At 71.8% G+C, this 52,515-nt stretch carries 51 protein-coding genes, 1 pseudogene and 1 riboswitch (1 of these 53 cut by a window edge); of the genes and pseudogenes, 31 read left to right on the top strand and 21 right to left on the bottom strand.

The window, feature by feature from the left end; translation table 11 throughout:
* From B9B60_RS17190 to B9B60_RS10415, 3 genes and pseudogenes are all read left to right on the top strand, one after another.
* Positions 1-230, top strand: a 230-nt coding sequence (locus tag B9B60_RS17190; protein ID WP_159451191.1) for a hypothetical protein, incomplete at its 5' end; no start/stop codon positions are given.
* Between the two features lie 98 nt (positions 231-328).
* Positions 329-1,435, top strand: a complete 1,107-nt coding sequence (locus tag B9B60_RS10420) for an IS110 family RNA-guided transposase (protein WP_084451329.1) — start codon at positions 329-331, stop codon at positions 1,433-1,435.
* A 13-nt stretch (positions 1,436-1,448) separates the two neighbouring features.
* A pseudogene (locus B9B60_RS10415) lies at positions 1,449-1,619 on the top strand (integrase core domain-containing protein); the annotation flags it as partial.
* On the opposite strand, the gene B9B60_RS10410 reads toward B9B60_RS10415, so the two are convergent.
* The 7 genes from B9B60_RS10410 to B9B60_RS10380 form a co-directional block, all read right to left on the bottom strand.
* Positions 1,550-2,206 carry an AzlC family ABC transporter permease gene (locus B9B60_RS10410; RefSeq protein ID WP_084451328.1) on the bottom strand — a complete coding sequence of 219 codons (657 nt, stop codon included), beginning with the start codon at positions 2,204-2,206 and terminating at the stop codon, positions 1,550-1,552. The pseudogene B9B60_RS10415 and the gene B9B60_RS10410 overlap by 70 nt on opposite strands.
* Positions 2,203-2,751: a GNAT family N-acetyltransferase gene (locus B9B60_RS10405; RefSeq protein WP_084451327.1), complete on the bottom strand. Its 549-nt coding sequence runs from the start codon at positions 2,749-2,751 to the stop codon at positions 2,203-2,205. The genes B9B60_RS10410 and B9B60_RS10405 overlap by 4 nt, the downstream gene beginning before the upstream one ends.
* Positions 2,751-3,473: an enoyl-CoA hydratase-related protein gene (locus tag B9B60_RS10400; RefSeq protein WP_084451326.1), complete on the bottom strand. Its 723-nt coding sequence runs from the start codon at positions 3,471-3,473 to the stop codon at positions 2,751-2,753. Before B9B60_RS10400 ends, B9B60_RS10405 begins: the two co-directional genes overlap by 1 nt.
* Positions 3,474-3,768: 295 nt before the next feature.
* Entirely contained in the window at positions 3,769-4,527 is a 759-nt protein-coding gene (locus B9B60_RS10395) for a hypothetical protein (RefSeq protein ID WP_084451325.1), read from the bottom strand.
* The gene (locus B9B60_RS10390) at positions 4,524-5,153 is read right to left on the bottom strand and encodes a SatD family protein (protein WP_084451324.1); all 630 of its coding nucleotides are present in this window, start codon (positions 5,151-5,153) and stop codon (positions 4,524-4,526) included. The genes B9B60_RS10395 and B9B60_RS10390 overlap by 4 nt, the downstream gene beginning before the upstream one ends.
* Positions 5,154-5,201: 48 nt before the next feature.
* Complete coding sequence (locus tag B9B60_RS10385; protein WP_084451323.1) at positions 5,202-6,170, bottom strand: dihydrofolate reductase; 969 nt, start codon at positions 6,168-6,170, stop codon at positions 5,202-5,204.
* Positions 6,167-6,976, bottom strand: coding sequence for a thymidylate synthase (locus tag B9B60_RS10380; protein WP_084451322.1), 810 nt, complete (start codon positions 6,974-6,976; stop codon positions 6,167-6,169). The genes B9B60_RS10385 and B9B60_RS10380 overlap by 4 nt, the downstream gene beginning before the upstream one ends.
* A 42-nt stretch (positions 6,977-7,018) precedes the next feature.
* Between B9B60_RS10380 and dapA the strand changes: the two genes are divergently transcribed.
* The gene (dapA, locus tag B9B60_RS10375) at positions 7,019-7,915 is read left to right on the top strand and encodes a 4-hydroxy-tetrahydrodipicolinate synthase (protein ID WP_084451353.1); all 897 of its coding nucleotides are present in this window, start codon (positions 7,019-7,021) and stop codon (positions 7,913-7,915) included.
* Entirely contained in the window at positions 7,912-9,597 is a 1,686-nt protein-coding gene (locus tag B9B60_RS10370) for a ribonuclease J (RefSeq protein WP_084451321.1), read from the top strand. Before dapA ends, B9B60_RS10370 begins: the two co-directional genes overlap by 4 nt.
* A 56-nt stretch (positions 9,598-9,653) precedes the next feature.
* Here B9B60_RS10370 and B9B60_RS10365 read toward each other — a convergent pair whose 3' ends face one another.
* On the bottom strand, positions 9,654-10,871 hold the full coding sequence (locus B9B60_RS10365) for an aminotransferase class V-fold PLP-dependent enzyme (protein WP_084451320.1): 1,218 nt from the start codon (positions 10,869-10,871) through the stop codon (positions 9,654-9,656).
* Positions 10,872-10,913: 42 nt separating this feature from the next.
* Positions 10,914-11,028: riboswitch (SAM riboswitch) on the bottom strand.
* Positions 11,029-11,101: 73 nt separating this feature from the next.
* Positions 11,102-11,746, bottom strand: a complete 645-nt coding sequence (locus B9B60_RS10360) for a prepilin peptidase (RefSeq protein WP_084451319.1) — start codon at positions 11,744-11,746, stop codon at positions 11,102-11,104.
* Between the two features lie 86 nt (positions 11,747-11,832).
* On the opposite strand from B9B60_RS10360, the gene B9B60_RS10355 reads away from it, so the two are divergent.
* Positions 11,833-14,646, top strand: coding sequence for a DNA translocase FtsK (locus B9B60_RS10355; protein WP_084451318.1), 2,814 nt, complete (start codon positions 11,833-11,835; stop codon positions 14,644-14,646).
* Here the strand turns inward: B9B60_RS10355 and B9B60_RS10350 are convergent.
* Positions 14,630-15,694 carry a MauE/DoxX family redox-associated membrane protein gene (locus tag B9B60_RS10350; protein ID WP_143445538.1) on the bottom strand — a complete coding sequence of 355 codons (1,065 nt, stop codon included), beginning with the start codon at positions 15,692-15,694 and terminating at the stop codon, positions 14,630-14,632. The two genes, B9B60_RS10355 and B9B60_RS10350, sit on opposite strands and share 17 nt — an antisense overlap.
* A gap of 22 nt (positions 15,695-15,716) precedes the next feature.
* Here B9B60_RS10350 and B9B60_RS10345 point away from each other — a divergent pair, with 22 nt between their 5' ends.
* The 5 genes from B9B60_RS10345 (at position 15,717) to B9B60_RS10325 (ending at position 19,366) form a co-directional block, all read left to right on the top strand.
* Positions 15,717-16,421: an ion channel gene (locus tag B9B60_RS10345; RefSeq protein ID WP_084451316.1), complete on the top strand. Its 705-nt coding sequence runs from the start codon at positions 15,717-15,719 to the stop codon at positions 16,419-16,421.
* A gap of 69 nt (positions 16,422-16,490) precedes the next feature.
* A complete protein-coding gene (gene rimO, locus B9B60_RS10340; RefSeq protein ID WP_084451315.1) occupies positions 16,491-17,894 on the top strand; it encodes a 30S ribosomal protein S12 methylthiotransferase RimO in 1,404 nt (467 codons plus the stop codon).
* On the top strand, positions 17,891-18,523 hold the full coding sequence (gene pgsA, locus B9B60_RS10335; protein WP_084451314.1) for a CDP-diacylglycerol--glycerol-3-phosphate 3-phosphatidyltransferase: 633 nt from the start codon (positions 17,891-17,893) through the stop codon (positions 18,521-18,523). Before rimO ends, pgsA begins: the two co-directional genes overlap by 4 nt.
* Positions 18,513-19,007 carry a CinA family protein gene (locus B9B60_RS10330; protein ID WP_084451313.1) on the top strand — a complete coding sequence of 165 codons (495 nt, stop codon included), beginning with the start codon at positions 18,513-18,515 and terminating at the stop codon, positions 19,005-19,007. The genes pgsA and B9B60_RS10330 overlap by 11 nt, the downstream gene beginning before the upstream one ends.
* 56 nt (positions 19,008-19,063) lie before the next feature.
* Positions 19,064-19,366 carry a helix-turn-helix domain-containing protein gene (locus B9B60_RS10325; protein WP_072624989.1) on the top strand — a complete coding sequence of 101 codons (303 nt, stop codon included), beginning with the start codon at positions 19,064-19,066 and terminating at the stop codon, positions 19,364-19,366.
* Between the two features lie 13 nt (positions 19,367-19,379).
* On the opposite strand, the gene B9B60_RS10320 is transcribed toward B9B60_RS10325, so the two are convergent.
* The 7 genes from B9B60_RS10320 to B9B60_RS10290 form a co-directional block, all read right to left on the bottom strand.
* On the bottom strand, positions 19,380-20,243 hold the full coding sequence (locus B9B60_RS10320; protein WP_084451312.1) for an Fpg/Nei family DNA glycosylase: 864 nt from the start codon (positions 20,241-20,243) through the stop codon (positions 19,380-19,382).
* A 2-nt stretch (positions 20,244-20,245) separates the two neighbouring features.
* Entirely contained in the window at positions 20,246-24,850 is a 4,605-nt protein-coding gene (locus B9B60_RS10315; protein WP_084451311.1) for an ATP-dependent helicase, read from the bottom strand.
* Between the two features lie 33 nt (positions 24,851-24,883).
* Complete coding sequence (locus B9B60_RS10310; RefSeq protein WP_143445537.1) at positions 24,884-25,321, bottom strand: hypothetical protein; 438 nt, start codon at positions 25,319-25,321, stop codon at positions 24,884-24,886.
* Between the two features lie 63 nt (positions 25,322-25,384).
* Positions 25,385-25,921, bottom strand: coding sequence for a carboxymuconolactone decarboxylase family protein (locus tag B9B60_RS10305; protein WP_084451309.1), 537 nt, complete (start codon positions 25,919-25,921; stop codon positions 25,385-25,387).
* Positions 25,918-26,796 carry an SDR family NAD(P)-dependent oxidoreductase gene (locus B9B60_RS10300; RefSeq protein WP_084451308.1) on the bottom strand — a complete coding sequence of 293 codons (879 nt, stop codon included), beginning with the start codon at positions 26,794-26,796 and terminating at the stop codon, positions 25,918-25,920. Before B9B60_RS10300 ends, B9B60_RS10305 begins: the two co-directional genes overlap by 4 nt.
* A 39-nt stretch (positions 26,797-26,835) precedes the next feature.
* A complete protein-coding gene (locus tag B9B60_RS10295) occupies positions 26,836-27,522 on the bottom strand; it encodes a lysoplasmalogenase family protein (RefSeq protein WP_084451307.1) in 687 nt (228 codons plus the stop codon).
* Entirely contained in the window at positions 27,519-28,568 is a 1,050-nt protein-coding gene (locus tag B9B60_RS10290; RefSeq protein WP_234993835.1) for an agmatine deiminase family protein, read from the bottom strand. The genes B9B60_RS10295 and B9B60_RS10290 overlap by 4 nt, the downstream gene beginning before the upstream one ends.
* A gap of 66 nt (positions 28,569-28,634) precedes the next feature.
* On the opposite strand from B9B60_RS10290, the gene B9B60_RS10285 reads away from it, so the two are divergent.
* The 10 genes from B9B60_RS10285 (at position 28,635) to miaB (ending at position 38,355) form a co-directional block, all read left to right on the top strand.
* Entirely contained in the window at positions 28,635-28,889 is a 255-nt protein-coding gene (locus B9B60_RS10285; RefSeq protein WP_072624976.1) for a DUF3046 domain-containing protein, read from the top strand.
* Positions 28,886-29,812: an ABC transporter ATP-binding protein gene (locus B9B60_RS10280; RefSeq protein ID WP_084451306.1), complete on the top strand. Its 927-nt coding sequence runs from the start codon at positions 28,886-28,888 to the stop codon at positions 29,810-29,812. The genes B9B60_RS10285 and B9B60_RS10280 overlap by 4 nt, the downstream gene beginning before the upstream one ends.
* On the top strand, positions 29,812-30,645 hold the full coding sequence (locus B9B60_RS10275) for an ABC transporter permease (protein ID WP_084451305.1): 834 nt from the start codon (positions 29,812-29,814) through the stop codon (positions 30,643-30,645). The genes B9B60_RS10280 and B9B60_RS10275 overlap by 1 nt, the downstream gene beginning before the upstream one ends.
* Positions 30,642-31,430, top strand: coding sequence for an ABC transporter permease (locus tag B9B60_RS10270; RefSeq protein ID WP_234993834.1), 789 nt, complete (start codon positions 30,642-30,644; stop codon positions 31,428-31,430). Before B9B60_RS10275 ends, B9B60_RS10270 begins: the two co-directional genes overlap by 4 nt.
* A gap of 231 nt (positions 31,431-31,661) precedes the next feature.
* A complete protein-coding gene (recA, locus tag B9B60_RS10265; RefSeq protein WP_072624974.1) occupies positions 31,662-32,732 on the top strand; it encodes a recombinase RecA in 1,071 nt (356 codons plus the stop codon).
* Positions 32,733-32,746: 14 nt separating this feature from the next.
* Positions 32,747-33,367: a regulatory protein RecX gene (locus tag B9B60_RS10260; protein WP_084451304.1), complete on the top strand. Its 621-nt coding sequence runs from the start codon at positions 32,747-32,749 to the stop codon at positions 33,365-33,367.
* A gap of 94 nt (positions 33,368-33,461) precedes the next feature.
* Positions 33,462-34,997, top strand: a complete 1,536-nt coding sequence (locus B9B60_RS10255; protein ID WP_084451350.1) for a circularly permuted type 2 ATP-grasp protein — start codon at positions 33,462-33,464, stop codon at positions 34,995-34,997.
* Positions 34,997-35,917 (top strand): alpha-E domain-containing protein, encoded by a 921-nt coding sequence (locus B9B60_RS10250; RefSeq protein ID WP_084451303.1) that lies wholly within the window; start codon positions 34,997-34,999, stop codon positions 35,915-35,917. The genes B9B60_RS10255 and B9B60_RS10250 overlap by 1 nt, the downstream gene beginning before the upstream one ends.
* Positions 35,914-36,762, top strand: a complete 849-nt coding sequence (locus tag B9B60_RS10245) for a transglutaminase family protein (RefSeq protein ID WP_084451302.1) — start codon at positions 35,914-35,916, stop codon at positions 36,760-36,762. Before B9B60_RS10250 ends, B9B60_RS10245 begins: the two co-directional genes overlap by 4 nt.
* A gap of 54 nt (positions 36,763-36,816) precedes the next feature.
* Positions 36,817-38,355: a tRNA (N6-isopentenyl adenosine(37)-C2)-methylthiotransferase MiaB gene (miaB, locus tag B9B60_RS10240; protein WP_084451301.1), complete on the top strand. Its 1,539-nt coding sequence runs from the start codon at positions 36,817-36,819 to the stop codon at positions 38,353-38,355.
* An 87-nt stretch (positions 38,356-38,442) separates the two neighbouring features.
* Here the strand turns inward: miaB and B9B60_RS10235 are convergent, their stop codons facing one another.
* Positions 38,443-38,622: an Rv0909 family putative TA system antitoxin gene (locus tag B9B60_RS10235; protein ID WP_084451349.1), complete on the bottom strand. Its 180-nt coding sequence runs from the start codon at positions 38,620-38,622 to the stop codon at positions 38,443-38,445.
* Between the two features lie 191 nt (positions 38,623-38,813).
* Here B9B60_RS10235 and B9B60_RS10230 point away from each other — a divergent pair, with 191 nt between their 5' ends.
* The 6 genes from B9B60_RS10230 to B9B60_RS10205 all read left to right on the top strand — a co-directional run bounded on the left by B9B60_RS10230 (position 38,814) and on the right by B9B60_RS10205 (position 44,746).
* Positions 38,814-39,380, top strand: coding sequence for a YceI family protein (locus B9B60_RS10230; RefSeq protein ID WP_084451300.1), 567 nt, complete (start codon positions 38,814-38,816; stop codon positions 39,378-39,380).
* 133 nt (positions 39,381-39,513) lie between these two features.
* Complete coding sequence (def, locus tag B9B60_RS10225) at positions 39,514-40,098, top strand: peptide deformylase (RefSeq protein WP_084451348.1); 585 nt, start codon at positions 39,514-39,516, stop codon at positions 40,096-40,098.
* Positions 40,095-41,030 (top strand): tRNA (adenosine(37)-N6)-dimethylallyltransferase MiaA, encoded by a 936-nt coding sequence (gene miaA / locus B9B60_RS10220; protein WP_143445536.1) that lies wholly within the window; start codon positions 40,095-40,097, stop codon positions 41,028-41,030. Before def ends, miaA begins: the two co-directional genes overlap by 4 nt.
* On the top strand, positions 41,027-41,896 hold the full coding sequence (gene dapF / locus B9B60_RS10215; RefSeq protein ID WP_084451299.1) for a diaminopimelate epimerase: 870 nt from the start codon (positions 41,027-41,029) through the stop codon (positions 41,894-41,896). Before miaA ends, dapF begins: the two co-directional genes overlap by 4 nt.
* Positions 41,897-41,969: 73 nt before the next feature.
* Positions 41,970-43,796: a gamma-glutamyltransferase gene (gene ggt / locus B9B60_RS10210; protein ID WP_084451298.1), complete on the top strand. Its 1,827-nt coding sequence runs from the start codon at positions 41,970-41,972 to the stop codon at positions 43,794-43,796.
* Between the two features lie 41 nt (positions 43,797-43,837).
* On the top strand, positions 43,838-44,746 hold the full coding sequence (locus B9B60_RS10205) for a hypothetical protein (RefSeq protein WP_084451297.1): 909 nt from the start codon (positions 43,838-43,840) through the stop codon (positions 44,744-44,746).
* Here the strand turns inward: B9B60_RS10205 and B9B60_RS10200 are convergent.
* On the bottom strand, positions 44,709-45,320 hold the full coding sequence (locus B9B60_RS10200; RefSeq protein ID WP_072624956.1) for a class I SAM-dependent methyltransferase: 612 nt from the start codon (positions 45,318-45,320) through the stop codon (positions 44,709-44,711). The genes B9B60_RS10205 and B9B60_RS10200 overlap by 38 nt on opposite strands.
* A gap of 157 nt (positions 45,321-45,477) precedes the next feature.
* Between B9B60_RS10200 and B9B60_RS10195 the strand changes: the two genes are divergently transcribed.
* Entirely contained in the window at positions 45,478-47,040 is a 1,563-nt protein-coding gene (locus B9B60_RS10195) for an HNH endonuclease (RefSeq protein WP_084451296.1), read from the top strand.
* Here B9B60_RS10195 and glpK read toward each other — a convergent pair whose 3' ends face one another.
* Positions 47,041-48,573, bottom strand: a complete 1,533-nt coding sequence (gene glpK, locus B9B60_RS10190) for a glycerol kinase GlpK (protein WP_084451295.1) — start codon at positions 48,571-48,573, stop codon at positions 47,041-47,043. It lies immediately after the preceding gene.
* A 58-nt stretch (positions 48,574-48,631) separates the two neighbouring features.
* Between glpK and B9B60_RS10185 the strand changes: the two genes are divergently transcribed.
* The 3 genes from B9B60_RS10185 to B9B60_RS10180 all read left to right on the top strand — a co-directional run bounded on the left by B9B60_RS10185 (position 48,632) and on the right by B9B60_RS10180 (position 51,832).
* Complete coding sequence (locus B9B60_RS10185) at positions 48,632-50,338, top strand: glycerol-3-phosphate dehydrogenase/oxidase (protein WP_084451294.1); 1,707 nt, start codon at positions 48,632-48,634, stop codon at positions 50,336-50,338.
* 67 nt (positions 50,339-50,405) lie between these two features.
* Positions 50,406-50,681 (top strand): hypothetical protein, encoded by a 276-nt coding sequence (locus tag B9B60_RS17790; protein ID WP_327078585.1) that lies wholly within the window; start codon positions 50,406-50,408, stop codon positions 50,679-50,681.
* A gap of 41 nt (positions 50,682-50,722) precedes the next feature.
* On the top strand, positions 50,723-51,832 hold the full coding sequence (locus tag B9B60_RS10180; protein ID WP_327078584.1) for an alkaline phosphatase D family protein: 1,110 nt from the start codon (positions 50,723-50,725) through the stop codon (positions 51,830-51,832).
* Here B9B60_RS10180 and B9B60_RS10175 read toward each other — a convergent pair.
* Positions 51,802-52,515, bottom strand: partial view of an amino acid permease gene (locus tag B9B60_RS10175; protein WP_234993833.1) — the final stretch only. Its footprint extends 723 nt past the window's final position; the window shows 714 of its 1,437 coding nt (coding positions 724-1,437); its start codon lies beyond the right edge, outside the window; its stop codon occupies positions 51,802-51,804. The genes B9B60_RS10180 and B9B60_RS10175 overlap by 31 nt on opposite strands.

Here is a 52,515-nt window from a genome sequence, read left to right as displayed (position 1 = left end):
ACAAGAACTCCCACGACGTGCGCGCCGTCCTCGACGAGCTGGGCGCCAAGCACAAGTTCATCAAGCCCCACTGCCCCTGGCAGAACGGCAAGGTCTGTGAGTCTGTTGCGTGGTGCTGCACCGGCCGGTCTGACCCCGGCCAAGGTGTGACCACGGTGTCCTGCGTTCGATTTGTCGGCCGGTTCCGGTGCAGCGCCGTGGAGCGCGCCGGCCAGACGGATCTGACCTGATAGGAGCTTGGACTAGAAGCCCCGTCACAGACCTGTCGCCCGTCCGGCCGGTTCGCCCCATCCGTCAGATCAGCCCTAACGGAGGAGCGAATCCCAGCATGACAATCTCAGCGGTCACTGTCATCGGTGGCGTCGATACCCACAAGCACACTCACTACGCGGCAGTGGTCGACGACCATGGCCGGCTACTCGGACATCAGGAGTTCCCCGCCAATGATGCGGGCTATCGAAGCCTGCTGGGTTGGATGCGCGAACACGGCCAGATCCAGGCGATCGGCGTGGAGAGCACCGGCTCCTTCGGCGCCACCCTCACTCGAGCGCTGACCCGGGCCGGACAGCGGGTGGTCGAGGTGAACCGTCCGAACCGGCAGGCGCGGCGCATGGACGGCAAGTCCGACCGCCTCGATGCCGAGCAGATCGCGCGAGCAGTTCTCGCTCAGACCTCGACCGCGATTCCGAAGGCCAAGTCCGGGACGGTGGAGGTGATCCGGACCCTGCGGGTGACAAGAGCCAGCGCCGTCAAGGCCCGCACACAGGCCTTCAACACGCTCTGGGGGGTCATGATCGGCGCACCATCGCCACTGCGCGACGACCTGGTCAACCTGACCAAGCGCACGCTGGTCAACAAGTGCGCTGGCTTGCGCCCCGAGTCCGACGACCTCCTCTCGCTCAACAACGACCCCGATCGCCTCCTCATGGCAGCGGTGAAGACCTCCCTGCGGGACCTCGCGCGGCGCTGGAAGATCCTGGATGAAGAGATCAAGGCGCTCAACCGGCAGATCGACGTGATGGTCCGAGCCACCGCACCGCAGCTGCTGGACCTGCATGGCGTCGGGGTCGAGATCGCCGGCCAGTTCCTGGTCACCGCCGGCGACAACACCGACCGAATCCGCAATGAAGCCGCCTTCGCCAAGCTCTGCGGCGTCGCACCTCAACCCGCCAGCAGTGGGCGGACCACCGGACGGCACCGCCTCAGCCGCAGCGGCGACCGAGCAGCCAACAGCGCCCTCTACATCGTCACGATCGTCCGAATGCGACACCATCAGCCCACTCGTGACTACGTCGAACGACGCACCGCCGAAGGCCTGAGCAAGCGCGAGATCATCCGCTGCCTCAAGCGCTACATCGCCCGCGAGGTCTTCAACAACCTGCCACGCTCCACGCTCATCGAACCCCGGCTCGAGATCGTCCACGCTGCCGCTTGACGAACATAGGAGCATCGAACGCTTCAACCGCACCCTGCAAACCGAGTGGGCCTACCGGCAGGTCTTCACCAGCAACCAGCAACGAGCAGCCGCCCTTGCGCCCTGGCTCGAGCACTACAACACTGAACGCCGCCACACCGCACTCGGCGGCCTCGCCCCGACCAGCCGACTGTCAACAACCTGACGGCCGAGTACAGCTAGAGCCGCGGTGACCTGACCGGTGCGATCCCTCAGGCGCGGCCAGATGAGCGCCACGAAGGCCGCCGCGGCGGCGGCGTCGAGACCCCACACCCGCGGCTCGCCGATGGCATTGCCGACGAGGGCGCCGACGAGGGTCGACAGGTTCCAGAAGACGTAGACGCCCAGACCTGCGGCCCAGAAGCCGGTGCGCTGCACCTCCGGCTCCTCCTGGGCCAGCGCGACCGCCGTCGACTCGTCGATCGTCAGGTGCGCGGCGCCCGCCCTTCGCCATCCCGTGAGGCGCAGGACGCGGGCGAGCTGGAGACCGTAGAGGCCGTTGCGGATCCCGAGGAGGGTGGAGGTCGCCACGGCCGTGATCGGGCTGCCGCCGGAGGCGATGATGCCCACGAGGGCAAACTGCGACCCGCCGGTGAAGAGCAGGAGCGAGAGCGCGACGGTCTGCCAGACGTCGAGCCCGGCGGCGATGCCGAGGGCGCCGAAGCTCACCCCGTAGACACCGGTGGCGAGACCGACCGAGATGCCCTGCCGGCGGGCGGCTGCCTGCTCCGCGGCGAAGGGGGTCGCGCTCACGACGGCGAGTCCGTCAGTGCCGCGACGAGCCGCACCTCCCGCGCGGTGTGGCCGTCGGGGGAGACGACGCGGTCGCGGAAGGCGCCGTCGGGGACGAGGCCGGCGCCGGTGAGGAACCCCCGCAGGTCCTCGTGCTCGACGAGGCACCACGTCGCCACGTGCTCCGCACCGGCCTCGCGCAGCAGGTCGACCGCGGCGTTGACCAGCCGCGAGCCGTGGCCCTGGCGCCGGTGGCCGGGGTGGATCCCGAGCGCGGAGATCTCGCCGGTGGTCTGGCCGGCGTCGGGGTCCTGGCTCGGGCCGATGGAGGCGAAGCCGACGACCTCGTCACCGGCGCACGCCACGAGCAGCCGGTAGACGCCGGACGGTGGGGTGCGCAGGGACTCCTGCCACGCGGACTCGAAGGCGCGTGGGTCGAAGCTCGCGTGCACCTGCGGCGGGACGACGCCGTCGTAGGCCTGCTGCCAGACGAGTGCCTGGACCCGGCCGACGGCCGGGGCGTCGTCGGGCCCGGCGGTGCGCACGCTCGCGTCGGCGGCCACCATCAGCGTCCCTCGAAGCGCGGCGTGCGGCGCTCGCCGAAGGCGCGCTGCCCCTCCGCGAGGTCGGAGCTGGCCCAGGCCCGGGAGAAGGCCGCGGAGTAGGCCTCGTCGGGAGCGGGGCTGGATTTCATGCCGATCTTGGACCCGGCCTGCGACAGCGGCGCGAGGGGCACGGCCGACCGGGCCAGGTCGAGAGCGGCGTCGAGGTCACCGCGGAGCTGGGCGAAGCCGAGCCGCCACGCGTCGTCGCCGTCGAGCACGGCCGCGGTGAGCACCATGTGCCGCGCGGCACCCTCGCCCCAGAAGCGGGCCACCCGGTCGAGCGTCCACTGGTCGACCATGAGGCCGAGCTTGGCGACGGGCACGGCGAAGCGGGCCCGCTCGCCGACCACCCGCAGGTCGCAGGCGACCGCGAGCTGCATGCCCAGCCCCATGCACGACCCGGAGATCGCGGCGATGGTCGTGATCGGCACGGCGGCGAGGTGCTGAAGGACCTCGGCCAGCCGCACGGTGAAGGAGACGTCCTCGAGCTCGGTGAGGTCGGCACCCGCGCAGAAGTGCCCCTCGGCCCCGGTGAGGACGAGCGCACGGGCCCCGCCGTCGACCGCCGCGACGACGGCCGAGTGCAGCTCCTCGAGCGTGGCCAGGTCGAGCGCGTTGCGGCGGTGCGGGCGATCGATCGTCAGGGTGGTGACGGCGTCGTGGGTCTCGCTGAGGATGGGCACGGCGTCAGCATACGGAGGGCGCGAAGGGGGAGCCGAGCCCCCTTCGTCCTGCAGGACCCGCCGGCCATTGCTACGGTCGAAGGCAGGGACAGCAGCAACCCGTAGGGGTCTGCAGGACAAGGGATCTGGCGCGGGTGACGTCCTCCCACACGCCCATCACACCCATGCCTGTCAGGGGGCTCGCGGACCTACGCGGCGTCGACGACGTGCACGCCGGCCGTCGGGTAGACCGAGTGCCGGGTGGTCACCACCACGGTGAGCCAGGAGGCACTCATCCTGTCGGCCGCGCTCGCGCTCAGGCGGCGAGCAGCAGCGCGCCGAGCGCGACGAGCCAGCTGACGAAGCTGCCGACGAGGAAGTACTCGGTCACCCGGTCGATGTCGGAGACACGACGCTCGTCATCTCTGCGGGCGTGGGACTTCAGCTCGGGCCAGCGGATCAGACCCTTGGCCGCGATGACGAGACCGGCCGCGGTGAGCTCCCCGGCCAGCCCCAGCCCGAAGATGAAGATGCGCTCGAGCGGCCCGAGCAGACGGCCACCGCGCAGCTGTCCCTCGACCGCACCCGCCACGGGCACAGGCGGCAGGGCGCCGGTGGTGACGAGGACGAGCCGAACCAACCGGTTGCCCGTGGCCAGCTGCACGAGCACGAGCCCGGCGAGCAGCAGTGCGCGGTCCGGGGAGGGCTGCCACGGCAGTGCGCTCCACGTGAGCCAGTCGGCGAGCCACCCACCGACCGGCGGGGCCCAGCCCGAGACGGCGAGCTGGACGGCGACGGCCACGACGAAGGTCGTGAGGGCCAGCCCGTGCCCGTGACCGGCGTCGGCCCGCTCCGCCGTCACCGTCCACGCGAGTAGTCCGACGGCCGCCAGAGCGGTGAGCGCGACACCGCCCCACGTCGCGAGAAGCCCTGCACCTGCGGCGACGAGGGCGAGCAGGAGCAGCCCGGCTGCGGGGACGCCCCGGGTCTCGCGGGGTCGTGCCGGGTGCGGTCCGAGGCTGCGGAGCAGGTCGGTGGCTCCGACCGCGACGAGGAGGGCGGCGAGGACGCTCATGCGAGGGCCGCCAGTTCGGCGTCGAGGGTGACGACCTGGTCGAGGCCGTCACGGCGCACGCGTCGGGAGACGGCGGTCGGGCTGATGCCCTCGCCCTCGGCGAGGGCGCGCTGGGTGGACCCGGCGAGCAGGCCGCGCAGCAGGCGTCTGGACCGCTCGTCGAGGTCGGCGAGGAGCAGGTCGCGGTGCCGCAGGGCTGCGTCAAGGGCCAGCCCGGTGGGGGAGTCCTCCACCCACCGGGTGCGCACGACCCGGGCGTCGCCGCGAGCACGCTCCTCGTCGGCCTTGGCCAGGGAGATCGCCTCTCGTGCCTGCCACCAGCCGGGGCCGTCCTGGATGTTCCCGTCGTCGCTGAGTGCGGTCACCTCGCCGCGGCCGAGGCCGTAGCGGGTCTCGACCTCGGGCAGCAGCCCGACCCGCAGCAGGAGTGCAGCGTGGGCAGCCTCGCCGCGGCGGCGCCAGGCCCCCTGGAACTCGTCGCCCACGGTCAGCCGCAGGGGCTGCAGCGGCTCGGTGCGGGCGTTGACATCGGCCAGCACCTCCTCGAGGCGCGCGTGCAGGGCGCGTCGGTCGGCGACGGAGCGAGAGCCGACGACATCTCCGATGAGGGTGGCGACCGCAGTCATGTGAACATCATAGGTCAACTAGCCTCAAAATAAACCAATGTGGTCGACTTAGGTCGAGGTGATCCGGTGAGGTTCACGCTCGTAGGTGACGAAGTCGAAGCCCTCGCGGGGGGTCCGCTGCACCTCGCGCCACCCGTCGTCGACCTCGGGGAAGAAGACCTCGGCCTGCGGCGAGGCGGCGATCTCGGTCAGCTCCAGCCGCGAGGCCAGGGCGATAGTCTGGCGGTAGATCTCGCCACCTCCGACGACGAAGACCTCGCCCGGTCCGGCGACGGCCAGCGCCTCCGCCAGGGAGTGGACGACGACGGCGCCGGGAGCCGAACACGCGTGGTCGGAGGTGATGACGACCGTGGTGCGGCCGGGGAGCGCACGTCCGATCGAGTCCCAGGTGCGTCGCCCCATGATCATCGTGCCGCCCATCGTCAGGGCCTTGAAGTGCGCCAGATCCTCGGGCAGGTGCCACGGCATGCCACCGTCGACCCCGATGGCGCGGTTGGCCCCCAGCGCCGCGACGAGCACCAGGCGCTGGTCGTGCCCCAGCTCGACGAAGGGGGGAAGCCTCCCGTCGCGCAGGCCCTCCAGCACGACCCGCTCGTGGGGGACGACCAACTCGGGCAGCCGGGCCAGCGGCCACCACCGCAGGTCCGCCGCCTTGTCGGGCTCCTGCACGGTCGGCTCGCCCGACCACTCGGTGACGTGGAAGAAGAAGTCGGCCCGCTGCTCGAGCCGGCCCGCCGCGCTCGTGCGCTGGAGCGTCGTCAGGGGCGTCGCGGCCCCGACGTGCACACCGAGCTCCTCGAGGACCTCCTGACGCAGTGCCTCGCTCGGGGCGCTCGCGTCCTCGACGTGCCCGGCCGCCCCGCAGGCCCACCAGCCGTCCATGAACCCGGTGCCCTGCCGCAACTGGAGGAGCACCTCGGTGCCCGAGGTGCCCTCGCGGGTCATCACGGCGTAGGACGCGGCGACGAGCGGGACCCGACCGCGCAGCTCGCCGGGGACGCGTCGGGCAAGGCTCATACGGCGATCGGTGCCTTGATCGACGGTGCGGCCTCGTAGCCGACGAGGGTGAAGTCCTCGAGCTCGTAGGCGTCGATCGATTCGCGCCGGGTGATCTCCATCCGCGGCAGCGGCCCGGGGGAGCGGTTCAGCTGCTCGGCGGCCTGGTCGAGGTGGTTGCTGTAGAGGTGGGCGTCGCCGAGCGTGTGGACGAACTCGCCCGGCTCCATGTCGACCTGCTGGGCGACCATCATCGTCAGCAGGGCGTAGGAGGCGATGTTGAAGGGGACGCCCAGGAAGATGTCGGCGCTGCGCTGATAGAGCTGGCACGACAGCCGGGGGCGGCCCCCTTCGCTCGCCGGGGTGACGTAGAACTGGAACATCGTGTGGCACGGCGGCAGCGCCATCGAGTCGACCTCGGCGACGTTCCACGCCGAGACGATGTGCCGTCGGCTGTCGGGGTTGGTCCGCAGCCCCTCGACGACCCGCTCGATCTGGTCGATCGTGCCGCCGTCGGGGGTCGGCCAGGAGCGCCACTGGTGCCCGTAGACCGGGCCGAGCTCACCCTGCTCGTCGGCCCACTCGTCCCAGATGCTGATGCCGCGCTCCTGGAGCCAGCGCACGTTGGTGTCGCCGCGCAGGAACCACAGCAGCTCACCGATGATCGAGCGCAGGTGCAGCTTCTTCGTCGTGAGGACCGGGAAGCCCTCCGACAGGTCGAAGCGCATCTGGTGGCCGAAGACGCTCCGGGTGCCCGTGCCGGTGCGGTCGGACTTGTCCACGCCGTGGTCCCGGACGTGCTCGAGGAGGTCGAGGTACTGACGCATGGCGCCACGATAGACGCCACCACCGACGGCTACGCTGACCGCATGACGACTTCCCCCTTCGGACGGGTGGTCACCGCGATGGTGACGCCCATGACCCCAGACGGCGCGGTGGACGCACAGGGCGTCGCCGCCGTCGTCGAGCACCTCATCGCCACCGGACACGACGGTGTCGTCGTCAACGGCACCACGGGCGAGTCCCCGACGCTCAGCTCCGCCGAGAGCATCGCGATGGTCGAGACCGTCAAGCGCGCCGCGGGTGACCGGCTCGCGGTGACCGCGGGTGTCGGGTCCAACAACACCGCCCACGCCATCGAGATGGCGGCCGCGGCGACCCGTGCCGGCGCCGACGCGCTGCTCGTCGTCTCCCCCTACTACAACAAGCCGACCCAGGCCGGGCTGCTGGCCCACACACGCGCCATCGCCGACGCGGCGAAGCTGCCGATCCTCCTCTACGACATCCCCGGGCGCACCGCGACCCCCTTCGCCGTGGAGACGCTCATCGCGCTCGCCGACCACGACCGGATCCTCGGCGTCAAGGACGCCAAGGGCGACCTGTGGGCCGCCTCCGAGGTCATGGCCGCGACCGACCTGCTCTGGTACTCCGGTGCCGACGAGCACAACCTCGCCCACCTCGCCCAGGGCGCCCACGGCATCGTCTCGGTCGTCGGCCACGTCGCCGGCCGCGACTACGCCGACATGATCGCCGCCGTCGACGCCGGTGACCTGGCGACCGCCCGCGAGATCCACCACCGCCTGATCCCCGTGACCAATGCCCTGATGTCGACCTCGCAGGGCGCCATCATGGCCAAGGCCGCGCTCGTCGAGCTCGGGGTCATCTCCCACGCCACCGTGCGTCTGCCCTACGTCGAGGGGCCGGCCGAGCACCTCGAGATCGTCCGCGCCGGTCTGGCCGCGTCCGGGATCGGAGGTGCCGCATGAGCCACCCGCACCCCGACCTGGAGCTGCCCCCGCCGCTCGCCGACGGAGCTCTGCGGGTCGTCGCGCTCGGCGGTCTCGGCGAGGTCGGCCGCAACATGGCCGTCGTCGAGCACCAGGGGCAGCTGCTCATCATCGACTGCGGCGTCCTCTTCCCCGAGGACCACCAGCCGGGCGTCGACCTGATCCTGCCCGACTTCGAGTACATCCTCGACCGGCTCGACGACGTGCAGGCGATCGTCCTCACCCACGGCCACGAGGACCACATCGGCGCCGTGCCCTACCTGCTCAAGCACAAGCCCGACATCCCGCTCGTCGGCTCGATGCTCACGCTCGCCCTCATCGAGGCCAAGCTCAAGGAGCACCGGATCAAGCCCTTCACCCTCGGGGTCAAGGAGGGCGGGCGTGAGAGCTTCGGCGTCTTCGACTGCGAGTTCATCGCGGTCAACCACTCGATCCCCGACGCGCTGGCGGTCTTCGTGCGCACCGACGGCGGCACCCTGCTGCACACCGGGGACTTCAAGATGGACCAGCTGCCGCTCGACCGTCGGCTGACCGACCTGCGGGCCTTCGCCCGGGTCGGAGAGGAGGGGGTCGACCTCTTCCTCACCGACTCGACCAATGCCGAGGTCCCCGGCTTCACCACCCCCGAGCGCGAGATCGGGCCGGCGATCGACACCGTCTTCCGCAATGCCCAGCGCCGGATCATCGTCGCCTGCTTCTCCAGCCACGTGCACCGTGTCCAGCAGGTCCTCGACGCCGCCGAGCGCAACGGCCGCAAGGTCGCGATGGTCGGTCGCTCGATGGTGCGCAACATGGGCATCGCCGCCGACCTGGGCTACCTCAAGGTGCCCGACCGGGTCCTCGTCGACGTCAAGAAGCTCGACAACTATCCAGACGACGAGGTCGTGCTCATCTGCACGGGCAGCCAGGGTGAGCCCATGGCCGCCCTGTCGCGCATGGCCAACCGCGACCACCGCATCGACGTCGGCGACGGCGACACGGTGCTGCTCGCCTCGAGCCTGATCCCCGGCAACGAAAATGCCGTGTACCGGGTCATCAACGGCCTCATGCGCCTGGGTGCCGACGTCGTGCACAAGGGCAACGCCAAGGTGCACGTCTCCGGTCACGCCAGCGCGGGCGAGCTGCTCTACTGCTACAACATCGTCAAGCCGCGCAATGTCATGCCGGTCCACGGCGAGTGGCGCCACCTCGTCGCCAACGCCGACCTGGCGATCCAGACGGGCGTCGACCCCGACCACGTCGTGCTGGCCGAGGACGGCGTCGTCGTCGATCTCGTGGACGGTCGCGCGCGCATCACCGGCGCCGTGCCCTGCGGCTACGTCTATGTCGACGGCTCGAGCGTCGGGGGCGCGACCGAGGAGCTGCTCAAGGACCGTCGCATCCTGCGCGACGAGGGCTTCATCTCCGTCATGGTCGTCGTCGACTCCTCGACCGGCAAGGTCATCGCCGGTCCGGAGATCACCGCCCGCGGCTTCGCCGAGGACGACGAGATCTTCACCCAGGTCGAGCCCAAGATCATCGCGGCGCTCGACGAGGCGGCTCGCAAGGGCACGACCGACACCCACCAGCTGCAGCAGGTCGTGCGCCGTGCCGTCGGTGGCTGGGTCGGCGGCAAGATCCGCCGACGCCCGATGATCATCCCGGTGGTCGTCGAGGCCTGAGGACGCCGGGGCGAAGGGGGCCTGCCGGGGTCCCCCTTCGCCCTACCCGAGGAGGGTCACAGGGCGCGCAGGGCGCCGAGGAGTCGGTCGATGTGCTCGGTCGTGGTGCCCAGGCCGGCGCTGATCCGCACGGCGGTGTCCTGCTCGTGCTCCGAGAGGAGGTCGTCGACGAGCAGGTGCGCGCAGAACTTGCCGTCGCGCACGCCGATGCCGTGGTCGTCGCCGAGGACGCGGGCGACCTCGCTGCTGTTGTGGCCGTCGACGGTGATCGTGGCGACGGGCGCGCCGTCGCCACCACCGAAGAGCGAGTGCACGTGCACACTGGGGATCTGCTGCAGTCCGGCGAGCAGGCGGATGCGCAGCGCCTGCTCGTGGTCGACGATCGCCTGCTCGTGCTCGGTGATGATCTCGCAGGCCGTGGCCAGGGCGACGGCGCCCAAGACATTGGGGGAGCCGGCCTCGTGGCGAGCGGGGCCACAGGTCCACTCGGTCTCGTCGAGGCTGACGCGTGTGGTGGCCCCGCCCCCGGCGAGGTAGGGGGTGGCGGCGTCGAGCCAGTCGCTGCGCCCGACGAGCACGCCGGCACCGAAGGGGGCATAGATCTTGTGCCCGGAGAAGGCCACGTAGTCGATGCCCAGGGCGTCGATGTCGACCCGGCGGTGCGGGACGACCTGCGCGGCGTCGAGGGCGAAGCGTGCGTCGTGCTCGTGGGCCAGCGCCGCGAGGCGCTCGATCGGCCAGTGCTCGCCGGTGACGTTGGACGCGCCCGTGGCGACGACGAGCCGGTGCTCGGCCGGGTGGTTGCGCAGGGCCTGCTCGAGCAGGGCGACGGCCTCGTCGTGGCTGTGCGGCACCGGCAGGCGCAGCGCGTCACCCCACGGCAGCAGTGCCGCGTGGTGCTCGGAGGCGAAGACGAAGACCAAGGTGTCCTCGGGCAGCGCCCGCGCGAGCAGGTTGAAGGAGTCGGTGGTGTTGCGGGTGAAGACGACGTGGTCGTCGGTGCGGGCGCCGACGAAGGCCGCGACGGTTTCGCGTGCCGCCTCGTAGCGCGAGCTGGTCACGCGGGAGGCGAACCCGGCGCCCCGGTGCACCGAGGAGTAGGTGACGGCCGCGGCGGCGACCTCGTCGGCGACGGCCCGGAAGGCCGGAGTCGTCGCGCCGTGGTCGAGGTGGGCGTACTCGACGCTCGAGCCGTCCTCGTCGCGGTAGCTCAGCCCCTCGGAGACGAGCTGCGGCAGGGCGGTGGTCGTGCGGTGCAGGTCGGAGATGGTCATGACGGTGCTCCTGGTCCTTCGGGGACCCAGGTGGCGACCGTGAGTCCGCGCTTGCCGGGCGACGGTCTGTCGCCGGCCAGGTCGTCACCCGGAGCACCCCACCGCGGAGGAGGGTTGCCGACCAGCTAGCCGGGGCTTGTCGCTGGTACTCGTGACCTTGGGTCAAGACCATAGCCCACGTCCGGAGGCCGCTGTCGAGCCCCGGCCGGCCGTGTCTCGGTTCGTGGACGTCAGGCCAGGGCGAGCGCGAGGACCGCGCCGGCCACGAGGTAGGGGCCGAAGGCGAGCTGCGTCGTGCGCGACGCCTTGCGCGTGAGCAGCAGTGCGAGAGCGGCGATCCCGCCGATGACGAAGCCGAGCCAGATGCCCACGGCCAGCTGGCTCCAGCCGAGCCAGGCGAGCGTCGGGGCGATCGAGACCATGAGCTTGGCATCGCCCATCCCGATCGAGCGTCCGAAGAGGACGAAGGCGAGCAGCACGGTCCCGCCGCCGACGAGGACGGCGGCGAGACCCGCGCGGGAGAGGGCGCCCCAGTCGCCGGTCACGGCCGACGCGACGGTGAGGAGCACCGCCTGGACCGGCACGAGCGGCAGGGTGATGGCATTGGGCAGGCGGTGCACGTCGGCGTCGATCGCCGCGAGGACGAGCCCGGCCCCGGCAAGGACGAGCGGCGCCAGCAGCGTCGTCCAGTGCCGGTCGGCGAGGCCGAGCGCGACGACCAGCCCGACGAAGGGAGCGAGCGCCGGGACCCAGAGATGGCGGGGGAGGGGACCCCCTTCGTCATCGCGGCGGTAGTGGCCGGCGCGCAGCCACCGCCAGGCGAGGACGCCGAACACGGCCGCGGCGAGCACGACGACGAGGGTCCGGGTGTCCACGGGGCGAGGTTATCCGCTGTGATCCGTGGCCGGTGGTGCGCGTGTGACGCGTGTGTCAGAGGGTGCTTTCGCCTACCCTGCGGAACATGGCCACTCGTCCGTCGACCACCTCGCGCAGCAAGGGCGCCAGCTCCCGACCCAAGGGCTCCACCCGCCCGTCGGGTCGCAAGGCACCCGCCAAGAGCAGCGCGAAGGGGAGGACCTCCTCCCGCAAGCCCGCGTCCGGTGGGGGTCTGCCCCTGCCCGTCGCCGCGGTCCAGCGCACCTGGATGGGTGTCGCCCACGCGACCGGCTCCGGGGTGCGCCGCATCGGCACCAGCGCGAGCCAGATCGAGCCCGAGCACCGCCGAGACGGCTGGGGCTTCCTGGCGCTGGCGCTGGCGCTCGTCGTCGCCGTGCGCGAGTGGTGGGGCCTCAGCGGCGCCTTCGGCGACGTCGTGCACGCGGTGGCTGCGGGCACCTTCGGCCGGGTCGCCTACGCGCTGCCGATCGTCCTGCTCCTGCTCGGCGTGCGTCTGCTGCGCTCGGCGAGCGAGCCCGCCTCCGACGCCCGGCTGGGGTTCGGCAGCGTCATGCTGCTCTTCGCGGCCTCGGGCCTGACGCACATCGCCAAGGACATCCCGCAGCCGCCCGACGGCGCGGGCCCGATGCGAGACGCCGGGGGCATCGTCGGCTTCCTCGCCTCCGACCCGCTGTCGACGGCCGTGACCGAGTGGCCGGCGACGATCCTGCTCGTCCTGCTGGGGCTCTTCGCCCTCCTGCTGCTCACCGGCACCCCGCTGCACGAGGTGCCGCAGCGGCTGGCCTACGTGCGCGCCGCCTTCACCGGTGAGGTGCCGAGCCACGTCACCGCAGCCGACGTCGACGCCCGCCACGATGCGGCCAAGGCGGCGGTCACCCGCGCCCGGCGCCGACGCGCCATCGACCCCGACGAGGAGCAGTCCGGGGAGCGCGACGGCGACACCGCCTACGACCAGGCCGCCGTCGTGCAGCCGGTCGGCAAGGGCCGTCGCAAGAAGTCGGCGGCACCCGCCGCCGACGTCGAGGAGACGACCGAGACCCCGCAGCCCGAGGCCGGCGGGCCGCGCCCGGGCGAGAAGCGCCCGACGAAGAATCCGGCCGTCGCGCCGGTCCCCAGCGGCAAGACCGAGCTGCAGCCGCCGCCGACGACCCAGCTGCCGCAGCGTGTCGAGCAGCTCGCCCTCGCCGGCGACGTCACCTACACGCTGCCCGACAGCCAGTACCTCAAGCCCGGCGCACCGCACAAGGAGCGCTCCGCGGCCAACGACAAGGTCGTCGAGTCGCTCACGGGCGTCCTCGACGAGTTCGGCATCGACGCCCAGGTCACCGGCTTCCACCGCGGCCCGACCGTCACCCGCTACGTCGTCGAGCTCGGGCCCGGTGTCAAGGTCGAGCGGGTCACCGCGCTGTCGAAGAACATCGCCTACGCCGTCGCCTCGGCCGACGTACGCATCCTCAGCCCCATCCCCGGCAAGTCGGCCATCGGCATTGAGATCCCCAATGCCGACAAGGAGATGGTCTGCCTCGGCGACGTCCTGCGCTCCGACGTCGCCCGCAACAACGAGCACCCGATGGTCATGGGTGTCGGCAAGGACGTCGAGGGCGGCTACGTCATCGCCAACCTCGCGAAGATGCCGCACATCCTCGTCGCCGGCGCCACGGGCTCCGGCAAGTCGTCCTTCGTCAACTCGATGATCACCTCGATCCTCATGCGGGCCACGCCCGACGAGGTGCGCATGGTGCTCGTCGACCCCAAGCGGGTGGAGCTGACGGCCTACGAGGGCATCCCGCACCTCATCACCCCGATCATCACCAACGCCAAGAAGGCGGCCGAGGCCCTGCAGTGGGTCGTGCGCGAGATGGACATGCGCTACGACGACCTGGCGACCTTCGGCTACAAGCACGTCGACGACTACAACAAGGCCGTCAAGGCGGGCAAGGTCGAGCCGATCCCCGGCAGCGAGCGGGTCATCCAGCCCTACCCCTACCTCCTCGTCATCGTTGACGAGCTCGCCGACCTGATGATGGTCGCGCCCCGCGACGTCGAGGACTCCATCGTGCGCATCACCCAGCTGGCACGTGCGGCCGGCATCCACCTGGTGCTCGCGACCCAACGCCCCTCGGTCGACGTCGTCACCGGTCTGATCAAGGCCAACGTCCCCTCGCGCATGGCCTTCGCCACCTCGTCGCTCGCCGACTCCCGCGTCGTGCTCGACCAGCCCGGCGCCGAAAAGCTGCTGGGTCAGGGTGACGCGCTCTTCCTACCCATGGGCAAGTCGAAGCCGATGCGTGTCCAGGGCGCCTGGGTCACCGAGTCGGAGATCGAGCAGGTCGTCGGTCACGTCACCGGCCAGCTCAAGCCGACCTACCGCGAGGACGTCGCGCCCGAGACGCCCAAGAAGCAGATCGACGAGGACATCGGCGACGACCTGGACGTGCTGCTCCAGGCGACCGAGCTCGTCGTCACGACCCAGTTCGGCTCGACGTCGATGCTCCAGCGCAAGCTGCGGGTCGGCTTCGCCAAGGCCGGCCGGCTCATGGACCTGCTCGAGTCGCGCGGCGTCGTCGGCCCCTCCGAGGGCTCCAAGGCCCGCGACGTGCTCATCACGCCCGAGGACCTGCCGACGACCCTGGCCCTGATGAAGGGCGAGGAGCCGCCGGCCGCGGAGGAGCCGGTCGCCGAGGTGGATGCCGACGAGGACGACGCGGCTCCCGCCGCCCAAGGCGTCTCGACCGACACCGACGTCATCGACCTGCGCGAGGGCTCACCGGCCGCCACGCACGACCGCTACGCGGCGGACCCGATCGGGACCGAGGTCGTCGAGGAGTGGACCGAGGACGACGACGAGGACGCCTGGTCGCTCACCGACCGTCGCTGACCGACTCGTCCGTCGTGGCGGACCCGTCCGGGGCGACGGGCCCGTCATCCACGACGCCCGCCTCGACGAGCTCGGCCCGCACGTCCTCGTAGAAGTCGAGGACCTCGGCGCCCTGCACCGGCCCGCCAGCGAGCGCTCCGTCGGCACCCAGCAGCACCGCGCCCGGGGTGCCGACCCGGAAGATCCGGGCAGTGATCGCGTCGGGGTCGCGCAGGACGCGACCGGCGAGGTGGGGCTGGGCGGCCACGGCCTCGTCGAGGGGAGACCACACCACGGCCCGCAGGGAGACCGGCCCGAGCCCGGCGTCCCACTCCGGCAACCGCTCGATGACCGGCAGGCAGGAGCCGCACGACGGGGAGAGGAAGAGCAGGAGCACCGCCCCCGAGCTGGTCAGCTCGTGCATCGTCACCGTCTGCCCGTCCTCGGTCTCCAGCACGGCGAAGGGGATCGGCTGGCGCTCGTAGTCAGCCTCCTCTCCGGAGTCCGCGCTGTCAGCGGTGACCGGCTCGCGGGTGAGCGGACCCCCCTTCGCCCCGCCGAAGGTGACGACGACCACGGCAACGGTCAGCACGACCAGACCCAGCCAGACCCAGGTCTGTGCCGAGGCATCGAGGAGGCGGGCCGCGACAGAGTTGTCGGCCGTGGCCGACCACACGCCGAGGGCGGCGACGACGACGAGCAGCACATTGCGCAGCGCGGTCCGGCGCGTGACCTCACCCAGCCCGAGCCGGCCGAAGCAGCTGCAGGTCACCGGGTAGCCGAACCCCAGCGCACGCACGATCACCACCAGGTAGGCGACGAAGAGCGCCAACACCACGACCGAGACGGCCAGCGCGAAGGGGGGCGGCGTGACGACGATCGCCACCGCGAGCACGATCTCGGCCCACGGCAGCAGGACCGGGGCGGGGGAGCGGGTGACGGCCCGCGGCAGGCGCAGCTCGCCGAATGCGCTGCGCGTCTCCTCGGGGTGACGGACCTTGGCGACCCCGCTCACGACCAGCAGGAGGGCGGCGACGAGCGGCGGCAGCAGCAATGGGGCGACGAGCACAGCGCGAGTCTAAGGTTGCCCCATGACGAAGGTCTGGTACGAGCTCGACAGGCGGCCGACGGGGGTCCGTTACTGGGCCGCCGTCGTGCGCAAGCAGCCCTCGGCAATCCTCGTCGGCATCCAGCTCTTCGCGATCGTGCTGCTGCCCTGGGTGGAGTCGGAGAACTGGGGCCGGGCGGTCATCACCTCGCTGTCGCTCTTCGCGGTGACCTTCGGCATCTGGGTCGTGCGCTCCACCCCGGCCCTCACCTGGCTGGCGCTGGGCATCGGCTTCCCGGCCTTCGTCCTCGAGGTGTGGTCGGTGGTCGACCGGAGCAACGTGCCGGTCACCTTTGCCGCGCACCTGCTGCTCGCGATCTTCTACATGTACGTCGCCTACGGGCTCGTGGCCTACATGTTCGCCGACACCTGGGTGACCAAGGACGAGCTCTTCGCCGTCGGCGCCGCCTTCACCGTGCTGCTCTTCGGCTTCACCTATCTCTTCGTCGCGATCCAGACGCTCGAACCGGGGTCCTTCGACGGGCACACGGGCATCGGGCCGAAGTCCTTCCTCGAGCTGCTCTACTTCTCGGCGGCCAACCTCACGAGCGTCGGCCTGTCGGACGTCGTGGCCATCGAGCCCCATGCGCGGGCCGCGACGATCGTCGAGCAGCTGGGCGGTGTGCTCTACGTCGCGATGGTGATCTCCCGGCTCGTGGCCCTGACGGTGAGCCGGGCGCGCAGCTGACGCCCTGAGGTTGCCCGGCCGGTCGCGTCGTGTCGGCCGACGGCCCCCGGGCCACCTAGAGTGTGGGGCATGTCCGTCTCCACCCGCAGCGTCGCCCTGGTCACCCTGGGATGCACCCGCAACGACGTCGACTCCGAGGAGCTCGCCGGCCGGCTGTCCGCAGAGGGGTGGACCCTCGTCGACGACGCCGCTCAGGCCGATGTCGCGGTGGTCAACACCTGCGGGTTCATCGAGCAGGCCAAGAAGGACTCCATCGACGCGATCCTGGAGGCCAATGACCTGCGCGAGCACGGTCGCACCCAAAAGGTCGTGGCCGTCGGCTGCCTCGCCGAGCGCTACGGCAAGGAGCTGGCCGACGAGCTGCCCGAGGCCGACGCGGTGCTCGGCTTCGACTCCTACACCGACATGAGCGCCCACCTGAGGGCGGTGCTCGACGGGCACGCCCCCGAGGCCCATGTCCCCGGTGACCGCCGCAAGCTGCTGCCGATCTCCCCGGTCGACCGCGATGCCAGCGACCTCGCCCTCCCGGGGCACAACGCCGCCGACCTGCCCCGTGCCCGGCTCGACGACCGCCCGTGGGCCCCGCTCAAGATCGCGTCCGGCTGCGACCGTCGGTGTGCCTTCTGCGCGATCCCGACCTTCCGGGGCGCCTTCGTCTCGCGCCGGCCCAACGACGTCGTGGCCGAAGGGAGGTGGCTCGCCTCCCAGGGGGTGCGCGAGCTCTTCCTCGTCAGCGAAAACTCCACGTCCTACGGCAAGGACCTCGGCGACCTCGACCTGCTCGAGCAGCTGCTCCCCGAGCTCGTCGCCATCGAGGGCATCGAGCGGGTGCGCGTGTCCTACCTGCAGCCGGCCGAGATCCGCCCCGGCCTCCTGCGCGCCATGGCGAGCACCCCGGGCGTCGTGCCCTGGTACGACATCTCCTTCCAGCACGCTGCCGGGCCCCTGTTGCGGCGCATGCGGCGCTTCGGTGACACCGACTCATTCCTCGGCCTGATCGAGGGCATCCGTGAGAATCAGCCCGAGGCCGGCATCCGCTCCAACGTCATCGTCGGTTTCCCCGGCGAGACCGAGGAGGACGTCGCCGAGCTCGAGCGCTTCCTCGTCGCGGCGCGCCTCGACGTCGTCGGGGTCTTCGGCTACTCCGACGAGGACGGCACCGAGGGTGAGCTGCTCACCGACAAGGTCGATCCCGAGGTCATCGCCGAGCGGGTCGACCGACTCACCCGGCTCGTCGAGGAGCTGACCGCCCAGCGCGCCGAGGAGCGCATCGGTGAGCAGGTCACCGTGCTCGTCGAGGAGGTCGACGAGGAGAGCGGCGAGGTCGTCGGTCGTGCGGCCCACCAGGGCCCCGACGTCGACGGCGTCACCCTGCTCACCGGCGAGGTCGACGACCTGGTCGTCGGCGCGCTCGTCACCGCCGAGGTCGTGGGCACCGAGGGCATCGACCTCATGGCGGAGGTGCGCGCATGAGCACCGAGAGCACGACCCCGGCCCCCAGCCCGTGGAACCTCCCCAATGCCCTGACGGTCATGCGCATCCTGCTCGTGCCGGTCTTCGTCTGGCTGGTGCTGCGCCACGGCGGCGACGACACCGGCACGCGGTGGTGGGCCTGGGGCGTCTTCGCCGTCGCCATCATCACCGACCGCATCGACGGGGACCTCGCCCGCGCCAAGGGCCTGGTCACCGACTTCGGCAAGGTGGCCGACCCGATCGCCGACAAGGCGCTCACCGGTGCCGGCTTCATCACGCTGTCGATGATCGGCGAGATCCCTTGGTGGATCACCGTCGTCATCCTCGCCCGCGAGCTCGGCATCACGCTCATGCGCTTCTGGGTGATCCGGCACGGGGTCATGCCGGCCAGCCGCGGGGGCAAGCTCAAGACCTTCCTGCAGGCCCTGGCCATCGGACTCTTCGTCCTGCCGCTCGCGACCTTCCCCCTCGAGCAGCTCTGGCGGGGTCTGGCGTGGGTCATCCTCCTCGCGGCGCTGGTCGTCACGGTCGCCACGGCCGTCGACTACGTCATGAAGGCGCTCATGCTGCGCTCGACGAGCGACCGTGCCCGGATGAAGCGGGAGCGCAAGGCCGCAGGTGGACGCTGACGCAGCAGGTCTGCTCGCGGCCCTCGGGTCGCGCGGCTGGTCGCTGGGCACTGCCGAGTCCCTGACCGGTGGGCTGCTCGCGGCGACGGTGGTCGAGGTCCCGGGGGCGTCCGCGGTCTTCGCCGGTTCCGTCGTCGCCTACGACCCGGCGGTCAAGATCTCGCTCCTGCAGGTCGACCCCGCTCTCATTGGCCGGGTCGGCACCGTCGACCAGCAGGTGGCGACCCAGATGGCGAAGGGGGCCTGCCGCGCCCTGGGCGTCGACGTCGCCCTCGCGACGACCGGTGTCGCCGGCCCCGGCCCGAGCGAGGGCCACCCGGCGGGCACCGTGTGGCTGGCCTGCGCCTGGCCGGGGGGACTATGCACGCGACGGCTGGCGTTGACGGGAGAGCGTGCCGCCGTGCGCGCGGGCGCGGTCGCCGCCGCGCTCGACCTGGCCCGTGACGTCGTGCTGACCGTTGACGGGGGCACACCTGACCGTTGAGGGTCGGCCGGGGTACGGTGGACCCAGACGTAGGAGATGTCGAGGAGGTGACCCCCATGGTGGTGCTGCTGCGCGAGGAGCTCGGTGACGTGCTGCGTGATGCCCGCCGCTCCCAGGGTCGCACCCTGCGTGACATCTCGGCCAAGGCATCGGTCTCCCTCGGCTACCTGAGCGAGATCGAGCGCGGCGAAAAAGAGGCCAGCTCCGAGCTGCTCGCCTCGATCTGCGCGGCCCTCGAGATGCCGATGTCGCACGTCTTCACCGAGATCGCCCAGCGGGCCGACCGCGCCGAGCGGTCCAGCGCGCCGGTCACCCTGCCGGTGGCAGCGCGCGACGACGACGTCGTCTCCGCGGCCTGACGCTCCCGCCGCCTCAGCGCCGGGTTCGCCGACCGGAGCCGAGCGGCCCCTGCGCTTGCCCGTCGTCGGTCGGGGCGCGCCCGCCCTGGCAGCTCGGGCAGGAGAAGAAGACCCGATCCGGGCCCGCACGGCCGAGCGGCGCCACCCGAACCGTCGTGCCGCAGCGACGGCAGGGGAGCCCGGAGCGTCCGTGGACCCACGACCGGCGGTCGGCGCGCAGCACCCCGGTCGAGGACTGGACAGCGTGCTCCTTGCCCCGGTCCATCAGCTCGTGCACCCGGGTTACGAGCGCGGCGATCGTCTCCGCCGGCAGACTGGCGGCGTCACGCCACGGGTGCAGGCGCTGGGCGAAGAGTGCCTCGCTGGCCCAGAAGGTCCCGACCCCCGCGAGCACCCGCTGGTCGAGCAGCGCCGCCGCGATCGAGGTGCCGGCCGGTTGGCCGGTCAGGCGACGGGCGACGAGGTCGGGGTCCCAGTCGTCACCGAGCACGTCGGGACCCAGGTGCCCGACGAGCCGGTGCTCCTCGGTGCGCGGCACGACGTCGAGCTCCCCGAGACGCAGCCCCAGCGTCGTCCACTGATCGTTGCCGATCGCCGCGCGCAGGTCGGACCGGCGAAGGGAGCGCCGCGCGGCCTCGGAGCCGGCAGCTTCGACCCGCCAGGAGCCCTCCATGCGCAGGTGCGTGTGCAGGGTCCACCCGGTGGTGAACCGGTGGAGCAGGTGCTTGCCGCGGGGCACGACCTCGTCGACGACCGCCCCCACCAACGGCGCCTCGTCGGCCTCGCCCCACCGCAGGTCGACGAGCGCTGCGGGCGTGCCGGCGAGGGCCGCGTGCAGTCGCTGAGCCGTCCGCCAGACGGTGTCGCCCTCGGGCACGGTCAGCCTCGCCCGCCCGGGCGCAGTCGCAGCCCTCGGGGGGTCATCGTGAACCCCGCGCCCGTGAGGGCGCGGGCCAGTGGCTCCTGCGAGCCGAGCACGGCCGCCCCGTCGGCGCGCTGCACGGTGAGCCGACCCAGGGCCCCGCGCTGCACCGCGTCGGCCAGGCCACGCGCCGCGGCCTCGAGGGTCTCGTCGTCGCTCGGCCACGACAGCAGGGTGCGGCCGCCGCGCTCGACGTAGAGCACCAGCCGTCCGTCGACGGCGACGACGAGCGCTCCCGCCTTGCGTCCGGGCTGGTGCCCGCCCGCGTCGCGCTCGGGCCAGCGCAGGGCCGCACCCCAGGGGTTGGCGGGGTCGGTGGCGGCGAGCACGACGGCCCCGTCGGGCGCCGCGGCCGAGCGGACCTCGTCGACCGCGCCGGGCACCGCGAACTGCGAGGCGCCCAGGCCCTCGATGAAGTAGCCGCGTCGCACCTGACCGGCCTCCTCGGCGGCGCCGAGCACGCGGTGGATCGCGGCGAACCCGCCCTCGACCTCTTCGGCGACGACGGCGCCGCGGGTCACGACGCCGTGGCGGTCGAGCAGCCCCTCGGCGGCCGCGTGGATGCGCAGCGTCGGGTCGCTCTCGGCCACGGGCAGCGCCGACCAGCGCCCGGCGGCACGAGGCGGGCCGCTGCGCTGCGGGACCGTGGGTCGGCCCAGCCGAGGCCGACCGCCGTAGCGGCCACGGGTCGCGGGACGACGCTGCGGCTTGTGGGCGCTGCGGCCACCGGCGAGCAGTCCACGTACGGGCGCGAGGGTGTCGCCGGTGACCAGCCCCCGGTGCGCGAGCGACCACAGCACGTCGGCGAGCTCCTCGTCGTCGACCCGCTCCTCGCCCTCGGTCCGCTCGCGGGCGAGTGCGTCGGAGAGGTCGCGGAAGAAGTAGGCGCCACCTCCGGCCAGGGCCTCGTGCACGCGGGACTCGATCGCGCCGAGGTCGGCGGTGTCGGGGAGCGGGAGGGTCGTCGCCGCACCGTCGGCGAGGTGCAGGCTGATCCATGCGTCGTCACCGGGCAGACTGCCGTGCCCGGCCCAGAGCACCTCGCCCGTCGCCATGAGGTCGTCGAGCACGGGGGCGATGGCGTCGTCGACCCGGGAGGGCAGGACGAGCGACTCGAGGGCGCTGGCCGGCACCGCCACGCCGCTCAGCTGCTCGACGGACCGCAGCACGCCGTCGCGTCCGCGCATGCGGCGCCCCACGCCCTGCCACCCGGGCAGGAAGCGGGCGTACTGCCTCGGCTCGACCGGCTCGACCTCGTGACGCAGCGCCGCGAGGGAGCGCCGGCGCAGCACCCGCAGGACCTCGGCGTCGCAGAACTCACCACCGCGGCCGCCGCACTCGACCGGCAGGAGATCGCCCTCGACGAGCCGGCCGGTCTGCACCAGGCGTCGCAGGGCGTCGGTCGCCACGGCTCGGCCGAGGCCGTAGTGGGCGGCGAGGTCGGCTGAGGCGAAGGGGACGTGCGTGCGGGCGTAGCGGGTGACGAGGTCCCCGAGGGGGTCTGCGGCCGGCTGCAGCAGCGACTCGGCGAGCCCGGGGGGCAGGCTGACGCCGAGCGCGTCGCGCAGGCGCGCGGCGTCCTCGGTGCTGGCCCAGCGGTCCTCGCCGGCGACGCGCACCGCGATGACCTGGCGGCTGTCCTCGAGCTCCGCGAGCGCGGTGCGGACCGCCTCGGTGCCGAGGCGGCTGCGGGCGCCGAGCGCCTGGAGCGACAGCGGCCCCAGGACGCGCAGCAGGTCCAGCAGGTCCTCGCCGTCACGGGTGGCTCGCTCGGGAGTGAGGCACTGCAGCTCGGCGGCGGTGCGCTCGACGGCCGCCGGGTCGAGCAGGTCGGCCAGCGAGAGCTGCTCACCGCGGCCGAGCAGGTCCGCGAGCAGGGTGGGGTCGAGGGTCAGCGCCGCGGCGCGACGCTCGGCGAGCGGGGAGTCTCCCTCGTAGAGGAACTGCGCCACGTAGCCGAACATCAACGACGCGGCGAAGGGGGAGGGGCGCGGGCTCTCGACGTCGACCAGCGTGATCCGGCGCCCGGCGATGTGCCTCATGAGCTCGGTCAGGGCCGGGACGTCGAAGACGTCCTGGAGGCACTCGCGCACGGCCTCGAGGACGATCGGGAAGTCGGCGTGGCCGCTGGCGACCTCGAGGAGGGCGGCGGCACGCTGGCGCTGCTGCCACAGGGGTTGTCGGCGGTCCGGTCGGCGGCGCGGCAGGAGCAGGGCCCGCGCGGCACACTCACGGAAGCGGGCCGCGAAGAGGGCCGAGCCACCGATCTCGTCGGTGACCGCGCGCTCGACGTCGCTCGGGTCGAGGGTGATGAGGTCGAGCACCTCGGCGAAGCCCTGCGTGTCGAGCTCGAGATCGGGCAGACGCAGGACGATCCCGTCGTCGCCGTGCATCGCCTGCACGTCCACGCCGAAGCGCTCTCGCATGCGCCCGGCGATCGCCAGCGCCCACGGGGCGTGCACCTGGGCACCGAAGGGGGAGTGGAGCGCCAGTCGCCAGTCGCCGATCTCGTCCCGGAAGCGCTCGACGACGATCGTGCGGTCGTCGGGTAGGTGACCGGTGGCGGCGCGTTGCTCCTCGAGGTAGGCGAGCAGGTTGTCCCGGGCCCACTCGTCCAGGCCGGCCTCCGCAAGGCGAGCCCTGGCCCCCTGGGCGTCGAGACCGCCGACCTCGCGCACGAAGGCACCGACGGCGCTCCCGAGCTCCGCCGGCCGGCCCAGCTGGTCGCCGTGCCAGAAGGGCAGCCTGCCGGGCTGCCCGGGCGCGGGCGTGACGAGGACCTGGTCATGGGTGATGTCCTCGATGCGCCAGCTGCTCGTGCCGAGGGTGAAGACGTCGCCGACCCGCGACTCGTAGACCATCTCCTCGTCGAGCTCGCCGACCCGACGGCCGGGACCGTCGCCGGAGGCGAGGAAGACGCCGTAGAGACCCCGGTCGGGGATCGTGCCGCCGCTCGTCACTGCGAGACGCTGGGCGCCGCGGCGGCCGGCGACGGTACCGGCGACCCGGTCCCAGGTGATGCGCGGGCGCAGCTCGGCGAAGTCCTCCGAGGGATAGCGCCCGGCGAGCATGTCGAGCGTCGCGTGCAACAGGGTCGAGGGCAGCGAGGCGAAGGGGGCGGCTCGCCGCACGAGTGCCTCCAGGTCGGTGACCTGCCAGTCGTCGAGCGCGCACATCGCGACGACCTGCTGGGCGAGGACGTCGAGCGGGTTGGCCGGGACGTGGAGGGCCTCGATCTGCCCGGCGCGCATGCGCTCGACGACCACGGCCGACTGGACCAGGTCGCCGCGGAACTTCGGCAGGACGACGCCGTGGCTGACCGCGCCGACTTGGTGGCCGGCACGACCGACGCGCTGCAGGCCCGAGGCGACCGACGGCGGCGACTCGATCTGGACGACGAGGTCGATCGCGCCCATGTCGATGCCGAGCTCGAGGCTGCTCGTCGCGACGACGCAGGGGAGACGGCCAGCCTTGAGGTCTTCCTCGATGAGGGCCCGCTGCTCCTTGCTCACCGAGCCGTGGTGGGCCCGGGCCAGGACGGGTGGTGCTCCCGCGGAGGCGCCGGACTGGGCCATGACCTCGGCGGGTGGCCGGCTGGGGAGGGGCGCCTCGGCGGCCTCGGGAGGAGCGACGCGCTCGGCGTGGATCTCGTTGAGCCGGCCGGTCAGCCGCTCGCCGAGCCGGCGGCTGTTGACGAAGACGAGCGTCGAGCGGTGCTGTTCGACGAGGTCGACGACCCGCTCCTCGACGTGCGGCCAGATCGAGGCCCGACGCTCCTCGCCCGCAGCGGCGCCGGAAAGATCGCCTGTCGGCTCGCCGAGCTCGGTGAGGTCGGCGACGGGGACGACGACGTCGAGCTGCCACTGCTTCGTCGACTCGGGCTGGACGATCTCGACGGGTCGACCGCTGGCGAGGAAGCGCGCGACCTCGTCGACCGGGCGCACCGTGGCCGACAGCCCGATGCGCTGGGCGGGCTGCTCGAGCAGGGCGTCGAGGCGCTCGAGCGAGAGCGCCAGGTGGGCCCCGCGCTTGGTGCCGGCGAGGGCGTGGATCTCGTCGATGATGATCGTCTCGACCCCGCGCAGGGCATCGCGCACGCCCGAGGTGAGCATGAGGAAGAGCGACTCGGGCGTCGTGATGAGGACGTCGGACGGCGTCTTGGCGAAGGCCCGGCGCTCGGCGGCCGGGGTGTCTCCCGAGCGGACGGAGACCGAGACCTCGGGCGCCGGCAGCCCGAGCCGGTCAGCGGCGTGCCCGATACCGACGAGCGGGGCGCGCAGGTTGCGCTCGACGTCGACGGCCAGCGCCTTGAGGGGCGAGATGTAGAGGACGCGGCAGCGAGCCAGCGGGTCCTGCGGTCGCGGTGTCGACGCGAGTCGGTCGAGCGCCCAGAGGAAGGCCGAGAGGGTCTTGCCCGAGCCGGTCGGGGCGACGACGAGCGCGTGGCTGCCGGCGCTGATCGCGCTCCAGGCACCGACCTGCGCCTGCGTGGGCTCGGCGAAGCTGTCGCGGAACCACGTCGCGGTGGCAGGGGAGAAGCGGTCGAGGACGTCGTCGGTCATGGTAGGGACAGCCTGCCACCCACCACCGACAGGTCAGCGCTGCAGGAGGTCGAGCACCTGGTCCATCTTGGTCCCGAGAGAGTCGACCTTCGTCTCCAGGGAGTCGACCTTCGTCTCCAGAGATCCGACCGTTGTCTCGAGGGAGCCCACCTTGGTCTCGAGCGAGCCCACCTTGGTCTCGAGCGAGCCCACCTTGGTCTCCAGAGATCCGACCGTTGTCTCGAGCGAGCCCACCTTGGTCTCGAGCGAGCCCACCTTGGTCTCGAGCGAGCCCACCTTGGTCTCCAGGGAACCGAACCTGCTCTCCAGCGAGCCCATCCGGTCAGCGAGGGCCCCGACGTCCTCGGTCAGCTCGTCGAAGCGGTTGGAGTGGCGCCGCTGCGTGTTCTGGATGTCGGCGATCATCGTGTAGAGCGCCGAGATGTCGTTGTCGTGCTGCCGCACCTTGCGCTCGAGATCCATCGCCGTCATCCCTCGACGATACGCGCCTTCGACCGACACACCGAGGGCCCGTCACACATCTGTGGACAACTCTCAGCGGTGCTTGTCGGGCTGCAGTCGCAGGGTCGTGAGGGTCGTGGCGAGCATGTCGTAGTGGCCGACGAGCAGGAGCAGCTCGATGGACTCCCGCTCGCTCGCCACCGACCGCAGTCGCTGCCACTGCTCGTCGTCGAGGTCCTTGGTCGCGACGAGGGCTTGGGCGCTCTCGCGCAGCACCCGCTCACGGGGGCTGAGCGACGCGACGACCTCGTCGCCGAGGATCCCTTCGATCTCCGCGGACGTCAGGCCCGCGCGCTGCCCGAGCAGTCGGTGGTGCTCCCGCTCGTACTCGCAGCCGCGTGCGGTGGCGACGGTGAGGATCACCAGCTCGGACTCCCTTCGCTCGAGCGAACCGAAGGGCATGAGGCGACCGGCGAAGTGCAGCCAGCCGGTGAACAGGCCCTTGGTCCGCCCGAGCGTGGTGAAGATCGCCGGCGGCTCGGTGCCGGTGACCCGACCCGCGGCCCGGGCGAAGCCCCACCGCACCGGCCCGAGCTCGCGCAGGTTGCCCGGTGCGATGCGGGCGGTCACAGGGCCTTCCCCTCCGTCGTGGGCTGGGCAGTCGTGTAGTCGACCTGCTCGGTGCGCGCGATGGCGAGCGACTCCTCGAGCTCGGGCATCGGCTTGAGCTCGATGACCCGCTGGGCCACGTGACGAAGGGGGACGACCGGCGGCACCCACCCCGGCGCGGCGATGCGCCGCGACCGCTTGGCGATGCCTCGCTCGAGGGCGCGCAGACCTGCCTCGACGGGTGCGACGCCGCTGACGGTGCCGCCGCCGGTGAGCTTCTTGCCCGCGACGGTGTCGAAGCCGCGGCTGGTCATGTCGGTCGCGAGCTCGGAGTAGTAGGCGACGCCCATCTTGGCGCCGGTCGGCTTGATCTCCTGGCGGAAGGTGTTGCCGATGGCCTCGACGGCGGCCTTGCTCGCGCTGTAGGCACCGAGGAGGGGCAGGTGCACCGCGGCGGCGAGCGAGGCGGTGGCCAGGGCATAGCCGCCCGGGTGGGTGATGTGCGGTCCGGCGGCGCGCAGCGTGTAGAAGACGCCCAAGGTGTTGACCCGCAGGTGGGCTTCCATGACGTCGGGCTGGCCGCCGATGATCGGCAGCTGCTTGGCGATGCCGGCATTGGCGACGACGACGTCGAGACCGCCGAGCTCGGTCACGAGCTCCTCGACGGCACGGTCGACGGCATCGGGGTCGGAGACGTCGCACTCGCGCCACGGCGCGTGGTTGCGCTGCGCCACCTCGGCGAGCAGCTCGGGCTCCAACCCGGCCAGTGCCACGCGGGCACCGTGGGCGGTGAGCAGGTCGGCGAGGCCGGCACCGATGCCGCGCGCCGCACCCGTGATGAGGACGCGACGGCCACGCAGGGCCGGGGTGTACTTCGGGCGGGGTGAGAGGGGCATTACCCGACAGTAACGACGAAGGGGGCCAGCCGCGACCCCTCAGCCCTCGTCGCGCAGCCCGTGGACGAGCAGGCCGAGCGCCGCCGTGTAGGTCGAGAGGATCACGACGGACGAGATCGCCTGTGCGCGAGGGGTCTTGGCGTACTGCTGCCCGACGATGATCGCCGCGTCGGACACGAGGAAGAGCGCTCCACCGAGCGCGACGGCCCGTCCGTGGCGCGGACGCTTACCGTCACCCATGGCCAACGCGGACATCGACCCGAGCAGCAGGCCGTAGCCGGTGAGCACCGGGTCGGGGGCGCCGCCGTCGGTGTCGAGCACTGCGAGGCCCGCGAGGGTCGCCCCGGTGATGGCCACCGGCCGCCGGTGGGGGCGCGCGCCGTCGCGCAGCAGCAGCGTGATGAGCCCGGTCTGCTGCACCCCGAAGGCGCTCGCCCCGATCTGCATGAGCCGACGGGACTCGTCACCCTCGGTCCGGCTCGAGCGGTACATGGACCAGTCGCCGACCGTCGACCCGACGAGCGCAGCGAGCAGCGTGCCGGTGCGGGCCGCCCCGCGCTGCGAGCGCGTGGCCAGGACGCCCGCGGCGAGCGTCGGGGCGAGCGCCACCTTGGTCGTGACGTGCGCCCGGTCACGACCGAGGACGTCGGCGGCGGTCGTCGCGACCGCGAGCGGGACGTAGGCGAGGAGGTCCGCGCGCGAACGGATGAAGGACGAGAAGCTCATGCGGACTCTGGCTGTTGCTGGGTGATGCAGTGGATGCCTCCACCCCGGTCGAAGAGCGGTCGGGCGTCGACGCCGACGACCTCGCGCCCCGGGTAGACCGAGCGCAGCACCTCGAGGGCGCGCTCGTCGTGCGGGTCGTCGAAGACGCAGGCCACGACGCCGCCGTTGCACACGAGGTGGTTGACGTAGGACCAGTCAACCGGGCCCTCGTCGTCGGTGAGGGTCTGCGGTGCCGGGATGCGCGTCACCTCGAGCGGGCGACCTGCCGAGTCGCGGGCCGCGAGCAGCACCGCCTCGATCTCGCGGCTCACCGCGTGGTCGGGGTGCGACTCGTCCCCCTGCCAGTGCAGCAGCACGTGGCCGGGCGCGGTGAAGGCCGCGACGATGTCGACGTGCCCGCGGGTGCCGAACTCGTCGTAGTCCCGGGTCAGCCCGCGCGGCAGCCACACGAAGGTGTCGACCCCCAGCTGTCGGCCGATCTCGGCCTCGATGTCCCCCTTCGTCGCCGAGGGGTTGCGACCGGGGTCGAGCTGGACGGTCTCGGTGAGCAGGACCGTGCCCTCGCCGTCGACATGGATCCCGCCGCCCTCGTTGACGATCGACGACGGCAGGTGGTGGGCCCCCGCCGCGTCGGCCACCCGCGAGGCGATGCGCGCGTCGAGGTCCCAGGTGGCCCACTCCTGCGCCCCCCAGCCGTTGAAGATCCAGTCGACGCCGCCGAGCTCACCGGTGGGGGAGAGCACGAAGGTCGGCCCGATGTCACGCATCCACGCGTCGTCGAGGTCGGCGATGACGATGTCGATGGGGTGGGCGGTGTCGTTGCGCAGGTACTCGCGGCAGCGGTGGATGTCGCTCGGCGCGACGACCATCGTCACCGGCTCGAAGCGGGCGACCGCCCGGGCCACCGCGGCCCACGTGCTGCGCGCGGAGTCGATCTCCGCGGGGGTGTCGCCGAGCGTGTAGCCGTTGCTCGGCCAGGCCATCCACGTGCGCTCGTGCGGGGTCCACTCGGCGGGCATCCGCCAGGGGGTCGTCGGGCCAGCCATCCGGCGCCCTCCTGTCCTCTCGTCGTGGCTGCAGTATGCCTGCCGGAAGGCACCTACACTCGCCGGATGCGGCTGAGCCACTTCTGGACCCTCATGGAGGACGAGTTCGGGGCGGCCTATGCCCACACGCTGGCGCGTGGCCACGTGGTCCAGGCGCTCGGTGACCGCACGGTCGCCACCGCCCTGGACGAAGGGGAGTCCCCGCGCCTGGTGTGGGAGGCCCTGTGCGAGGACCTCGACATCCCGCCGCACCGGCGGCTCGGGGTCGACCGCGAGCCGATGCCCGTCCCGCCCGAGATCGCCAACGAGGTGCCGGAGTGAACGACGTCCTGCTGAGCGCCTCGGGTCTGACCAAGACCTTCGGCGACTTCACCGCGGTCGACGGCATCGACGTGCAGGTGACCCGTGGCGAGTCCTTCGGCTTCCTCGGCCCCAACGGCGCCGGCAAGTCCTCGACGATGAAGATGGTCGCCGCGACCTCGCCCCCGACCGGGGGCGAACTGCGGATCTTCGGCCTCGACCCGGTGGCCGACGGCGCGGTCGTGCGCGCGCGCCTGGGCAACTGCCCCCAGCAGGACAACCTCGACGAGGAGATCACCGTCGAGGAAAATCTGCACGTCTACGGCCGCTACTTCGGCCTGCCGCGCAAGGTCATCCGCGAGCGCACCGACGAGCTGCTCGACTTCGCCCAGCTCACCGAGCGCCGCAAGGACAAGGTCGAGCCCTTGTCCGGTGGCATGAAGCGCCGCCTGACGATCGCCCGCTCCCTGATCAACAACCCCGAGATCCTCCTGCTCGACGAGCCGACGACCGGCCTTGACCCGCAGGCCCGGCACGTGCTGTGGGACCGCCTCTTCCGGCTCAAGCGCCAGGGCGTCACGCTCATCATCACGACGCACTACATGGACGAGGCCGAGCAGCTGTGCGACCGGCTCGTCGTCATGGACCACGGTCGGATCGTCGCCGAGGGCTCACCCCGCTCGCTCATCCAGACGCACTCCACGAGAGAGGTGCTCGAGCTGCGCCTGCCGGTCGACGACCACCTCCACGCGGCCGACCTCGTCGAGGGCATCGGCGAGCGCGTCGAGGCCCTGCCCGACCGCCTGCTCGTCTACACCGACCACGGCGACGGCACCCTCGAGGCGGTGCACGCGCGCGGCCTGCAGCCCGTCTCCTCGATCGTGCGCCGGTCGAGCCTCGAGGACGTCTTCCTGCACCTCACCGGACGGACGCTCGTCGACTGATGGCGACCGTCCAGCTGCAGAGTCCCACCTCGCGCCACGTCCACGGCGAGCGGTCCCCCCTTCGTCCGGCGGAGCGGGTGGGGGCCGTGGCCGCCTACTTCGGACTCGTCTACCGGCGCACGTGGATGGGGTCGGTCTTCAGCCGCTTCGTCATGCCGCTGCTCTTCCTGCTGGCCATGGGGATCGGGCTCGGCTCGCTCGTCGACGACGCGTCCGGCGGGGTCGACGGCGTGCCCTACCTGCTCTTCGTGGCCCCGGCGATGATCGCGGTCCAGGCGATGATGACGGCGGTGAGCGAGTCGACCTACCCGGTCTACGGGCTCTTCACGTGGAACCGCATGTACCACTCGATGCTCGCCACCCCGCTCACGGTGAGCGACCTCCTCCTCGGTCACCTCGCCGTCATCGCCGCGCAGGGTGGGTTCGCCGCGGCCGCCTTCGTCCTCGTGGCCGCGCTCTTCGGCAGCTTCACGTCGTGGTGGGTGCTGCTCGCGGTGCCGATCGGTGTGCTCGTGACGCTCGCCTTCGCGGTGCCGCTCTTCGGCTTCACGGCCCGGGCGAAGGGGGACTCCTCCTTCAACGTCGTCTACCGGCTCGTCATCACGCCCCTCATGCTCTTCTCCGGCGCCTTCTTCCCCGTCGAGCGCCTGCCGATCGTCCTCGAGGTGCTCGCCTGGGTGACCCCGCTGTGGCACGGCGTGGAGCTGTGCCGGGCTGCCGCCCACGGGAGCTTCGCCCCCTTCGACCTCGTGCACCTGGCCGTGCTGGTGCTCTTCGTCGGCGCCGGCTGGGTCTACGCCCGCGCCGGCATGACGCGCAGGCTGGTCTCGTGAGCACCGGCGTCCTCACGCCCGGCCTGGCGATGTGGCGCTCGGTCGTCGAGCGCAATGTCGTCGGCTTCCGGCGCCAGTGGGCCGCCTTCGTCACCGGCTTCGCCGAGCCGGTCTTCTACCTGCTCTCCCTGGGCATCGGGGTCGGGTCGCTCGTGCCCGTCGTCGTGACCGACGGCGGGCAGGAGGTCGCCTACGCGGCCTTCGTCGCGCCGGCCATGCTCGCCGCGTCGGCGATGAACGGCGCGATCATGGACTCGACCTTCAACGTCTTCTTCAAGCTGCGCTACGCCCGCATCTACGACGCGATGCTCGCGACCCCGCTGGTCCCGCGCGACATCGCCGTCGGCGAGGTCGTCTGGTCGCTCATCCGGGGTGGGGTCTACGCGCTCGTCTTCTACCTCGTGGCCCTCGCGGTCGGCGTTGTCGAGTCGTGGTGGTCGCTCCTCGCCGTGCCGGCGGCGGTCTTCATCGGGCTGGCCTTCTCGGCCGTGGGCATGTTCGCGACGACCTTCATGCGCTCGTGGGTGGACTTCGACTGGGTCATGCTCGTCATCCAGCCACTCTTCCTGCTGTCGGCGACCTTCTTCCCCCTCGGGACCTACCCCGGGTGGGCGCAGCCGATCGTCCAGGCGACGCCGCTCTACCACGGGGTGGCGCTGGAGCGTGGGCTCATGCTCGGCGAGGTCGGGTGGGGCCTGCTGTGGCACGTCGGCTACCTCGTCGCGCTCGGCGCGGTCGGTGTCTGGGCGACCTCGCGACGGATCGAGACCCTCCTGCGTTCGTAGTCCGAAGGGGGAGTGCGGCGTGTCGGGGCGTCGCTCCCGACCTCGAACACGTGTTCGGCTACGGTTGTCCACAGGTGCCCGATCGACAGCACCGGTGTCCACAGCCCCACGGCAGCTGCGGACCGTTGTCGGTGGCGGCCCCTAGCGTCTGACCAGAGCGCACGACACGTCCGACCGTGTGGACCTGGTCGCCGGTGGACGCGCCCGACACGACGACAAGGAAGGTGTGGCATGGCTGAGGTCACCGCCATCGACAGCAAGCTCCACGAGCAAAAGCTCAAGTCCCTCGACAACGTCATGGGCCAGATCGAGAAGCAGCATGGCAAGGGCGCGGTGATGCGCCTGGGTGACGACGTGCGCCCGCCCATCGCGGTCATCCCGACCGGTGCGATCGCGCTCGACGTGGCCCTCGGCATCGGCGGCCTGCCCCGCGGACGGGTCGTCGAGGTCTACGGTCCGGAGTCCTCCGGTAAGACGACCGTGGCCCTGCACGCCGTGGCCAACGCCCAGCGCGCCGGCGGCATCGCCGCCTTCATCGACGCCGAGCACGCGCTCGACCCCGAGTACGCCAAGAAGCTCGGTGTCGACACCGACGCCCTCCTCGTCAGCCAGCCCGACACCGGTGAGCAGGCGCTCGAGATCGCCGACATGCTCATCCGCTCGGGTGCGCTCGACATCATCGTCATCGACTCCGTCGCGGCGCTCGTGCCGCGCGCCGAGATCGAGGGCGAGATGGGTGACAGCCACGTGGGTCTGCAGGCCCGGCTGATGAGCCAGGCGCTGCGCAAGATCACCGGTGCGCTCAACAGCTCCGGTACGACGGCGATCTTCATCAACCAGCTCCGCGAAAAGATCGGCGTCATGTTCGGCTCGCCCGAGACGACCACCGGTGGCAAGGCGCTGAAGTTCTACGCCTCGGTCCGGCTCGACGTGCGACGCATCGAGACGCTCAAGGACGGCACCGACCCGGTCGGCAACCGCACCCGCGTCAAGGTCGTCAAGAACAAGGTCTCCCCGCCCTTCAAGCAGGCCGAGTTCGACATCCTCTACGGGCAGGGCATCTCCCGCGAGGGTGGGCTCATCGACATGGGTGTCGAGCACGGCTTCATCCGCAAGGCCGGTGCCTGGTACACCTACGAGGGCGATCAGCTGGGCCAGGGCAAGGAAAATGCCCGCAAGTTCCTCAAGGACAACCCACAGCTCGGCGAGGAGATCGAGACCAAGATCAAGACCAAGCTCGGCATCGGGGTCCAGCCCGAGGCCGAGGAGGAGACGCCGGCCGAGGTCCCGGTCGACTTCTGATCAGGTCCCAACCCATGAGCGAGCACGACCGGCCGACCGCCGCGCGCACCCACGAGCGACTCGAGGGCCTGCGCGCGGCGGTCTCCGCCATCGAGGAGCGTGCAGGTGAGCCGCCCCGCCCCGACCCACAGGGCCCGCAGGGCGATGCCGACGCCGACCCGCACGCGGTCGCCCGAGCGGTCGTCCTGCGTCAGCTGACCGGTGCGCCCAAGAGCCGCAAGCAGCTGCAGGAGGCGCTGACCCGCAAGGGCTGCCCGCCCGAGGTCGCCCGCGAGGTGCTCGACCGCTTCGAGGAGGTCGGGCTCGTCGACGACGAGGCCTACGCGCAGGCCTTCATCCGGTCCAAGCAGGCCGGCCGCGGGCTGGCTCGACGGGCGATCTCGCACGAGCTGCGGGCCAAGGGCGTCGACGACGAGCTCGCGCAGTCGCTCCTCGACGAGGTCGACCCGGAGGACGAGCGGGCTCGCGCGCACGAGCTCGTCGCCAAAAAGCTGCGCTCGATGCACGGCCTGGACCGGACCGTCCAGACCCGCCGGCTGGGCGGCATGCTCGCCCGCAAGGGCTACGGCCACGACGTCGCCAGAGTGGTCATCACCGAGGCGCTCGACGCCGAGCCGGAGCACCAGCGCGACTAGTGCCCGTCGGGTGTGCGGCGTGCGTAGGGTGGGCGCTGTGACTGACAGCGACTCCCTCTTCGGGACCTACGCACGCGGTGCGGCGTGGGACGAGATGCTCGACGACGCAGGCGAGCCCCGGCAGCCCTACAAGCCGATCCACCACACCCTGCGCTCGATGGCGCCCGGCGAGCTCAAGGAGCGGGCCGACGCGTTGGCTCGCATGTTCTTCGAGCAGGGCGTGACCTTCGACCACGCGGGCGAGGAGCGGCCCTTCCCGCTCGACGCGGTGCCGCGCGTCATCGACGCCGATGCCTGGCACACCGTCGAGGAGGGCGTGGCCCAGCGGGTCAAGGTGCTCGAGGCCTTCCTCGACGACATCTACAGCCGGCCCAGCGGCCTGCCCCGGGCGGTCGAGGACGGCCTCGTCCCGTGGAAGCTCATTGCCACCTCCAGCCACTACCACCGGGCCGTCACCGGACTGCGCCCGCCGGGCGGCGTCCGGGCCCACGTCAGCGGCATCGACCTCATCCGCGACGAGGGCGGCACCTTCCGCGTCCTCGAGGACAACGTCCGGGTGCCCTCGGGCGTCTCCTACGTCATCGCCAACCGCCGCGCGATGACCAATGTCTTCCCCGAGGCCTTCGCGACGATGCGCATCCGGCCGGTCCACGACTACCCGCGCATGCTCCTGCAGGCGCTGCGTGCCTCGGCGCCCGAGGGCCGTGCCGACCCGACGGTCGTCGTGCTCACCCCGGGCGTCTACAACAGCGCCTACTTCGAGCACACCCTCATCGCCCGGATGATGGGCGTCGAGCTCGTCGAGGGTCGCGACCTCGTCGTGCGCGGTGGTGAGGTGCGCATGCGCACGACCCACGGCGAGGAGCGCGTCGACGTCATCTACCGGCGCATCGACGACGACTTCCTCGACCCGGTCCACTTCCGGCGGGACTCGATGCTCGGCGTCACCGGCCTCATCTCGGCCGTGCGCGCCGGGCGGGTCACCCTGGCCAATGCCATCGGCAACGGCGTGGCCGACGACAAGCTCGTCTACTCCTACATCCCCGACCTCACCCGCTACTACCTCGGCGAGGACCCGATCCTGCCCAATGTCGACACCTACCGGCTCAACGAGCCGGCGGCCCTGCAGGAGGTGCTCGGTCGCCTCGACGAGATGGTCGTCAAGCCGGTCGACGGCTCCGGGGGCAAGGGGCTGGTCATCGGGCCCAGGGCCACTGGCGACGAGCTCACCGAGCTGCGTGCCAAGCTCCTCGACGACCCCCGCGGCTGGATCGCCCAGCCCGTGGTCCAGCTCTCGACGGTGCCGACGCTCATCGACGGCCAGCTGCGCCCCCGCCACGTCGACCTGCGCCCCTTCGCCGTCAACGACGGCAACGACGTGCAGGTCCTGCCGGGTGGCCTGACGCGCGTGGCGCTGCCCGAGGGCCAGCTCGTCGTCAACTCCAGCCAGGGGGGCGGGTCCAAGGACACCTGGGTCCTCGCCGGCCGCTACAACCGGCTGCCGCACGACACCGAGGAGCGCGAGGTGATCTTCCTCGGCACCGGGACCGGCTCCCACGAGCGAGGAGACGTCGCGTCCCAGACCCAGTCCCAGACCCAGTCGCCGGACCGCGGCGAGGAGGCCCTCTGATGCTCAGCCGGATCGCCGACTCCCTCTTCTGGATCGGTCGCTACGTCGAGCGGGCCGACGGCACCGCCCGCATCGTCGACGTGCTGCGCCTGCAGCTGCTCGAGGACCCCGCCGCCGACGAGCAGACCGCCTGCACGATGGTGCTGCGCGGCATCATGGGCTACGACGAGGTGGGCGAGGTCGACTACGAGGGCACCAGCCGCACGCTCTTCTTCGACACGGCCAACCCCAACTCCGTCACCGGCTCGTGGCACGCGGCCCGCGAAAATGCGCGACGTGCCCGCGAGACGGTCTCCACCGAGATGTGGGAGGCCATCAACACCACCTACCACCGGTTCAACTCCTTCACCCGCGGCCCGGCCACCCAGCACCACCTGGGGTGGGTGCGCGAACGCTCGGCCCTCGTCGACGGCCTGGCCGACACGACGATGAGCCACGACGACGCCTGGGACTTCCTCGTGCTGGGGCGGGCCCTCGAGCGCGCCGACATGACCGCGCGGCTCGTCGCCACCGGCGCGAGCGACTTCGGCCCCGGGTGGGGCTCGGTCCTCGCCAGCTGCGGGGCCCAGCAGGCGATGCTGCGCACGATGCGTGGCGTCGTCACCGACCGCACGGCCGCGGCCTTCCTCACCCTCGACCGCCGCTTCCCGCGCTCGGTCATCGCGGCGCTGCGCGAGGCCGAGGAGCGCCTGACCGTGCTGTCCCCGGACAAGGACCGCGTGGGCTTCTCCGACGAGGCCCGACGCATCCTCGGGCAGGCCCGCACGTCGCTCGAGTTCAGCAACCCCGACCGGGTCCTGCACGACCTGCCCGATCGGATGCAGGAGGTCCAGCAGGCGGTCGTGGACGCATCGGACGCGATCGGCGCGCGCTACTTCATGTCCGCGCCGGTCCAGGAGTGGACGGGAGAGATCCTTTGAGCACCAGGCGACACCGCATCGTCCACCGCACGACGATGCGCTACGACGGCGAGGTCACCGCCGCGCACAACGAGCTGCGGATGATCCCGGTCAACGAGCCCGGGCAGGCCACCCTCGAGGCCCGGGTCCGCGTCAAGCCCCTGACGTGGAGCCACGTCTACGAGGACCACTGGGGTACGCAGGTCATGGCCATGGAGTCGCAGACCCCCCACGACTTCCTCGAGATCGAGGCGACGAGCACCGTCGAACGCTCCACCCTGCCCGTCGAGGCGGAGGCCAGCGGGTGGGACGCCGTGCTCTCCGAGACCACCGGCGACCGGCTGAGCGAGTACCTCGCGCAGACCGACCGGACGGTGCCGCCCCCGCACGTCGTCGCGCTGGCCGAGGAGTTCGCCGACGCGCCGACCCCGCGCAAGGCGGCGCTGGACGTCGTCGAGCGGATCCACGCGGCGCTGACCTACGAGCGCGGCATCACCGGTTGGCAGGCCACCGCAGCCGACGTCTGGGAGGGGCGGCGCGGTGTCTGCCAGGACTTCGCCCACGTCACGCTCGGCGCGCTGCGTGCCATCGGCATCCCCGCCCGCTACGTCAGCGGCTACCTCACCGTCGACGAGGCCGAGGTCGAGCGAGGCGAGAGCGTCCCGGCGCGCAGCCACGCCTGGGTCGAGCTGTGGGACGGCGGCTGGCACCCGCTCGACCCGACCAACCTCGGTAGCGTCGGTCTCGACCACGTCGTCGTCGGCCGCGGCCGCGACTACGACGACGTCGCCCCCTTCCGTGGGATGTTCGTCGGCCCCGAGGTCACCGACCTCGATCTCGAGATCACCTACACCCGGATCGGGTGACCACGGACGAAGGGGGAGGGGCACCCCCTTCGTCCGACGTACCCTTGACGGGTCATGACTGCAACGCCAAAGACCTACGACGTGCGCACCCACGGGTGCCAGATGAACGTTCACGACTCCGAGCGACTCGCCGGCCTCCTCGAGACCGCCGGCTACGTCGACCGCGCGAGCCTGCCCGCCGACGAGCGCGGGGAGGTCGCCGACGTCGTCGTCTTCAACACCTGCGCCGTCCGCGAAAATGCCGACAACAAGCTCTACGGCAACCTCGGGCAGCTGCGTCCGCTCAAGCAGCGCCACCCCGACCTGCAGATCGCCGTCGGTGGCTGCATGGCGCAGAAGGACCGCGACACGATCGTCGAGCGCGCCCCCTGGGTCGACGTCGTCTTCGGCACCCACAACATCGGCTCGCTGCCGGCGCTGCTCGACCGGGCCCGCCACAACGAGGAGGCGCAGGTCGAGATCCTCGAGGCCCTCGAGACCTTCCCCTCGACCCTGCCGACCCGCCGTGACTCGGCCTACTCGGGCTGGACCTCGATCTCCGTCGGGTGCAACAACACCTGCACCTTCTGCATCGTCCCGGCGCTGCGGGGCAAGGAGAAGGACCGCCGTCCCGGCGAGATCCTCGCCGAGGTGGAGGCGCTCGTCGCGCAGGGCGTTGTCGAGGTCACCCTCCTGGGCCAGAACGTCAACAGCTACGGCGTCGAGTTCGGCGACCGGCTCGCCTTCGGCAAGCTGCTGCGGGCCTGCGGCGACATCGACGGTCTGGAGCGGGTGCGCTTCACCAGCCCGCACCCCGCCGCCTTCACCGACGACGTCATCGACGCGATGGCCGAGACGCCCAATGTCATGCCGAGCCTGCACATGCCCCTCCAGTCCGGCTCCGACCGGGTCCTGAAGGCGATGCGTCGCAGCTACCGCTCCGAGCGCTTCCTCGGGATCATCGAGCGCGTCCGCGACCGCATCCCCGACGCGGCGATCACGACCGACATCATCGTCGGCTTCCCCGGGGAGACGGACGACGACTTCGAGGAGACGCTGCGGGTCGTGCGCGAGTCGCGCTTCAGCTCCGCCTTCACCTTCCAGTACTCGATCCGGCCCGGCACGCCGGCGGCGACGATGCCCGACCAGGTGCCCAAGGCGGTCGTCCAGGAACGCTACGAGCGGCTCGTCGCACTGCAGGACGAGATCTCCTGGGTCGGCAACCGCGAGCAGGAGGGTCGTGAGCTCGAGGTCCTCGTCGCGACGGGGGAGGGGCGCAAGGACCGCGAGACCGCGCGCCTCAGCGGCCGCGCGCCCGACAACCGGCTCGTCCACTTCGCCCTGCCGGAGGACCTGCCCGAGGCGGAGCGTCCGCGCCCCGGCGACATGGTGACCGTCGGCGTCACCTATGGCGCCCCGCACCACCTCGTCGCCGACTCGGCGCTCGAGGGCGGGGCCTTCCCGGTGCGGCGCACGCGCGGCGGCGACGCGTGGGCGGCGCTGCAGGACAAGAGTGCCGAGGGCGCGGTGGCCAAGCCCGGTGTCAGCCTGGGCATGCCGAGCATCGGCGCTCCGGCACCGGTGGCGACCACCGGTCCGGCCTGCGGGGCCTGAGGCCTCGCCCGCACCACCCGAGCACGACGAAGGGGGCTGGTCACCGTCACGGTGACCAGCCCCCTTCGTGCTGTCAGTGAGGCAGCCTCACTCGCCGATCTTGCCGTCGAGGAAGTCCTTGCCCTTGTCGGCGTGTTCGGAGCTGGCACCCTTGCCCTCAGCGAACTCGCCGGCCTTGTCGAGGCCCTGGTCGCTCACCTGCTCGACCTTGTCGCTGTGGTCGCCCAGCGCGTCGGTGGTCTTGCCCTTCAGATCGTCGAAGCCCATGGTGTTCTCCTTCGTGTCGGGCTGCCCGGTGACGGGCCGTGCCACCAGCCAAACACGTCATCCCGCGCGCTTCAACCGCTGGGGGCGAAGCATGTACATGTCGTTGAAAATCCAATAGTTGACACGACAACAAAGCAGGTCTACTGTCGTGTGTGCACCCAGACACCCCCCAACATCGCAAGGAGCACCTCATGACCGAGTCCACCGCCATCACCCCCCTCGCCGACCTGGCCGCCGGTACCTACGTCCTCGACGCCAGCCACTCCGAGGTCGGCTTCGTCGCCCGCCACGCGATGGTCACCAAGGTCCGCGGCTACTTCCGCGAGCTGGAGGGCACGGTCACCGTCGCCGAGGACTTCGCCGCCTCGACCGCGACCGCCACGATGCAGGTCGCCTCGATCGACTCCGGCTCCGCCGACCGCGACGGCCACCTGAAGTCGGCCGACTTCTTCGACGTCGACAACAACCCCGTCATCACCTTCGCCAGCACGGGCATCAAGGACGTCAAGGGCGAGGAGTTCACCCTCGTCGGCGACCTGACGATCAAGGGCGTCACCCGCCAGGTCGAGCTCGCCGCCGAGTACGAGGGCACCGCCCAGGACCCCTTCGGCAACATCCGCGCCGGCTTCACCGCCCGCACCGACGTCGACCGTGAGGACTTCGGCCTCACCTGGAACGCCGCGCTCGAGACCGGTGGCGTCCTCGTCTCGAAGAAGGTCACCCTCACCCTCGACCTCTCGGCCATCAAGCAGGCCTGAGGCCCCCAGACCGTCCGGCAGCACTGACGCCGGACACACCCCGCGACGCCGGGGCCGGAACCCCCTGTCCGGTCCCGGCGTCGTCCTGCGTGCAGGTGCCGACCGCGCGCCGTGGCGACATACGATGCCGACCATGACGATCCACCCCATCACCATCTGCGGCGAGCCGGTGCTGCACACCCGCGCCCAGCCGGTCACCGACTTCGACGCCGAGCTGCGCACCCTCGTCGAGGACATGTACGCCACCCAGGAGGCCGCCCACGGCGTCGGCCTCGCCGCCCCACAGATCGGGATCGGCCTGCGGATCTACACGTGGAGCATGGCCAACGAGGACGGCGTGCCCTCCCTCGGCCACGTCATCAACCCCTACGTCAAGGCGAGCAAGCCGGCGGTCGGTGAACCGGACCGCGACCACGAGTCCGAGGGCTGCCTGTCCGTCCCCGGCTACTCCTTCCCCCTTCGTCGGGGTGAGCGCGCCGAGGTGACCGGCTACGACTGGGACGGCAAGGAGATCGCCTTCTCGGCCACCGGGTGGTTCGCCCGCTGCATGCAGCACGAGTACGACCACCTCAACGGCTTCCTCTACGTCGACCGGCTGGGTGACAAGTGGAAGAAGAAGGCGCGCAAGGCGATCAAGGCCGAGGGCTGGGGCGTGCCCGGCAACACCTGGCTGCCCGGCGAGGGGCCCGACCCCTTCGGGCACGACGACGAGGAGTGAGCGGGCTGCACCGCCCCGAGGTCGTCGCCGTCGTCGGGGCCACCGCCACCGGCAAGTCCGACCTCGCGCTCGACCTCGCCGAGGAGCTCGGCGGCGAGGTGGTCAACGCCGACGCCATGCAGCTCTACCGGGGCATGGACATCGGGACCAACAAGCTGCCCGTCGCCCAGCGGCGCGGGGTCCCGCACCACCTCCTCGACGTCCTCGAGGTGACCGACGAGGCCACGCTGGCCGACTTCCAGGCCCGGGCCGAGGCCGCGATCGTCGACATCCTCGGGCGTGGACGCGTGCCGGTCCTCGCCGGTGGCTCCGGGCTCTACGTCCGGGCCGCGCTCGACCACCTCGACATCCCGCCCACCGACCCCGCCGTGCGGGCCCGGCTCGAGGAGCAGGCGCAGGACGAAGGGGGGCGCGCCGCCCTTCGTCGTCGACTGCGGGAGGTCGACCCGGCAGCCGCAGACGCCATCGAACCCAACAACACCCGGCGGATCATCCGCGCGCTCGAGGTCGTCGAGATCACCGGCCGTCCCTTCTCGGCGACGGCACCCACGAAGCGGTACCGACGCCCTTCGCTCGTCATCGCCCTGCGCGACGACTGGGACGCCCTGACCGACCGGATCGACCGGCGCACCCGCGCCATGTGGGAGGCCGGCCTGCTCGACGAGGTCCGGCGTCTCGACGCCGCCGGGCTGCGCGACGGGCGCACCGCCTCACGGGCGATCGGCTACGCGCAGGCGCTGGGCGAGCTCGACGGGCGCTGGGGCCGTGAGGAGGCCATCGCCGACACCGCGCGTGCGACGCGGCGCTACGCCCGCCGGCAGGAGTCCTGGCTGCGGCCCGACCCCCGGGTGCAGTGGCTCGACGCGGCCGCGCCCGGGCTGCGGGGGAGCGCCGTGGGCCTGGCGACCCGACCGGCACAATGGACCCCATGACGCTGCGATTCACCAAGGGCCACGGGACCGAAAACGACTTCGTCCTCGTGCCCGACCTCGACGCCGAGCTCGACCTGACCCCCTCGCAGGTCGCCCTGCTCGCCGACCGTCAGGCCGGCATCGGTGGCGACGGCGTCATCCGGATCGTGCGCACCGCCGACGCGGCCGAGGAGGAGGTCCGGGCGCTCGCCGGCGAGGCCGAGTGGTTCATGGACTACCGCAACCACGACGGCTCGCTGGCCCAGATGTGCGGCAACGGCACGCGGGTCTTCGCAACCTGGCTGCGGCGCGAGGGACTCGTCGGCGACGAGTTCTCGATCGCCACCCGCGCCGGTCTCAAGGGGATCCGCTTCGAGGGGGAGCAGGTCGTGACGCACATGGGGCAGTGGCGCTTCGTCGACGAGGCGAAGGCCCAGGCGCAGGGTTTCGACGCGCTCGTCCACGTCGAGGAGGCCGAGGACATCACCGAGCCCTACTCGGCGCTCTCGCTCGACCTCGGCAACCCGCACACGGTCGTCGCGCTGCCGCCCAACGTCAACCTCAACGGCCTGCGCCTGCGCCGCCCGCCGGCGGTCAACCCCGTGCCTCCGGAGGGCAGCAACGTCGAGTTCGTGCGGGTCCTGGGGCCCGGCCGGATCTCGATGCGCGTCCACGAGCGCGGCGTCGGCGAGACCCGCTCCTGCGGCACCGGCGTGTGCGCCGCGGCGATCGGCACGGCCTTCTGGTCCGGCGACGTCGACGCCTCGAGCGAGTGCACCGTCGAGGTGCCCGGAGGCACGCTGCGGGTGCGGCTGCTGCCCGGCCGCGAGGTGGAGCTCGCCGGACCAGCCGTGCTCGTGGCCGACGGGACGACGACGCTCGTGTGACCCCCTTCGTCCCGGGGCGGCCGTGGTGTCCGCTCGCGCTGCGCGTGAGGCCGATCACACCTAGCGTGGATGCATGGGACGCGCCACACCGACCTTGATCAGCACGCTCGCGGCCGGGGCCCTGGCCCTGACCGCCGCCACCGGGGGCGCCGCAACCGCCGACCCCGGGCCGCCACCCGTCGGACACGACCTGCCCAAGGTCCCCGTGATGCGCGGCGCCGGCGGGGCCGTCGCGTCCGTCGACCCCATCGTCAGCCAGATCGGCATCGACGTGCTCGAGCGAGGCGGCAATGCCGCCGACGCGGCTGTCGCGATGGCCGCCGCCGTCGGCGTCGTCGAGCCCTACAGCTCCGGTATCGGGGGCGGCGGCTTCTTCGTCCACTACGACGCCGACACCGGCAAGGTCGAGACCATCGACGGCCGCGAGACCGCGCCGGCGAGCTTCCACGACAAGGTCTTCGTAGGTGCCGACGGCAAGGCGATGGACTTCGACACGGTGGTCAACTCCGGTCTCTCCGTAGGGGTCCCGGGCACGCCCGCGACCTGGGAGATGGCCGCCGAGCGCTACGGGACGATGTCGCTCAACAAGCTGCTCAAGCCGGCCGAGGAGACCGCACGCAAGGGCTTCGTCGTCGACCAGACCTTCCATGACGCGACCGCCGACAACGCCGAGCGCTTCGCGATGTTCCCCGACACGGCGAAGATCTACCTGCCCGGCGGTGAGCCGATCAAGGTCGGTGCCGTCCTGCGCAACCCCGACCTGGCCAAGGCCTACCGGCAGCTGCGCACCCATGGGTCAGCGGCCATGCACCGCGGCGCCATGGGAGAGGCGGTCGTCGACACCGCGCGCAACCCCCGCACGGCGCCCGGGGTCACCGTCCCCTCGGGGCAGATGACCCGCTCGGACATGCGCGCCTACGAGGCCAAGGTCAAGGCGCCCACCCACAGCGAGCACCGTGGCCTCGACATCTACGGCATGGCAGCGCCGAGCTCGGGTGGCATCGCCGTCGGCGAGATCCTCAACCTGCTCGAGTCCTACGAGGAGCGCACCGGCAAGCGCACGCAGGACCTCAGCGAGGGGGAGTGGGCGCACTGGTTCGCCGAGGCCTCCGCCACGGCCTTCGCCGACCGCAACCGCTGGGTCGGCGACGTGCCCGGCGTGCCGACGCAGGAGCTGCTCTCGCAGGACTTCGCCGACGAGCGCTCGTGCCTCTTCGGTGAGGACTCGACGATGACCCGCCCCGTCCCCTTCGGCCAGCCGGACGGCTCCTACGACGACTGCCAGGCCTCGACCGAGACCACCGCCGTCGGGTCCGAGGACCAGCACACGACCTCGCTGACCGCGGTCGACAAGGACGGCAACACCGTGACCTACACGCTGACGATCGAGCAGTACGGCGGCAGCGGCATGGTCGTGCCGGGCTACGGCTTCCTGCTCAACAACGAGCTGACCGACTTCAACCTCACGCCGGTGACCGACGGGGTCCCCGACCCCAACCTGCCCGGCCCGGGCAAGCGGCCGCGCTCGTCGATGGCCCCGACCATCGTCCTCGAGGACGGCACGCCGTGGATGACCGCCGGCAGCCCGGGCGGCGCGACGATCATCACGACCGTCGCCCAGCTCGTCGGCGGGGTCGTCGACCGCGACCTGGCCATCGGCGACGCGCTCGCCGCGCCACGGGTCTCCTCGCGCAACGGCTCGGCGACCGAGCTCGAGCCGGCGCTCGCGGACGGCGACGTCGGTGACTACCTGCGTTCGCTGGGCCACACGACCAAGAAGGTCGACCGGATCGGCAATGCCACGGGGATCCGGGTCCACGGGCTCGACGACCTCGAGGCCGCGGCCGAGCCGACGCGTGCCGGTGGCGGGTCGGCGATGGTCGTCGACGAGGACGAGTGACGGTGGGGCAGCAGCGCTGACGCTCGCCGTAGGCTCCCCGGATGGAGCTGATCACGGAGGTGTCCTGCGGCGACTGGCTGCGTGAGCGGATCGGTGGCTGGGGCCGGGTCGGTGGGACTGCGGGCGCGGGCTTCGAGGCCTACGCGCGCATCCTGCACCCGGTGCCGGTGCACCGTGAGGACCTCACGGTCGCCGACCGGTGGGGCATGCACCCGGTGCTGGAGGAGGGGCGCTGGCGGTGGTCGCGCGTGGCGGCCCGACAGGGGCTGACGATGCACCCGCTCGTCCAGTGGAACCGGCTGGCGGACCTCCACCAGGGGGTCGACTTCGCCGACGGCTGGCGGGTCGGGCAGTCGCGCGACGGGGCCCTGGACGTCGATCTGCTCGCCGGGCTGACCAGGCACCTGCGGGAGGCCACGCGCTCGCCCGAGCAGCTCGTCGTGGGCATCTGGGCGGGGTGGGGCGAGCTGACGGGCTCGACCGTGGTCTATGCGGGCGAGGACGACGGTGGCAAGGAGACGGACGCCGAGGCGGAGGCCGACGCACGGATGCGGCTGCATCTCGAGGAGCAGCGGACCTCGGTCGCGACCGACGTCGCTGCGGCGGTGCGACGCGGCCCGCTCCTGGTGCTTCCCGGTCGCGAGTACGTGCTGCTGGCGACCGACTGCGACGAGCTGGCCGACGAGACGTGGCCGCACCGGGCGGGCATCGGGTGGACGTCGGTCTTCGACGGGCCGCTCCCGCAGCTCGTCTGGCCTGCGGACCACGCCTGGGTGGTCGCCAGCGAGATCGACTGGGACAGCACGATCGTGGCCGGCTCCCGGGCACTCGTCGACGCGGTGCTCGCCGACGGCCGGTTCGAGGCCTTCGAGGTCGAGGAGGGGAGCGACCTCACCTGGGAGGGCGACCTGGTCAACCCGCCGCGGGCCGGCTGGTCCGCAGGACCCTGAAGCCCTTGCTCGACCCGACGCGCTCGGTCGGCAGACCGAGGTCGGTGCTGATCCAGCGCTGGTAGCCGTCGGCGCCGAGGTTCTTGCCGATGACGAGGTGAGCGTCGGCTCCCGGCGCGAGGCGGGGGAGCCAGGTGCGCAGCAGCTCGTGGACGGCGGGCTTGCCGATGCGGATCGGCGGGTTGGACCAGATGGCGGCGAAGGGGAGGTTCGCCGGCACCTCGTCCGGACGGGCGGTCCGCACGTTGGTCAGCCCGAGGGCGGCCGCATTGCGGCGGGTGAGGTCGAGCGCCCGCTCCGTGACGTCGACGGCCCAGACCGTGGCCTCGGGGGCCCGGAGCGCGAGGGTGAGGGCGATCGGGCCCCAGCCGCAGCCGATGTCGAGCAGGTCTGCGGCAGAAGGGGGTTGGGGCACCGTGTCGAGCAGGATCGCCGTCGCCTTGTCGAGACCGGTGGGGGAGAAGGTGCCACCTGCGGTCTCCACCGTGACCTCTCGGCCGGCGAGCGTGACATCCAGCGGGCGTCGCTCGGCATCGGTCGCGGCAGGGGAGTCGGTGAAGTAGTGGTCGGTCACGGGACAACCCTAGGTGCGCTGTCGGTGGTGGGTGACAGGCTGATGCTGTCGAAGGGGGTGCTTCGGCCGGGGGCGGTTGCACCGGGACATTTCTTGGCCCGCCCTCGTGAATCTATCGAACAGGTGTTCTATAATGATGGGAGCGAGGGGAGGCGCGATGACCGAGACGACGGTGCGGGGCAGTGGCGAGTGCGACGCCAGCAGTGAGGCGCGCTTGCCCGACGCACTGGCGGCGTCGCTGGCGGCCCTGGGGGCGGCATCGGTCGACGGCCTCGGCGAGGCCGAGCTCCTCGAGGTGGTCGCCCTCCTCGAGTCGACCAAGGGCGCGGCGTCGGCCCTGCAGGCGCGGGCCACCGAGGGCTTCGTCGAGCAGCGCGACGGGCTGGTGCTTGCCGCAGTCGCCCGTGAGGAGCTGTCCGACCGGCAGGCGTCGCTGCAGCGGCGGGCCGCTCGGTCCGAGGTGGCGCTGGCCCGGCGGGTCTCACCCGGGCAGGCCGATCGGCACGTGGGCGTGGCGCGGGCGCTCGTCCACGAGCTGCCGTGCACGATGGCGGCCCTGACTGCGGGGCAGATCAGCGAGTGGCGGGCGACGATCGTCGTCCGCGAGACCGCGTGCCTGGCGGCGGCCGATCGGCTCGAGGCCGATCGTCGGCTGTCCGGGTGCCTGACGACGCTCGGTGACCAGGGCCTGTCTCGGGCGGCCCACCGGGTCTGCGCCGACCTCGACCAGGCGGCACTGGTCGAGCGCCGCCGGCGGGCCGCGGCATCACGCCGGGTCGGGGTGCGCCCCGCGCCCGATGGCATGGCCTGGCTGAGCGTGCTCGGTCCGGTCGCCGAGGTCGTCGGTGCCTACGCGGCCCTGCGGTCTGCCGAGCGGGGCCGCCATGTTGCCACCGGAGACGCGCGGGTCGATGCGGAGCGGGCAGCCGACGGGCGTGGCGAGGGTGCCTGGCTCGCCGACACGGCTCTCGAGCTGCTCTCCGGTCGGGCCGAGGGGCAGCCACAGCCGGTCGAGGTCGCGCTCGTCATGAGCGAGGCGGCCCTCCTGCCCGGCGTCGCCCCGGCCAGCGACGGCCCGGCCAGCGTCGCCCCGGCCAGCGTCGCCCCGGCCGGCGGCGAGCAGGTCGAGGTGCCGGGCTTCGGGGCGATGCCCCCGGAGACGGCGCGCGAGATGGTCCTGCGTCTGCTCGACGGCGCCGACGCAGACGACGCCGCGTCGTCCGGGGTGTGGCTGCGTCGCCTGTGGACCTCGCCCGGTGGGCACGAGCTCGTCGCCATGGACTCCACGCGTCGGCTCTTCCACGGCGGGCTGAGGCGCTTCGTCGAGCTGCGCGACCAAGGCTGCCGGGTGCCGTGGTGCGATGCACCCGCGCGCCAGGTGGACCACGTCGAGGCCTTCGCCCGGGGCGGCGAGACCTCAGCGGCCAACGGTCTGGGCGTCTGCCAGCGGCACAACCTCGACAAGGAACAGCCCGGCTGGAGCGCCGAGGTGCTCGCGAGCGGGCTCGATCCGGGCGGGGGGAGGCCCCACGAGGTGGTCCTCAGCACCCCGACCGGCGTCGAGTCCCGCAGCCTGGCCCCACCACCCCTCGGTCACGGCCGTGGGGCGATCGGGCAGGTGTCTACGGGTCCGGTGCCTGCAGGTCCGATGGAGGTGTCGCACCCGGACGTGCTGTGGTCGCCCCTCGAGGTGCGCCTCGGTGAGCTCTTCGCCGCCTGATCATTCGACGTCCTCGTCCACCCAGTCGAGGGTCTTGGAGATGGCCTTGGTCCAGTTGCGGTGCAGCCGCTCGACCTCGTCCTCGTCCATCGACGGCGACCATCGCTTCCCCTCGGACCAGTTGTCGACGATCTCGTCCGTCGACTCCCAGTAGCCGACGGCCAGGCCGGCGGCGTAGGCGGCACCCAGGGCCGTGGTCTCGGCGATCTGCGGCCGCACGACGTCGACGCCGAGCATGTCCGCCTGGAACTGCATGAGCGTGTCGTTGGCGACCATCCCCCCGTCGACCTTGAGCTCGGTCAGCCGCCCGCCGGCCCGCTCGGCGTCGGCCTGCATCGCGTCGAGCACGTCACGTGTCTGGTAGGCCGTCGACTCCAGCGCCGCACGGGCGATGTGGGCCTTGGTGGCGTAGCGGGTCAGCCCGAGGATCGCGCCGCGTGCGTCGGGCCGCCAGTGCGGGGCGAAGAGCCCGGAGAAGGCCGGCACGAAGTACACCCCGCCGTTGTCCTCGACGCTGCAGGCGAGCGCTTCGACCTCAGGCGCCTCCTTGATGAAGCCGAGGTTGTCGCGCAGCCACTGGATCAGCGACCCGGTCACGGCGATCGACCCCTCCAGGGCGTAGACCGCGTCCTGCTCGCCCAGCTGGTAGCAGACCGTCGTCAGCAGGCCGTTGTCGCTGGAGACGATCTCGGTGCCGGTGTTGAGCAGCATGAAGTTGCCGGTGCCGTAGGTGTTCTTGGCGGTGCCCGGCGTCAGGCAGGCCTGACCGAAGGTAGCCGACTGCTGGTCGCCGAGGATCCCCGCGATCGGCGTGCCGTTGAGGACGCCCGGCTTGCACTCGCCGTAGACCTCCGAGGACGAGCGGATCTCGGGCAGCACCTGCACCGGCACCCCGATGGCCTCGCACGTGGCCTCGTCCCACTGCAGGGTGCGCAGGTCCATGAGCATCGTGCGCGAGGCATTGGTGACGTCGGTGACGTGGACGCCGTCGTTCTCCCCGCCGCCTGTGAGGTTCCACAGCACCCAGGTGTCCATCGTGCCGGCGAGCAGCTCGCCGGCCTCGGCGCGCTCCCGGGCTCCCTCGACGTGGTCGAGGATCCAGGCGATCTTGGGCCCGGCGAAGTACGTGGCGAGCGGCAGCCCGCAGACCTCCTTGAAGCGGTCGAGCCCGCCATCGGACGCGAGCTCGTCGACCAGCGCCTGGGTCCGCGTGTCCTGCCAGACGATGGCGTTGTGGATCGGCTGCCCGGTCGCCTTCTCCCACACGACGGTCGTCTCGCGCTGGTTGGTGATGCCCACCGCGTCGATGTGGCCGCTGTTGAGGTTGGCCTTGCCGAGGGCGCCGCCGATGACGCGGCGGGTGTTGCCCCAGATCTCCAGGGCGTCGTGCTCGACCCAGCCGGCCCGCGGGAACATCTGCTCGTGCTCGATCTGATCGGTAGCGATGACTGCCCCGTCGCGGCCGAAGACCATGGCCCGGGTGCTCGTCGTCCCTTGGTCGATGGACAGCACGTACGTGGTCGGTGCACTCATGTTGGCATCCTGTCAGGTCGGGTTCCTCGGCGGGCAGGTTGCCGACTACCGTTGTGCCATGCCGAATCCCACACCGCTCGATCACCAGCAGCGCGACGCGGCCTGGCGTCGCATCGCCGAGGAGGACCTCGACGTCCTCGTCGTCGGTGGGGGAGTGACCGGCGCGGGCGTCGCGCTCGACGCGGCCACCCGTGGCCTCAAGGTCGCCCTCGTCGAGCAGCGCGACTTCGCCTCCGGCACCTCCTCCCGGTCCTCCAAGCTCTTCCACGGCGGGGTCCGCTATCTCGAGCAGCTCAACTTCGCGCTCGTGCGCGAGGCCCTCCAGGAGCGTGAGCTCATGCTCACCCGCATCGCCCCGCACCTGGTCAAGCCGGTGAGCTTCCTCTACCCGCTGTCGCACCCGGTCTGGGAGCGGCCCTACGTCACCGCCGGCCTGACCCTCTACGACACGATGGGCGGCGGCCGGTCCGTCCCGCGCACCAAGCAGATGACGAAGGGGGGAGTGCGCCGGATCGCGCCCGGGCTCAAGCCCTCCGCGCACCACGGCGGCCTGCTCTACCACGACGCCCAGTGCGACGACGCCCGCCATACCCTCACCGTCGTGCGCACCGCCGCCTCCTACGGCGCCACCGTGCTCAACTCCGCCAAGGTCACCGGCCTGCTCCACGCCGGTGAGCGCGTCGTGGGCGCCCGGGTGCTCGACGTCGAGACCGGCGACGAGGTCGAGGTCAACGCCTCGGTGGTCATCAACTGCACCGGCGTGTGGACCGACGACATCCAGACCATGGCCGGTGGGCGAGGACGCTTCCACGTGCGGGCGAGCAAGGGCGTGCACATCGTCGTCGCCCGCGACCGGGTCAACTCCGAGACCGGCCTGATCCTGCGCACCGAGAAGTCGGTGCTCTTCTGCATCCCCTGGGGCACCCACTGGATCATCGGCACGACCGACACCGACTGGAACCTCTCCCGGGCCCACCCCGCCGCCACCTCGGCGGACATCGACTACATCCTCGAGCAGATCAACGGCGTGCTCCTCACCCCGCTCACCCGCGACGACATCCAGGGCGTCTACGCCGGGCTGCGCCCCCTGCTCGCCGGAGAGTCGGAGGAGTCCTCGCAGCTGAGCCGAGAGCACGCGGTGGCTCGCCCCCAGCCGGGGCTGATCTCGATCGCCGGCGGCAAGTACACGACCTACCGGGTCATGGCCGCCGACGCCGTCGACGCCGCCCGCGAGGACCTCTCGCCCGGCGTCCCCGAGAGCGTCACCGCCCACATCCCGCTCGTCGGCGCCGAGGGGTACCAGGCGCTCGTCAACCAGCTCGACACCCTGAGCCGACGGCACGACCTGCCGGTCTGGCGGGTGACCCACCTGCTCGACCGCTACGGCTCGATGGCCGTCGACCTCTTCGCCATGATCGACGAGGACCGTTCTCTCGCAGAGCCACTCGCCGGTGCCGAGGAGTACCTGCGGGTCGAGGTCGTCTACGCGGCCCGCCACGAGGCGACGCTCCACCTCAACGACCTGCTCACCCGCCGGATGCGCATCTCCATCGAGACACCCGACCGCGGCGTCGAGGCCGCCGAGCCGGCCGCGCGGATCCTCGCGGCCGAGCTCGGCTGGGACGAGGAACGCACGACCTCCGAGATCGACCACTACCTGCGCCGCGTGCGGGCCGAGATCGAGAGCCAGCAGCTGACCGAGGACGAGCGGGCCGACGCCGAGCGCACCGAGGCGACCGACATCCGGGTTCTGGCCAAGGGCTGACCTGCCGGTCACGTGCCGGCCACCTGGTGCCCACGTCGTCGCCACCCGGGCGCGGGAGCCTCGACCCATGCCCAAGATCTCCCGTCGCGTCGTCCTGTCCACCACCGTCGCCGCTGCCGGTGCGGCGGCCCTCCAGCCGTCGGCCGTCGCCGCCCCCTTCCAGGTGCACCGCAGCCGGCCACTGCTGCCCTCCGGCGTCGCCTCGGGCGACGTCACGACCAACTCGGCGGTGATCTGGGCCCGGGCAAGATCGACCTGCGGCAACTCGCCCCGGGGCGGCGGCACGAGATCGAGGTCGCCTTCGAGGACGAGGAGGGGCGAAGGGGGCAGACCGCGGACCTGACCTTCACGACGGCACCGCGTGGTCGGTCCGGCCAGTCCTTCGTGTGGACCGGGGACACGGCGGGCCAGGGGTGGGGGATCAACCCCGACCTCGGCGGGTACACGGCCTACCGGACGATGCACGAGACCCGTCCCGACTTCTTCGTGCACTGCGGTGACACCATCTACGCCGACGGGCCGATCGAGGCCCGCGTCACCGAGCCCGACGGGCAGGTCTGGCGCAACCTCGTCATCCCCGAGGTGGAGGAGCGGGCGCAGAGCCTCGCGGAGTTCCGTGGCCGGCACCGCTACAACCACCTCGACGACAACCTGCGGGCGATGTACGCGGACGTGCCGGTGCTGGCCCAGTGGGACGACCACGAGACGACCAACAACTGGTACCCCGGCGAGATCCTCACCGACCCCGCCTACGACCGTGAGCAGCGTGTCGACGTCCTCGCCCGCTGGGCCAAGCAGGCGTGGTGGGAGTGGCAGCCGATCAGCAACGGCCAGGACCGTCGGGACGGGCAGCGCATCCACCGCAAGGTCTCCCGGGGCAGGCACCTCGACGTCTTCTGCCTCGACATGCGCACCTACAAGGACCCCAACACCGCTGGGCTCGAAGGGCATCGGACCTCGCTCATCGGCGACGAGCAGGTGCGCTGGCTGGCGGCCGAGCTCAAGGCGTCGAAGGCCACCTGGAAGGTCATCTCGGCCGACCTGCCGATCGGGATCGTCGTCCCGGACGGCGACGCCCAGGAGTCGCTGGCCAATCGGGACCCGGGTGCCCCGCTCGGCAAAGAGATCGAGCTGGCGTGGCTGCTGCGCGAGATCAAGGACGTGCCCGGCGTCGTGTGGATCACCGCCGACGTGCACTACTGCGCGGCCCACCACTACAGCCCCGAGCGAGCGGCCTTCACCGACTTCCGACCCTTCTGGGAGTTCGTCGCCGGTCCGATCAACGCCGGCACCTTCGGGCCCAACGAGATGGACGCGACCTTCGGCCCGCGGGTCGACTTCGTCAAGAGTGCCGACTACCCCAACCAGTCGCCGCGCGGGGGCAACCAGTTCTTCGGGCACGCCGGCATCGCCGACGACGGCACGCTGACCGTCACCCTGCGCGATGCCCGCGGCGGCGTGCTCTACACCCGGGAGCTGTCACCGGAGAGGTGAGCCGCGTCCTCGAGGACGATCGGCGCCCTCCCTTCGTCCCGCACGAGGGTGAACCATGCGATCGTGAGGAACACGAGGGCGCCGGCACCGACGAAGAAGGCGTCGCGGCCGGACTCGGTCGTCGCCAGCAGCACGATGACGCCGACCATGAAGGCCATCGCGATGACGTTGAGGATCGGGAAGAAGGGCATCGCGAAGCCGGTGGGTGCCACGCCCGCGCGGGCCATGCCGGCCCGCATCCGCCAGTGCGCGAGCAGGATCATCAGCCAGGTGAAGACTGTCGCGAAGGACGCGATCGCGGCGACGAAGAAGAAGAGCCGGTCCTCGATGACGAGGAAGAGCACGAGGCCCACCGCACCCGCACCGAACATGCACAGCACCGGGTAGATCGGGATGTGCGCCCGCGGCGACAGGTGGAGGAAGGAGCGCGGCGCGTGACCCTGCTCGGCGAGGCCGTACATCGTGCGTGAGCAGGCGTAGAAGATCGCGTTCATCGCCGACAGGGCAGCGGTGAGGACGACGAAGTTCATCACGTGCTGCGCCGCGGGGACCTGGAGCGCGGCGAAGACCTCGACGAAGGGGGAGGACTCGCCGGTGACCTCGTCCCACGGGATGATCGACATGATCACCGCGAGCGCCGCCACGTAGAAGAGCAGGATGCGGAAGGGCACGGTGTTGACCGC

The sequence above is a fragment of the Janibacter indicus genome, assembly GCF_900176385.1.
Classification (GTDB): Bacteria; Actinomycetota; Actinomycetes; order Actinomycetales; family Dermatophilaceae; genus Janibacter; species Janibacter indicus.
This window is presented reverse-complemented; position numbering and strand designations above follow the sequence as displayed.

What these genes read in the sequence shown, in the direction of transcription:
- B9B60_RS10385 (WP_084451323.1), bottom strand. Translation starts at nt 6,170, where the DNA reads ATGAGCCTTGCCCGACGCGTCCCCGGCGAGCTGCGCGGTCGGGTCCCG.
- B9B60_RS10390 (WP_084451324.1), bottom strand. Translation starts at nt 5,153, where the DNA reads ATGACTGCGGTCGCCACCCTCATCGGAGATGTCGTCGGCTCTCGCTCC.
- recA (WP_072624974.1), top strand. Translation starts at nt 31,662, where the DNA reads ATGGCTGAGGTCACCGCCATCGACAGCAAGCTCCACGAGCAAAAGCTC.
- B9B60_RS10275 (WP_084451305.1), top strand. Translation starts at nt 29,812, where the DNA reads ATGGCGACCGTCCAGCTGCAGAGTCCCACCTCGCGCCACGTCCACGGC.
- B9B60_RS10345 (WP_084451316.1), top strand. Translation starts at nt 15,717, where the DNA reads ATGACGAAGGTCTGGTACGAGCTCGACAGGCGGCCGACGGGGGTCCGT.
- B9B60_RS10185 (WP_084451294.1), top strand. Translation starts at nt 48,632, where the DNA reads ATGCCGAATCCCACACCGCTCGATCACCAGCAGCGCGACGCGGCCTGG.
- dapF (WP_084451299.1), top strand. Translation starts at nt 41,027, where the DNA reads ATGACGCTGCGATTCACCAAGGGCCACGGGACCGAAAACGACTTCGTC.
- miaB (WP_084451301.1), top strand. Translation starts at nt 36,817, where the DNA reads ATGACTGCAACGCCAAAGACCTACGACGTGCGCACCCACGGGTGCCAG.
- B9B60_RS10420 (WP_084451329.1), top strand. Translation starts at nt 329, where the DNA reads ATGACAATCTCAGCGGTCACTGTCATCGGTGGCGTCGATACCCACAAG.
- B9B60_RS10300 (WP_084451308.1), bottom strand. Translation starts at nt 26,796, where the DNA reads ATGCCCCTCTCACCCCGCCCGAAGTACACCCCGGCCCTGCGTGGCCGT.
- B9B60_RS10285 (WP_072624976.1), top strand. Translation starts at nt 28,635, where the DNA reads ATGCGGCTGAGCCACTTCTGGACCCTCATGGAGGACGAGTTCGGGGCG.
- B9B60_RS10315 (WP_084451311.1), bottom strand. Translation starts at nt 24,850, where the DNA reads ATGACCGACGACGTCCTCGACCGCTTCTCCCCTGCCACCGCGACGTGG.
- dapA (WP_084451353.1), top strand. Translation starts at nt 7,019, where the DNA reads ATGACGACTTCCCCCTTCGGACGGGTGGTCACCGCGATGGTGACGCCC.
- def (WP_084451348.1), top strand. Translation starts at nt 39,514, where the DNA reads ATGACGATCCACCCCATCACCATCTGCGGCGAGCCGGTGCTGCACACC.
- ggt (WP_084451298.1), top strand. Translation starts at nt 41,970, where the DNA reads ATGGGACGCGCCACACCGACCTTGATCAGCACGCTCGCGGCCGGGGCC.
- B9B60_RS17790 (WP_327078585.1), top strand. Translation starts at nt 50,406, where the DNA reads ATGCCCAAGATCTCCCGTCGCGTCGTCCTGTCCACCACCGTCGCCGCT.
- B9B60_RS10310 (WP_143445537.1), bottom strand. Translation starts at nt 25,321, where the DNA reads ATGACGGCGATGGATCTCGAGCGCAAGGTGCGGCAGCACGACAACGAC.
- glpK (WP_084451295.1), bottom strand. Translation starts at nt 48,573, where the DNA reads ATGAGTGCACCGACCACGTACGTGCTGTCCATCGACCAAGGGACGACG.
- B9B60_RS10260 (WP_084451304.1), top strand. Translation starts at nt 32,747, where the DNA reads ATGAGCGAGCACGACCGGCCGACCGCCGCGCGCACCCACGAGCGACTC.
- B9B60_RS10395 (WP_084451325.1), bottom strand. Translation starts at nt 4,527, where the DNA reads ATGAGCGTCCTCGCCGCCCTCCTCGTCGCGGTCGGAGCCACCGACCTG.
- pgsA (WP_084451314.1), top strand. Translation starts at nt 17,891, where the DNA reads ATGAGCACCGAGAGCACGACCCCGGCCCCCAGCCCGTGGAACCTCCCC.
- B9B60_RS10230 (WP_084451300.1), top strand. Translation starts at nt 38,814, where the DNA reads ATGACCGAGTCCACCGCCATCACCCCCCTCGCCGACCTGGCCGCCGGT.
- B9B60_RS10355 (WP_084451318.1), top strand. Translation starts at nt 11,833, where the DNA reads ATGGCCACTCGTCCGTCGACCACCTCGCGCAGCAAGGGCGCCAGCTCC.
- B9B60_RS10195 (WP_084451296.1), top strand. Translation starts at nt 45,478, where the DNA reads ATGACCGAGACGACGGTGCGGGGCAGTGGCGAGTGCGACGCCAGCAGT.
- B9B60_RS10205 (WP_084451297.1), top strand. Translation starts at nt 43,838, where the DNA reads ATGGAGCTGATCACGGAGGTGTCCTGCGGCGACTGGCTGCGTGAGCGG.
- B9B60_RS10405 (WP_084451327.1), bottom strand. Translation starts at nt 2,751, where the DNA reads ATGGTGGCCGCCGACGCGAGCGTGCGCACCGCCGGGCCCGACGACGCC.
- B9B60_RS10295 (WP_084451307.1), bottom strand. Translation starts at nt 27,522, where the DNA reads ATGAGCTTCTCGTCCTTCATCCGTTCGCGCGCGGACCTCCTCGCCTAC.
- B9B60_RS10235 (WP_084451349.1), bottom strand. Translation starts at nt 38,622, where the DNA reads ATGGGCTTCGACGATCTGAAGGGCAAGACCACCGACGCGCTGGGCGAC.
- B9B60_RS10250 (WP_084451303.1), top strand. Translation starts at nt 34,997, where the DNA reads ATGCTCAGCCGGATCGCCGACTCCCTCTTCTGGATCGGTCGCTACGTC.
- rimO (WP_084451315.1), top strand. Translation starts at nt 16,491, where the DNA reads ATGTCCGTCTCCACCCGCAGCGTCGCCCTGGTCACCCTGGGATGCACC.
- B9B60_RS10380 (WP_084451322.1), bottom strand. Translation starts at nt 6,976, where the DNA reads ATGCGTCAGTACCTCGACCTCCTCGAGCACGTCCGGGACCACGGCGTG.
- B9B60_RS10370 (WP_084451321.1), top strand. Translation starts at nt 7,912, where the DNA reads ATGAGCCACCCGCACCCCGACCTGGAGCTGCCCCCGCCGCTCGCCGAC.
- B9B60_RS10290 (WP_234993835.1), bottom strand. Translation starts at nt 28,568, where the DNA reads ATGGCTGGCCCGACGACCCCCTGGCGGATGCCCGCCGAGTGGACCCCG.
- B9B60_RS10365 (WP_084451320.1), bottom strand. Translation starts at nt 10,871, where the DNA reads ATGACCATCTCCGACCTGCACCGCACGACCACCGCCCTGCCGCAGCTC.
- B9B60_RS10255 (WP_084451350.1), top strand. Translation starts at nt 33,462, where the DNA reads ATGCTCGACGACGCAGGCGAGCCCCGGCAGCCCTACAAGCCGATCCAC.
- B9B60_RS10325 (WP_072624989.1), top strand. Translation starts at nt 19,064, where the DNA reads ATGGTGGTGCTGCTGCGCGAGGAGCTCGGTGACGTGCTGCGTGATGCC.